Genomic DNA, 57,671 nt, shown 5'->3' on the forward strand with positions numbered 1-57,671 from the left:
CTCCCACGTACGGCACGGGCGCGAAGATGATCTCGATGTCGGGCAGGCCCTTCGGCATGCCGGCGGTGTCGGCGACCGGGGTGCGCACGAAGCCATAGGCCTCGCCGACGTTCGAGGTCAGCATCCCCCGTCGCGAGGTCAGGTACTTCACGAGCTCGGCCGGCTTCTCGGCGTCGTACAGCGTGCCGCCCGTCGCTTCGGGCGCGAGCCCGGCGACCAGGTGGTCCTGCAGGTTGGCTCCGACGTCGGGGCTGTCCACGACGACGTCGATGCCGTGCTCTGCCAGATGCCCGGCCGGGCCGATGCCGCTCAGCATCAGCAGCTGGGGCGTGTTGATCGCCCCGCCCGAGAGGATCACCTCGCGCCGGGCACGCACGTGGCGCGTGATGCCGTCGAGGTCGACATAGACGCCGGTCGCGCGGGGCTCGGCGTCGTCGTTCGCGCCGGCGGCGACCGACCCTGTCGGAGCGTCGAACGTCACGCGCCGCACGTGGGCCCCCGTCAGCACTTTCAGACCCGGGCGGTCCTTGGCCGGGCGGAGGTACGAGTCGGCCGTCGACGCGCGACCGCCGCGGTGCTCGCTCACCATGGTCTGCGAGAAGCCCTGGCCGGTGGGCAGGTTGGCCGCAGTGATGGGGTGCCCGGCCTCCCGCGCCGCCGACAGGAACGTGGCGGTGTGCGGCCGGGGGTCGCGCTGGTGCTCGACCGCCTGCGCGCCGTCGGTGCCCTGTGTCGGATCGGCCGGGTCGGTCGTGTGCTCGACGCGGCGGAAGTAGGGGACCAGGGCGCTCCACGACCAGAGCGGGCCGGCGGCATCCGCCCACTCGTCGTAGTCGGCGGCGAAGCCGCGCACCCACATCATCGCGTTGAGCGACGACGAGCCGCCGAGCGTCCTGCCGCGCGGCCAGTACACCGAGCGTCCCTCCAGCGCGGGCTGCGGGATTGTGTCGTAGTTCCAGTCGTACGCGCCGCGGAAGAGCTTCGAGAACGCCGCGGGGACGTGCAGCTCCATGGCCTTGTCGGGCCCGCCGGCCTCCAGCAGGAGCACCGACACCGTCGGGTCCTCGCTGAGGCGCGCCGCGAGCGCCGCACCCGCGGAGCCCGCGCCGACGACGACGTAGTCGGCCTCGAGCCCGTCGCGTCCGAACAGCGAGGGCCGCCGGCGGCTCATGCCTGCATGGCCTTCGTGAGCGTCGCGACGAGTCCGGGGATCCTGCCGTCGACGAGGTAGCGGGTGAGGCCGGCGCTCACCTCTGCGCCCGTGCGCGAGCTCACGAACCAGGGCGGCGTCGGCAGGATCGTGAACACGCCCTTGCCGACCGACCGCGGGAAGGGCCGGAACGGCCCACGGGCGACCGAGCGCTCCACCCGGTCGAGCAGCAGCGCGTTGTGCACGACCCCGATGCCGCTCGAGACGTCGGCGAGCGTCGCGCCGGGGAACCCGCCCCACGTGAGGCGCGCGGTGAGGAAGTTGAAGGCCGTCCACGTGTTGATCGCGATGTCGCCGTAGTGCAGCTCGGCGATCGCCCGCTCGAAGCCGTCGCCGAGCGCCGCCTCGGTGGCGGGGTCGATGATGACGTTGGCGCCGAGGGTGCCGGTGAGCTTGTCGTTCGCGTGGGCGACGGCCGCGTCGAGGAACTCCTGCCCCGTGCCGCCGACCTCGACGACCCCGAGGATCGGCGCGAAGTACTCGATGGTCTCGACGGGCGCCGGGTCGTCGCCGTCCTTCACCTCGACGATCGCGCGCGTGTGATCGGCGCACCACACGGCGTCGGGATAGCTGGATGCCGCGGCCCCGAGCCGTTCGTCGCTACGGGGGTACCAGACCGGGCGTTCGGGCGCCGCGGCGTAGGCCTGGTGCAGCTGGTGGAGGAACTCCGCGCGCTGCGGCCAGTCCGAGCTCACGATGACGAGCTGGCCGGCGATGCAGTTGTGCCCCGCGTTGACGAGCCGCATCGTGGCGACGTGCTCGGCCTGGTACTTGAGGTCGGCCTCGGACCACTTCCCCGGCACGATGATGATGGGCGATACCCCGCCCAGCTCGGCGGTGATCGGCACCTGGAGCTTCGGGGTCTCGCGGCTCGTCGCACCCGGGCCCCACACGATCGCGTCGAAGGTCGCCGCCGACCCGGTGATGTGCACGTGCACCAGGCGCGGGTGGGCGGTCAGGTACGCACCGGTCGCGGCACCGCCGCGCACGATGCGCACGAACCCGGGCTCGATGAGCGGCGCGAGTGCCCGCTCGAACACCGGCACGAGCGAGTCCTGCGTCGGGTTGACCTTGAGCAGGGCGACCCGGTTGTGGGCGAACAGCTCGTAGAGCACGTCGGCGACGGGGATGGAGGTGACGTTGCCGGCGCCGAGCACGAGGCCCACACCGCCCGGCTCGGTGGGGGTCAGCTGGCCGAGGCCGGCCTCGCGTCGCGCTTGGGCGGCGGTCACGCCGGGCTCGAACCACACCTCGCCCGTGAAGCCCGAGAGCAGGAACTTCTCGGTGCCGTTCAGCGGGAACGTGTGCGCGCGCAGGCGTCCACCCGGCGCGGTGTCCAGGGGCACGCCGTCGAGCGGGCTCTTGCCCTTCGACAGCGCCTCGAGCGACTCGCGCAGCGCGTCCAGCAGCCCGATCACGGCGTACGGGCCGCCCAGCCACTCCTCGCCCGACAGCGCGTGCCCGGGCTCCAGCCCCTTCGACATCGTGGCCGCGTCGGCCCACTCCTGGGCGACCGCGCCGACGGCGTCGCGCACGCGGCCGAGCAGGCGCGCGCGCTGGTCGAGCGTGAGGGCGGCCCACACGCGCGAGCCCTCTTCGAGCCGGTCGATGTCGGCGTCGAGCGCGACGCGATCGTCCTCGGGCAGCGCGGGGGCGGTGCCGGCTGGGGCCTTCTTCGCGCGGGGCTTCGCGGGTGCCTTCGCGGCGGCGGAGGAGGTGGGGGACATGTGCTCTCCTTCGAACTCGTGCCCGGGACCCGGGTCGGGTGAGTCCGTCACCGGGCATCCTACGTCACCCTCCGTCCCGCGCGGCACCCGGTCCCACCCTCCTCGCGACCCGGTCTCACTGCTCACCTGAGGGGACGCAGGCGACACGCCGGGTGGCGGCATCCATTCGTCGGGGTGTCCGAGAGCCTGCTCCGCAGGCGCGGATCCGATGCTGTGCGACAGGTCAGCCGGATGCCGCGACCGGGGCGTCAGGAAGCGTCGATGTCGGCGCGACGCAGCGGGTACCGGGCGAGCGTCACGAGGCTCAGCGCGATCAGGACGGCGGGCACCAGGCTGAAGCTGACGACGATGCCTGCGACGGCGGCATCCGGCTGCTCCACCACCTGACCCGCCGCGCGCGAGACGTATCCCGTCATGGCGAGGATGAGCGACAGCGTGGTCGCGCCGAGCGCGAAGCCGACGGTCTCGCCGGCCGTCCACACCCCGCTGAACGAGCCCGCCTGACCGGGGCCGTTCGTCTGCTCGTCATGCGAGATGACGTCGGGCAGCATCGCCATCGGCAGCGACTGCATGCCGGCGTACGCGATGCCGGCCACGCCGACGGGCACGTAGATCCAGTCGCCGGGCGCCCACAGCACGCCCAGGATCGTCAGTGCCGCGATTGCGAACACGACACTCGCGATCGCGAACGTGCGCTCCTTGCCGATGCGGCGGGCGACCGCGCCCCAGCCCGGTGCGGCCAGCAGCGCGGGCGCGATGAGGGCGACGAACAGCAGTTCGACCGCCGCCTCCGAGTGCAGCACCCACGTCGCGACGTACTGGGCTCCGGCGAGCATGAGCCCGGTCGCGAGCGCCTGCAGCACGAACGTGGACAGCAGCATCCGGAACGGCCTGCTGCGGCGGAGCGCGCGGATGCCGGCGGCGTAGTGCTCGCGGATCCCCGGGTTCTCGGCGGCCGGGGCGACGGCGGGTGCCGGGGCGACGGCGGGTGCGGGGGCGCTGCGCTTCGCGACTGTCGTGGCGACCAGCATCCCGAGTCCGATGACGACGCCGCAAACGATGCCCATCACCAGATACCCGACCACAGGGTCGTCCGAGACCCGGCGCAGCGCCGGGCCGCCGGCGCCGAACAGCAGGATCGCCAGGGTGAGCACCACCACGCGCCAGGTGAGCAGGCGCGTGCGCTCGTCGTAGCGCGGCGTGAGCTCGGCGGGCAGCGCGATGTACGGCACCTGGAACAGGCTGAACGCGGTCGCCGTGAGAGTGAAAGCCAGCAGCACCCAGATGCCCGCGGCGAGGGGCCCGAGCGCGGGCGGCACGGCGAACGTCACCGCGAACAGCAGCGGCAGGGCGCATGCGCCGATCAGCATGAGCCGGCGCCGGCTGCCGTGGCGTGCGAGATCGCGGTCGGTGAGCGCGCCGATCACGGGGTCGATGATGACGTCCCACACCTTCGCGATCGTGATGACCGCCCCGGCCGCGAGGGCGGCCACCCCCAGCGAATCGGTGAGGTAGTAGGTCAGCACGAGTCCGGGCAGCGTGGCGAACCCGCCCGTGCCGAGGGACCCTGTCGCGTAACGTGCGATCGTCCCGGCGCGCAGGCGCGAAGAAGTGGATGCCGCGGCTTCGGGTGCCGACGGAGCCTCATTGCCCATCGCGCCAGTGTAGGTCAGCGCCCGGGGCCCTCCGCGCGCACGGCCTCCTCGATGGCCCGGAGCCCCGCGAGGGTCTCGGCGAACGATGTCGACAGCGGCGACAGGCCGATGCGCAGTCCACCGGGATCGCGGTAGTCGGGGATGACGTCCTGCGTCCACAGCCGCGCGGTCACCGCGCGCATCGCCGGGTGCGACAGCGTCACGTGGCCGCCGCGCGCGCCGGGATCGCGCGGCGACGCGACAGTCACCCCGAGCGGGGCGAGCAGCGCGTCGGACGCGCGCACGGCGAACTCCGTGAGCGCCACGGACTTCTCACGCACGGCGTCGATCCCGACCTCGTCGAGCAGCGCCAGGGTGTCCTGCATCGCGAGCATGCCGACCACCGGCGGCGTGCCCGACAGGAAGCGCCGCATCCCGGCCGCCGGCCGGTACTCCGGCCCCATCGCGAACACGTCGGCTGTGCCCATCCAGCCCTGGATGGGCTGCGCGAGCCTGTCCTGCAGCCGCGCCGCGACGTACGCGAACGCGGGGGAGCCCGGACCCCCGTTCAGGTACTTGTAGGTGCAGCCGACCGCGAGGTCGAACCCCCACGCATCGGCCCGCACCGGCACGGACCCCGCGGAGTGGCAGAGATCCCAGACGATGAGCGCACCGGCATCGTGCGCGATGCGGGTCAGGGCTGCGGCATCCGCGAGGTAGCCGGAGCGGTACGCGACATGCGACAGCAGCACGACGGCGGTCGACGGGCCGACGGCGGCGCGCAGCGCCTCGGGCTCGACGCCCGCATCGAGCGCCACGTCGACCCACCTCACCCGCCCGCCGCGTTCGGCGGCGATGCCCTCCACGAGGTAACGGTCGGTCGGGAAGTTGTCGCGGTCCACGACGATCTCGAGGCGCGCCGGGTCCGCCGCGTGCGCGGCGTCGAACGCGGCCCGCACGAGCTTGTACAGCAGCACGGTGGTCGAGTCGCCGATCACGGTCTGGCCGGCGGCCGCGCCGATGGCGGTGCGGCCCAGCGCGTCGCCGATGTCGAACGGCAGCTGCATCCACGATTCGTCCCACCCGCGGATGAGCCGCCCACCCCACTCGTCGCGGGCGAAGCGCTCCAAGCGGTCGACCGAGGCGCGCAGCGGCCGGCCGAGCGAGTTGCCGTCGAAGTACACGAGCGAGGTCTCGGCGCCGACGAACCGGTCGCGGAAGGCCCGCAGCGGGTCCGTCCGATCGAGAATGGATGCCTCCTCCGCGAGTGTCTCGACGGTCACGGCGTCAGCACTCGTCATGGATGAGCTCCTCGGTGGGCACGACCGTCGCGCCGCCCAGCCACTCGGCGACGTCGTCGAGGCCGGTCGGGGGCTCACCCGCGACGAACGTGGACACGCCGCTCGGCGGTGCCGAGGCGGGCCACGGGTCGGCCATCGCGGCGATCAGTGCCGCGCCGCGCACACCGGCGCGGTCGAGTTCGGCGACCTCTTCGGCGACGATCCCCACGGGCCGGTCGCCGTTGCCGAGATCGGTGCCGTACAGCACGCGGCCGCCCGAGTCGGCGAACGCGGCGAGGTTGATGCGCGCGGACTGCGCCGCCGCGGGGTCGCCGCCGTGGATGGCGAGCGTCGAGATCCAGACCTGCCCGGTGGCGACCGCCCGCACGATCACCGCGCGATCGACCACGCCGCTGAACGGCGTGTGGGCGAACGCATCGATGCCGGCTTCGGCCGCGCGCTGCGGCATCCCTTCGCCTTCGGCGTGCACGACCACCGTCAGCCCGCGCTCGTGCGCCGTGGCGATGACGGCGTCGAGCGTGGCGTCGTCGGGGACGGGCCCCGCCGTGCTGTTCAGCGCGACCTTGATGACCGATGCCCCGAACGAGACCTGCTCGTCGACTGCGGTCGCGGCGCCTCCGGCGACGCCGGGATGGGTCGAGGCGTCGCTGATCTCACGCACCGTCGCCGGTGGCGCCCACGGGCGCCCGGCGGGGTAGCCGCCGGGCGCGGTGAGGAACGCGCCGGCATATGCCACACGGGGAATGCTGTGCGGGTCGCGCTGTGCGAGCGCGACCGGGTCGCCGCCGAGGTCGAGCACCGCGGCGACGCCGCCCGGGGCGAGCGACGCCTCGTCGATGAGGTGCAGGTGCACGTGATGGTCGGTGAACGGCGGCAGCGAGACGCCGTGCTCGCCGGTGATGGCGCGGCGGCAGAACGCGGCGTCGGGTCCGAGCAGCGCGCGCAGGGCGAAGGGGTCGCGGGCCATCACAGCTCCGTCCGCACGGCGTACAGCTCGGGGAAGAAGGTCAGGTCGAGCGCCCGGCGCAGGAACGGGACCCCGCTGGAGCCGCCGGTCCCCACCTTGAGCCCGATGATGCGCTCGACCGTCTTCAGGTGGCGGAACCGCCACAGCTGGAAGTTGTCTTCCAGGTCGACGAGCTCTTCGCACGTCTCGTACGCCGCCCAGTGCGTCTGGGGATCGCGGTACACCTCGGTGAACACCGGCACGAGCTCTGGCGTGTACGTCCACGCCGTCGTGACGTCGCGCTCGAGCACCGACGCCGGGATCGGGTACCCGGTGCGGGCGAGCAGCCGCAGGAACTCGTCGTACAGGCTCGGCGCCTGGAGCGCCTCTGCGACGAGCGCGTGGGCGGCGGCATCCGACGCGAACACCTTGAGCATCGCGGCGTTCTTGTTGCCCAGCGTGAACTCGACCGCGCGGTACTGGGCGGACTGGAAGCCGCTGGCGTTGCCCAGCACGCCGCGGAACTGTGCGTACTCGGCGGGCGTCAGGGTCGCCAGCACGGACCACTGCTCGGTCAGCGTCCGCTGAATGTGCTTGACGCGGGCGATGCACTTGAGCGCCGGCGCGAGCTGGTCCTCGCGCAGCAGCCGGCACGCGGCGGCGAGCTCGTGCAGGATCAGCTTCAGCCACAGCTCCGTGGTCTGATGCTGCACGATGAACAGCAGCTCGTCGTGATGCTCGGGGTCGCTCAGCGGCCGCTGGGCCGACAGCAGCGTGTCGAGATCGAGGTACCCCCCGTAGCTCATCCGGTCCTGGAAGTCGGTGACGACCGTTCCCTCGATGGCGCGGGTGTTCCGTTCGACGCTCACGGCCTCAGCCTAGGTGAGCGGCGCCCCGGAGCGTCAGATCAGCGAGAGCTCGCGCAGCTTCGTCTCGACGTCGGCGTTCGACGGCTCGACGTGGTGCGAGGAATCCGGGTAGACGACGACGGGGATGTTCGTACGGCCCGAGATGTCGCGGGCGACGTCCGCGGCGGCGGGGTCGGCGACGAGGTCGACGTAGGTGTACGAGATGCCGAGCTCGTCGAGCTGCTTCTTGGTGCGGATGCAGTCGCGGCACCAGTCGGCGCCGAACATGGTGATGGTGGAGTCCGAGGGGGAGGTCATGCCACCATTGTCTCCCGCGCCGCCTGGACGGGCGCCGGACGCGGCTTCCTCCCCGGACCTGGTGAAACCCGGTGCGGGCCGCGCGTATCCCCAGGGTTGGCTGAACGCCCCGCCTTCCGTTCAGGTGCGCGTGGAAGGATGTGCGGCGATGCTCCTGTCGATCGTGGTTCCGACGTTCAACGAGGCTCCCAACATCGAGGAGCTCGTTCGTCGCGTCGCGTCCGCCGTCGACGGCGCCGGCATCGAGGCCGAGATCGTCTTCGTCGACGACTCGACCGATGCCACCCCCGACGTCATCCGCGAGGTCGCCGATCGCGTGACCGCCGAACGCGCGCAGGATGCGGCATCCGCTCCTCTTCCGGTGCGGTTGATCCATCGCGACCACCCGACGGGCGGGCTGGGCGGCGCCGTCATGGCGGGGTTCGAGGCCGCGGTCTCCGACGCCTGCCTCGTGATGGACGGCGACCTGCAGCACCCGCCCGAAGAGATCCCCGCGCTGTGGCGGCGCTTCGCGCGCGGCGACGTCGACGTCGTGATCGGGTCGCGGTACGTGGGCGGCGGCACGGCCGAGGGCCTCGCCGACCGCACGCGGGTGATGGTGTCGAAGGGGGCCACCGCGCTGACGCGCGCGATGTTCCCGATCCGCCTCAAGGACGTGTCCGACCCGATGACCGGGTTCTTCCTCGTCGACCGGCGCACGGTCGACGCCGCGCAGCTGAAGCCCCGCGGGTTCAAGATCCTGCTCGAGATCCTCGCGCGGCGCCCGATGCGGGTCGCCGAGGTGCCGTTCGACTTCGCCGACCGCCATGCCGGCGAGTCGAAGGCATCGGTGCGGCAGGGTGTGCACTTCCTGACGCAGCTGACCGCGCTGCGGTTCGGCAAGATGTCGCTGTTCGCGATCATCGGCGGCCTCGGCGCCATCGCGAACATCGCGATCGTCTGGGCTCTGACGCACCTGGACGTGGACTACATCGTCGCGGCCGTCATCGCCGCCGAGGTCACGATCATCGGCAACTTCCTGCTGCAGGAGCGCTTCGTCTTCCAGGACATGCGTGAGAACGCCTCGGGGGTGTGGCAGCGCTTCGCGAAGTCGTTCGCGTTCAACAACGCCGAGGCTGTCATCCGCATCCCGATCGTGGCGGTGATGGTCTCCAGCGGCCACATCTCGGCGGTCGTCGCCACGGCCATCACGCTCGTCATCGCGTTCTTCGTGCGGTTCGTGTTCCACTCGCTGGTGGTCTACGCGCCGCGCAAGGCGGGGGTCGCGGCATCCCCGGCTCGAGTGCTCGTCGACGAGCTCGACGCGCAGGCCTCCGCCCCGGGCGAGCTGTAGGCCTCGTCGGCCGCACGGCGTAGCCGCATCTTCGCGGATCCGTGCGGCGTTTGTGCACCGCCTTCCCGGGTGCGTACCGCCCGATCGTCGGCGTGTTTGGTCGTCCGGGTTCCATTCGGCGTCAGCTTGTGGTTATACTTCGCGCGGGACCCTCCGCGGGCACTGGGGATGTATCGCACGCGGATGTCTTCCCAGCCGGTCACCCGAAGGCCGACGGGAAGGCAGCACCGACGAGGGCGTCGGGAACAGGGAAGCTCATGGGGATCAACCAGCCTCTGGCGTCGGCTCTGCCCGGCGCGCAGTCGTACCGCAGGAAGACCGTCACTTTCGCTGCGCTCGCAGCCCTGGTGGGCGCGATGATCATCGCGATCTCGCCGGGACCGCAGGCCCGCGCGGCGAGCCCGTGCGGCGCGAACATCAACCCGATCGTCTGCGAGAACCAGAGACCCGGCACCGACCCGTCGGTGTGGGACATCGATGGGGCGGGTGACTCGACGATCCAGGGCTTCGCGACCGACATCTCGGTGAACGCGGGACAGCGCATCGACTTCAAGATCGACACCACGGCGCGCTCCTACACGATCGACGTCTACCGCACCGGCTGGTACCAGGGTCTCGGGGCCCGCTTCATCACCGCGGTCCCGGTGAGCGCGACGCTGCCGCAGAGGCAGCCGTCGTGCATCTCGGACGTCACCACCGAGCTCTACGACTGCGGCAACTGGGGGGTGTCGGCGTCGTGGAACGTGCCCGCCGACGCCGTGTCGGGCGTGTACGTCGCCAAGCTGACCCGCACCGACAACGGCGACGCGAGCCACATCACCTTCATCGTCCGCAACGACGGCAACCACTCCGACGTGCTGTTCCAGACGTCCGACCCGACCTGGCAGGCGTACAACACGTACGGCGGCTCGGACTTCTACCAGGGCGCGGCCAACGGGCGCGCCTACAAGATCAGCTACAACCGGCCCTTCGCGACGCGCGGCAACGTGTCGGGGCGCGACTTCTACTTCAGCTCGGAGTACGCGACGGTGCGCTTCATGGAGCGCAACGGCTACGACATCAGCTACCTGGCCGGGGTGGACACCGACCGGCGCGGCGGCGAGCTGCGCAATCACAAGGTCTTCCTGTCGGTCGGCCACGACGAGTACTGGTCCGCCGCGCAGCGGGCGAACGTCGAGGCCGCGCGCGACGCGGGCGTGAACATGCAGTTCCTGGCGGGCAACGAGGGGTACTGGCACACCCGGTACGAGAACTCCGTCGACGGAACCGGCACCGCCTATCGCACCCTCGTGTCGTACAAAGAGACCTGGAGCGACGCCAAGATCGACCCCGATGCCCAGTGGACGGGCACCTGGCGCGACCCGCGCTTCGCGACGCGGGCGCAGGGAGCAGGGCTGCCCGAGAACTCCGTCTCGGGAACCATGTACATGGTCAACGACGTGGACCTCGCCGTGAAGGTGAGCAGCGAAGAGGGCAAGACCAGACTGTGGCGCAACACGTCGCTGGCATCACTGGCGGCCGGGACGACGGCATCCCTCGCCGCCCACACCATCGGCTACGAGGCGAATGAGGACCTCGACAACGGATCCCGTCCGCAGGGCCTGATCAGGCTGTCGACCACGACCGGACCGACCCCGCAGTACCTGACGGACTACGGCAGCACGGTGGTGTCCGGCACGACGACCCATCACGTCACGCTCTACAAGGCGGCCAGCGGAGCGCTGGTGTTCTCGGCCGCGAGCATCCAGTGGGGCTGGGGGCTCGACCAGACGCACGACGGCGACGGGGCCGCCGCCGATGTGCGCATGCAGCAGGCCGAGGTCAATCTGCTGGCCGACATGGGCGCACAGCCCGGGACGCTGATGGCGGGCCTGGTGGCGGCGACCAAGAGCACAGACACGACCGCACCGACGGTCACGATCACCTCGCCGGTCGAGGGCCAGTCGATCGCCAACGGCACCGCCGTCACGGCCACCGGCTCGGCGAGCGATGTCGGAGGCCGGGTGGCAGGAGTCGAGTTCTCCAGCGATGGCGGCGCGACCTGGCACCCGGCCCAGGGCACCACGAGCTGGACGTTCAGCTACGTCCAGACCGGAGCGGGCACGACGCCGCTGATCGTGCGTGCGATCGACGACAGCGCCAACTACTCCACGGCGGGGACGGCCCGGAGCCTCAGCATCACCGGCCCCGCGAGCGTCTTCGGGAACAGCGTTCCCGCCGTGGCCGCGACCAGCGATGCCGGCGCGTACGAGCTCGGGCTGCGCTTCACACCGGCGACGGACGGATTCGTCACGGGCGTCCGCTTCTACAAGGGCACGGGCAACGGCGGTACGCACGTCGGCTCGCTGTGGGACGCGTCGGGCACGAGGCTCGCATCCGTCACCTTCACGAACGAGACGGCGACCGGCTGGCAGACCGCGCAGTTCACGAGCCCCGTGGAGGTCGTCGCGGGGACGCGCTACACCGTCTCGTACACCGCCCCGCAGGGCCGGTACGCGTCGACGGAGCTGTACTGGCCGTACAAGTCGGTCACCTCGCCGCCGCTGAGCGTCGACAACGTCGCGGGCACCGACGCACCGGGTGTCTATGCGGGTGCCGGCAGCTTCCCGACCTCCACGTACAAGGAGGGCAACTACTACGTCGACGTGCTGTTCGCGAAGTCGGACTCGTCGCCGCTGCGCATCAGCGCCCGCACACCGCTGGCGGGGGCATCCAGCGTCCCGCTCGCGACGGCGATCACCGCGACGTTCACACGTCCGGCGGACCCCGCGACGGTCGGGATGTCGGTGAAGGATGCCGGCGGCACCGCCGTCGCGGGCACCGTCTCGTACGACGCCGCGACGAAGACCGCACGCTTCGCCCCGGTGACCGCACTCGCCGCCTCGACCACGTACACGGTGACGCCGGCGGCCAAGGACCTCAACGGCATCGCACTGGATGCGGCATCCCCGTGGAGCTTCACGACGCAGGGCGTCGACCTGCCCGAGGGGCAGTGCCCGTGCTCGCTGTTCCCCGAGAGCTCGACACCGACGGTGGGGTCTGACGCCGACCGGGACTCGGTCACCCTGGGCGTGAAGTTCAGCGTCCAGGTGGCGGGCAAGATCACGGCGATCAAGTTCTACAAGGGGACCGCCAACACCGGCACGCACGTCGGCTCGCTGTGGGCCGCGAACGGCAGCCAGCTCTCGACGGCGACCTTCCAGAACGAATCGACGACCGGGTGGCAGACGGTCACCCTGCCGAGCCCGATCAGCGTCGCCCCGGGGCAGACGTACACCGCCGCGTACCTGGCTCCTGCCGGCGGCTACGCGGTGACCGCGGGCCAGTTCAGCACCGGGTACACGCGCGGGCCGCTGACGGTCGGCGCCGACGGTGGGGCGTTCACCTACAGCGGCGGGTTCCCGTCGCAGACCTCGACGGCCGGCTACGGCGTGGACGTCATCTTCATCCCCGCCGCGGTCGCTCCGGCGCTCGTGTCGGTGTCGCCGCAGCACGCGTCGCTGGACGCCGCCCCGACCACGACGATCTCCGCCGTCTTCGACGGCGCGGTGGCCACCGGATACCAGGGTGCGGTGAAGGCCGACGGCGTCGCCGTCGCCGGCGCGTGGGCGCTGTCGTCGGACGCGAAGACGATCGTCTTCACGCCGTCGGCCGCCCTCGCCCGCGGCGCCTCGGTCTCGGTCGCGATCACGGGACTGGTCGGCGCGAACGGCGCCGCGGGCTCGGACGTCGCCTGGTCGTTCGTCGTCGCCCCGTCCGCCGGGCAGGCGATCTCCACGTTCTTCGCCGCCACGACGCCGGCCGTGCCGGCCGAGACGGGCGACACGGCATCGGTCGAGCTCGGCCTCGCGTTCACGACGTCGGTCGTGGGCGAGATCCGCGCCATCCGGTACTACAAGGGCGCGGCCACCTCCGGGGTGCACGTCGGGTCGCTCTGGGCGCAGGACGGGACCCGGCTGGCGCAGGTCACCTTCACCAACGAGACGGCCTCCGGCTGGCAGCGGGCGGTGCTCTCCAGCCCCGTCGTGATCGGGCCGGGACAGACCTACACGGTGTCGTACCTCGCTCCCGCAGGGCGGTACGCGTATACCGCAGCGGCCCTGTCGGCGGCGGTCTCGAGCGGACCGCTCACGACGATCGCCGGCGAGAACGGCCGCTACCGCTACGGCACCGGGGGGACGGTGCCGACCGACACGTACAACTCGACGAACTACTTCGTCGACGTCGAGTTCGTCGTGCAGTCGGCGCTCGCCGTCTCCAGCACCGTTCCCGCCCGCGGGGCGGACGGCGTCGCCGTCGATGCCGTGGTCTCGGCGACCGTCAGCGGGGTGAGCGCCTCGCAGACCCCGTCCCTCACGGTGACGGGTCCCGCCGGCCCCGTCGCAGGGACCTCTTCGTTCACTCGCACGACGGGGGTGGTGCGGTTCGTGCCCGCCGCTGCGCTGCTGAACTCGGGCAACTACACGGCCGCCGTCGTCCTGGACGGCGCGACCCTCGACTCCTGGGTCTTCCGCGTCGCCGAAGCCCCCGCCGGCACGATGCAGACGCTGTTCGGCGCCGACACGCCGCAGGTGGCGGCTGTCGCCGAGACCGAGCCGGTCGAGGTCGGCACGGCGTTCACGGTCGGCAAGGTCGGGAAGGTCACCGCGATCCGGTTCTACAAGGGCGAGGGGAACACCGGCGTCCATCGCGGCACCCTGTGGGACAGCAACGGCGTGGCGCTCTCGCAGGTGACCTTCCTGGCCGAGTCCGCCTCGGGATGGCAGAGCGCGGCCATCGCGACGCCGATCTCGGTCTCGCCCGGTCAGACCTACGTCGTGTCGTACCTGGCGCCCAACGGCGGCTACTCGTACACGGGGGGCTACTTCACGAGCCCCAAGGTGTCGGGCGACATCACGGCACCGGCCACGACCAACGGCCGCTTCCGCTACGGCTCCAGCGGCGGCTTCCCGGACCAGTCGTCCGGCGCGTCCGCCTACTTCGTGGAGCCCGTGATCGACTTCCGGCCGACGCTCGTGTCCGTGGCGCCCGCCGCGGGAGCGACCAACGTCGCCCTCACCGCCGTGGTGACGGCGACCCTCGGGAATGCGACCTCCGCGTCCCTCGCCGTCACCCTGGGCGGGGCGGCCGTCGCCGGCAGCTCCGCGTTCGACGCGGCGACCGGCGTCGTGACCTTCACGCCGAGCGCGCCGCTGCAGCGCGGCAAGACGTACTCCGCCACCGTCACGGCCAACTCCGCCCCGATCGCGGGCGGAACGTGGACGTTCACGACGGTCCCGGAGGCGGCGATCACCTCGACGACGCCGGCGGCGAACGCCACGAACGTCATGCCGTCCGGCCTGTCGATCACGGCGACCCTGACCAACGCGGACTCCGCATCGCTGGCGGTCACCTCGGCCGGAGCAGCCGTGGCGGGCACGTCGACCTTCAACGCCGCGACGGGCGTCGTGACCTTCACCCCGAGCGCGGCCCTCGCCTACGCGAAGACCTACACGGTCGCCGCCACGGCGAACGGCGCCGCCATGGCCGGCGGGACCTGGTCGTTCACGACGATCGCCCCCGCGACGCTGTCTGCGACGTCGCCCGCCGCGTCCGCTGCGAACGTCGATCCCGCGACAGTCAAGATCACTGCGACGCTGACCGGCGCCGGGTCGGCGACGCTGACGCTCAAGGCCGGCGCGACGAACGTCGCAGGCACCTCCGCCTTCAACGCCGCGACCGGTGTGGTGACCTTCACGCCTTCCGCCGCACTCGGGTGGACGACGGCGTACACCGCGACGGTCACGGCGAACGGCACCGCGGTGGCGAACGGCACGTGGTCGTTCACGACGATGGCCAAGCCGGACCAGGTGAGCCTGTTCCCGACTGGCACGCCGAGCAACGCCAACAGCAGCACGGTGCTCAACATCAACGCGGGCACGCGGTTCCGCACGAGCGCGCCGGGCGTCGTCACGGCGATCAAGTTCTACAAGGGGACGGCGAACACCGGCACGCACACCGGCTCGCTCTGGAACGCGAACGGTCAGCGCCTGGCCACCGTCACGTTCACCGGCGAGACCGCGTCCGGCTGGCAGACCGCCCAGTTGTCGACACCCGTCCGCCTCACCGTCGGCGCGCAGTACCGGGTGAGCATGTACAGCACGTCCCGCGTCTACGCGACCACCAACGGAGGCTTGAGCAGCGTCGTGACCAACGGGCCGATCTCGACCTATTCGACCGGCGGCGCCTACGTCTACGGAACGGGGTACCCGAGCTTGACCACCAACACCAAACTCTGGGTCGACATCATCTTCGACCCAGACAACTGAACACCGATAGCCGGATGTAACGATCACTCCGCCATGGGGGCCGGAGCGAAGAGATTGGGGGTGTATTCGGCGTGCCTTCTCACCTGAACGTGGCCGTCGTGGGTGCGGGCTACTGGGGGCCGAATCTGGCTCGCAACTTCCGCGCATCGCCCGACTGGAACCTCGCAGCGATCTGCGATCTCGACCTCGTGCGCGCGACCCGCATCGCCGACGGCGTGGGCGGCGCCCCGGTGACCGCCCGCCTGGAGGACGTGCTCGACGACCCCGGCATCGACGCCGTGGCCGTCGCCACGCCGGCGCGCACGCACCACGCGATCGTGCTGGCGGCGCTCGAAGCCGGCAAGCACGTGATCGTCGAGAAGCCGCTCGCCGACGGCTGGGACCGCGGCACCGAGATGGTCGCCCGTGCCCGCGCGAACGGGCTGGTGCTCATGGCCGACCACACCTACTGCTACACGCCGGCCGTGCTCAAGATCCGCGAGCTCATCGCGGAGGGCGCCCTCGGCGACATCCTGTTCGTCGACAGCGTGCGGATCAACCTGGGCCTCATCCAACCGGACGTCGACGTCTTCTGGGACCTCGCGCCCCACGATCTCTCGATCGTGGACTTCGTCCTCCCGGGCGGCCTCGACGTCACGTCGGTCTCGGCGCACGGCGCCGATCCGCTGCACACCGGCAAGTCGTGCATCGGCTACCTGGCGATGCCCCTCGCGATCGGCGGCATCGCCCACGTGCACGTCAACTGGCTGAGCCCGACCAAGATCCGGCAGATGGTGATCGGAGGGACCCGGCGCACGCTCGTGTGGGACGATCTCAATCCGCAGCAGCGGCTGAGCGTGTACGACCGCGGCGTCGACCTGGCGCTGCACTCGAAAGAGACCGCCGACGAGCGCGCGGCGCAGATCTCGTACCGGCTCGGCGACACCTGGGCGCCGGCACTGCCCGAGCACGAAGCGCTGGCGGGCGTGGCGAGCGAGTTCGCGAGCGCGATCCGCGAACGCCGGGCCCCGCGCACCAGCGGCGATTCCGGCTTGCGCGTGCTGTCCGTCCTGGAGGCGGCATCCCGCAGTCTTCGTGCCCATGGCGCCCCCGAGCCGGTGGAGTCCCTCGAGCGAGAGGCGCAGCGCGCATGACCGGACTGCAGGGGTCCCGCGTCCTGGTCACCGGCGGGGCCGGGACGATCGGCTCCACACTCGTCGACGAACTGCTGGCCGCCGGCGTCGCCCACGTCGATGTGCTGGACAACCTGGTGCGCGGCCGTCGCGCCAACCTCGACGACGCCCTGGCGAGCGGGCGGGTCGACCTGATCGAGGGCGACATCCGCGACGCCGCCCTGGTCGACGACCTCACCGCCGGCACGGACGTGGTCTTCCATCAGGCGGCCATCCGCATCACGCAGTGCGCTGAGGAGCCGCGCCTGGCCCTCGAGGTGCTCGTCGACGGCACGTTCAACGTCGTCGAGTCCGCCGCGAGGCACCGTGTGCGCAAGCTCGTCGCCGCCTCGAGCGCGTCGGTCTACGGCATGGCCGAGGAGTTCCCGACGACCGAGCGGCACCACCACGAGAACAACGACACCCTCTACGGCGCCGCGAAGACGTTCGACGAGGGCCTCATCCGCAGCTTCCGTGCCATGGAAGGCCTCGACTATGTCGTGCTGCGCTACTTCAACGTGTACGGCCCGCGCATGGACGTGCACGGCCTGTACACCGAGGTGCTCGTGCGCTGGATGGAGCGCATCGCCGATGGGCGATCGCCGCTCATCTTCGGCGACGGGCAGCAGACGATGGACTTCGTCTGCGTCCCCGACATCGCGCGGGCGAACGTGCTCGCCGCGCAGAGCGACGTCGTCGCCGGCACGTACAACATCGCCAGCGGCACCGAGACGAGCCTTCTCGCCCTGGCGGAGTCGCTGCTGCGCGCGATGGGCTCCGACGTCGGCGTCCAGCACGGGCCGGAGCGCGCGGTCAACGGCGTCGTGCGCCGCCTCGCGGACACGTCGGCGGCCCGCCGCGACCTCGGGTTCGAGGCGACGATCGGGCTCGAGGAGGGCCTGCGGCTGCTCGTCGACTGGTGGAGGCCCCTCCGGGAGGAGATCTCTGCGGGACGGGCGGTGAGCGTCCCGTGACCGGCCGCATCAACGTGATGGTCCCGTGGATGGGACAGGAGGAGACGGATGCCGTCGCCGAGGCGATCGCGAGCGGCTGGGTCGCGCAGGGGCCGCGGGTGGCGCGGTTCGAGCAGGCGTTCGCCGAGGCGATGCAGGCGCGCCACGCGGTCGCCACCAGCAGCTGCACCACTGCGCTGCACCTGTCGCTGATCGTGGCGGGCATCGGCCCGGGCGACGACGTCGTCGTGCCGTCGTTCTCGTTCATCGCCACGACGAACGCCGTCCGCTACGTCGGCGCGACCCCGGTGTTCGCCGACGTCGATCCGGTCACCGGCAACGTCACCGGTCACACCGTGGCCGACGCGCTGACGCCGCAGACCCGGGCGGTGATCGCGGTGGATCAGGGCGGCGTCCCCGTCGACATCGACGACATCCGCTCGTTCACCGATCAGCTCAACATCGTCGTCGTGGAGGATGCCGCGTGCGGGGCCGGGTCCGTCTACAAGGGGCGTCCGGTGGGCGCAGGCGCCGAGATCGCGACCTGGTCCTTCCACCCGCGCAAGCTCCTCACCACCGGCGAGGGGGGCATGCTCACGACCGCCAACCCGGACTGGGCCGACCGTGCCCGCCACCTGCGCGAGCACGCGATGAGCGTCTCGGCGGCCGACCGACACGCGTCAGTGCTGCCGCCGCCCGAGGAGTACACCGAGGTCGGCTTCAACTTCCGGATGACCGACCTGCAGGCCGCCGTCGGACTCGTGCAGCTCGGGCGCCTTCCCGAGATCGTGGCGCGACGGCGTGAGATCGCCGCACGGTACCAGGACGCCGTCGAGGGGATCGACGGGCTCCGCGCGGTCGCCGATCCGGAATACGGCACCGGCAACTACCAGTCGTTCTGGGTCGAGGTCGGCGCGGGGTACCCGACGGACCGCGACGGGCTGATGGAGGCGCTGGCGCGCGCCGATGTCTCGGCGCGCCGCGGCATCATGGCGGCCCACCGCCAGCCGCCCTACCGTGAGCTGACCCCCGAGTCAGGCCTCCCCGTCACCGAGCGCCTGACCGACGCCACGCTCATCCTGCCCGTCTTCCACCAGTTGACGGACGAGGACCAGGAGCGTGTGATCGCCGTCCTGCGCACACCGGACGGAGTGGCATCGTGAACGAGGGGATCCTGCTGGTGGGGGCGAGCGGACTGGCCCGCGAGGTGATCGCGGCCGGGATCACGGGCGTCGTCGGCATGGTGGACGACGACGCGGACCTGCAGGGAACCACTGTCGGCGGCATCCCGGTCGTCGGAACCGTCGGCGACGTCGCTGCGCGCCCCGAGGCGCTGCTGGTGTGCGTCGGGCGCAGTCAGGGCCGCCGCGCCGTGGTCCGCCGCCTCCGCGAGTCAGGCGTCGGCGCGGACCGGTACGCCACCTACGTCGCACGATCGGCCCGCATCGGAAGGTCGAGCCGCATCGGCCCCGGCAGCATCGTCCTGGACAACGTCGTCGTGACCGCGGATGCCGCACTCGGGCACCACGTCGTCGTCATGCCGAACTGCACGATCACCCACGACGACGTCCTCGAGGACTTCGTGACGCTCGCCGCCGGAGTGGCGCTGGGCGGGACGGTGCGCATCGGCCCGGCCGCCTACCTCGGCATGAACGCGTCGGTGCGGCAGGGGCTCACCATCGGCGAGGCGGCGACCGTCGGCATGGGCGCCGTCGTGCTGGATCACGTGCCCGCCGGCGCGACGTGGGCGGGCGTGCCGGCGCGAGAGATCCGGAGGCCGGCATGAACGCGCGGGTGCCCTTCCTCGACCTGGCCGCGCAGCAGGCCGAGATCGCCGACGAGGTGATCCCGGTCTGGCGCGACCAGCTCGCCGCCGCCGCGTTCATCGGCGGCGCCGCGGTCGAGGCGTTCGAGCGCGAGTACGCCGAGTACATCGGGGTCGAGCACGTCGTGGGCGTCTCCAACGGCACCGACGCCCTCGAACTGGCCTACCGGGCCGTCGGGGTCGGGCCGGGCGACGAGATCATCATGCCCGCCAACACCTTCATCGCGACCGCCGAGGCCGCCTCTCGCGTCGGCGCGGTGCCCGTCTTCGTCGACGTCGACGACGAACACCTGCTCATCGACCCTGAGGCCGCCGAGGCCGCCATCACCAGCCGCACGAAGGCCATCGTGCCCGTCCACCTCTTCGGCCAGACCGCCCCGATGGAGCTCATCGGCCCGATCGCCGCGCGGCACGGACTGGAGATCGTCGAGGATGCCGCACAGTCGCAGGGTGCGCGAGGGCCGGCCGGCCGCGCCGGCGCCGTCGCCAGGATCGCGGCGACGAGCTTCTACCCCGGCAAGAACCTCGGGGCGGCGGGCGACGCCGGAGCGGTCATGACGAACGACGCCGCGCTGGCCGACCGCGTGAGGAACCTCGCGGCGCACGGCAGCTCGGCCAAGTACGTGCACGACCGCGTCGGCATCAACGCGCGGCTGGACGCCGTGCAGGCGACAGTCCTGCGCGCCAAGCTGCGCCGGCTCGACGGCTGGAACGCCGCCCGGGCGGCAGCGGCCGCACGCTATGACGAGCTGCTCGCCGGCATCGGCGACGTGCGGACGCCGGCCGTCCGCCCCGGCAACGCGGACGTCTGGCACCTCTACGTGATCCGGGTCGCCGATCGCGACGGCGTGGCGGATGCGCTGGCGGCAGCCGGCGTCGGGTGCGGCATCCACTATCCGACTCCGGTGCACCTCACCGAGGCGTACGCGGCCCTCGGCGGCCGGCGCGGTCAGTGCCCCACGGCGGAGGCCGCCGCGGACCGGATCCTCTCGCTGCCGATGTTCCCGCACCTCACCCCCGCGCAGCAGGACGCCGTGGCCGATGCCCTCGCCTGCGCGGTCGGAGCATGACATGCGGCTGCACGGACCGACGGCAGACACCGCACGCGGCTCGCGTCCGCCCACCGCGCGCCGCGCACTGGGATGGAGCTTCGCCAACACCGTGATCGGCAAGCTCAGCGGCCTCGCGATCGGCATCGTCATCGCACGCCTGCTCGGACCCGAGGAGTTCGGCACCTTCGCCGTCGCGATGGTCGCACTGATGGCCGTGCTGAGCTTCAACGAGCTCGGAGTGAGCCTCGCCATCGTGCGATGGGACGGCGATCCTCGTCGCATCGCACCGACCGTGACGACGATCTCGGTCGTGGCGAGCACGCTGATCTTCGCCGTCGGACTCGCCGTCGCGCCCGTGTTCGCCGCGGCGATGGGCGACCCGGGCGCGACCGCCGTCGTCCAGCTCATGCTCGTGTGCGTGCCGCTGAACGGGCTGGTGGCCACGCCTGCCGCCCTGCTGCAGCGGGGGTTCCAGCAGGGTCGGCGCACCATCGCGGACCAGGTCAACGTCTGGCTCGGCGCCGGCATCTCGATCGTCCTGGCCGTCGTGGGCGTCGGGGCGATGAGTCTCGCGATCGGCCGCGTCGTCGCCACCGTCGTCTTCTCCGCGATGATCATCGCGTTCTCTCCCGAACGGCTGCGCTTCGGCTGGGATCGGACGCTCGTGCGGCCGCTGCTGGGCTTCGGCCTGCCGCTCGCCGGGGCGAGCATCGTGGTCTTCGCCGTCGCGTACGCCGATCAGCTCATCGTCGGCGCGCTGCTCGGCTCGCAGGCGCTCGGCTTCTACGTGCTGGCCTTCAACCTCGCCAGCTGGCCCGTGAACATGCTGTCGCAGCCGATCCGGGCGGTTGCGCCCGCCGCGTTCGCGCGGATCCAGAGCGATGCGAGACGGATGGATGCCGGCTTCCGGGCGGCGTTCCGGGTCGTGCTGGCCGTCGCGCTGCCGGCGTGCGCGTTCCTCTCGGGGGCCGCGCTGCCGGTCGTCACCTTCGTCTACGGTGCGGTCTGGGCGCCGGCCGCGCTGGCGCTGCAGTGGCTCGCGCTGCAGGCGGCGATCCGCATCGTCTTCGAGCTGTCGTACGACTTCCTGGCCGTGAAGCGGCGGTCCACGGCGCTGCTGGTCATCCAGCTCGCGTGGCTCGCGGTCCTCGTCCCGGCGCTGCTGGTCGGCGCCGATCGCGGAGGCATCGCCGGTGTCGCCGCCGCGCAGTTCCTCGTGGCGGCGGCCGTCATGATCGGCGGCTACGGCTGGGCTCTCGGGCGTGCCGGCGTGCACCTGCTCGCGCTGGCCCGCGCCACCCTCGTCCCGCTGCTCGGCGGCGCTGTCGCGCTGGGCGCCAGCATCCTGTGCGCGCAGCTGATCGCGTCGGCCTTCTTCGCCGCCGCGCTCGCCGGCGTCCTTTCGGTCGCGGTGAGCGCGGGGCTGCTCCTGCTGTCCAGACGCAGCCTGGGCATCCTGCGGACGGCCCGTGCCGAGTCGGCGGAGGGGGCGACGCCGTGAGGATCCTCGTCTGCCCGCACGACCTCGACCTCGGAGGCAGCCAGCTCAACGCCATCGAGCTGGCGGCAGCGGTGGCCGCGATCGGGCACGAGTGCATCGTGTTCGGGCCGCGCGGCACGCTGTGCGCGCGCATCGACGAGCTCGGCCTCGAGTTCGTCGAGTCGCCCGAGCCCGGGCGGCGGCCGTCGCCGAACGTGGCGCGGGCCATCCGGGAGCTCGTGGCCGATCGCGGCATCGACATCGTGCACGGCTACGAATGGCCGCCCGCGCTGGAGGCCGCGCTCGCGACGGAGTCCTTCCCGGATGCTGCGGCCGTCTGCACCGTGATGTCCATGGCGGTGGCGCCGTTCGTCCCCCGGTGGATGCCGCTCGTGGTCGGCACCCAGCAGATCTCGGCGGTCGAGCAGGCGCGCGGGCGCCTGGCGGTCACGCTGATCGAGCCGCCGGTGGACCTCGCCCACAACGTGCCGCCCGCTGACGCCGAGATCGCGGCGTTCCGGGCCGACTGGGGGCTCGACGGGCGCCCCGTCGTCGCGTGCGTGAGCCGTCTCGTCCCCGACCTGAAGGCGGAGGGCATCCTCACCGCGATCGAGGTCGCGGGCGAGCTCGCGGACGAGCTCCCGTTCCAGCTGCTGATCGTGGGCGACGGCAGTTCGCGCCCCGACATGATGAAGGCCGCCGACCGCGCCGACGCGGGGCGCGCGCGCCGGAGCGTCGTGTTCACCGGGGAGCTCGCCGACCCGAGGGTCGCGTACGCCGCCGCGGACGTCGTGCTCGGGATGGGCGGATCGGCGCTGCGCTCGCTCGCGTTCGGCAAGCCGCTGATCGTGCAGGGCGAGCATGGGTTCTTCCAGACGCTGTCGCCGCAGACCGCCGACGTCTTCCGCTGGCAGGGCTGGTACGGCGTCGGTCCCGGGCGCGACCAGGGGCGCCGTCGGCTGCGGGCAGAGCTCGCCCCGCTGCTCGCGGACGAGGAGCACCGCCGCGCGCTCGGCGCGTTCAGCCGCGAGCTCGTGGCGGACTTCGCGCTCACGAAGGCCGCGCATCGGCAGGTCGCCGTGTACCGGGACGCGTGGGCGGCGCGGGCGGTTCAGAAGCGCCGGGTCCTCGCGGCCGCGGCATCCGCCGGCGCGCTGGGCGGGTACTACCTCCGGCGCGGGGTGGCCCGCCGCCTCGGCGGTGCGCCGACGGACGACTTCAACGCGGTCCCGGTCGCCGGTGAGCGCGGGCGTCGGATGCCCGCACCCGGCAGCGCGGGACCCGCTCGCGACCCGATCCTGTACTTCCCTGGCGTCGCATGGGACGACGTCGCGGGGACGGACCGGCAGCTGGTGACCGAGATCTCGCGGCACCGCCCGGTGATCTGGGTCGACCCCACGCAGAGCCCGCTGCATCGCCGGGTGCCCGCGGTGCCGGCGGTGACCCGCCCCGGGCCGGACATCGTCCGTCTGCGCGGCGCCACGGTGCCCGCCAATCAGCGCCCCGTCTTCCGGTGGATCGCCGATGTGTGGTGCGGTGTCATCGCCCAGACGTATCTCCGCCGGCACGGGCTGACCCCCTCCGCGGTGATCTGCGCATCGTCGTCGCCGATGCTCGCCCGCACCCGGCGGCTGCCCGGTCGCAAGGTCTACTACGCCACCGACGACTTCGTCGAGGCCGGCGCGCTGTGGGGCGTCGACCGGCGCTACCTCGGGTCCGCGCGGGAGGCGAACCTGCGCGAGGCGGACCTGGTGCTCGCCGTCACCCCCGAGCTCGGCCGCCACCTGCAGCGCACCAGCCGCGCGTCGCGCTGGCTGCCCAACGGCGCGGACCTCGACGTGCTGGCGGGGCCGGACGTCGCTCGCGCGCAGGACGTGCGGCTCCCGTCGCCGATCGCCGGCGTCGTCGGTCAGTTCAACTCCCGCGTCGACCTGTCCGTCCTGCAGGCGGTGCAGCGCACCGGGATCGGCCTGCTGCTCGTGGGGCCGCAGCGGTTCCACTCGTCCGACACCGCGGAGCGGTTCGCGGCGCTGACCCGTCTTCCCGGCGTGCAGTGGGTGACCGCCGTGCCGCGCGACGACCTGCCCGCGTACCTCGCGTGCATGGACGTCGGGCTCACGCCCTATGCCGACACGATGTTCAACCGGCGCAGCTACCCGCTGAAGACCATCGAGTATCTGGCCGCCGGCCGACCCGTGGTGGCGACCGACGTGGCGACGACCGAGGGCCTCGATGACCGGTTCGTGAGCACCGCGGACTCGGCCGAGGCGTTCGCGTCACTCGTGCACGAGAGCGTCTGCACGCGGACCGACCACCGTGAGATCCGGCGCTCGGTGGCGGGTGCCGGCTGGTCGTCGCGCGCGCGGCAGCTGCTGGCCTGGCTCGACGAGGAGACGGCGCCATGACCCCGACGCGCGTCCACGTGCACGACCTGCTCGCCCAGGCGGCAGCGGCGACCCCCGACGCCACCGCACTCGTCTCCCGCGACGACACCGTGACCTACGCCCAGACCTGGGCGATCGCCCGTGCCGCCGCGGCACAACTGCAGCAGCTCGGGCTCGAGCGGGGCGACCGTGTGGCGATCTACCTCGACAAGAGGATCGAGACCGTCGCGGCGATGTTCGCGACCTCGCTCGCGGGCGGCATCTTCGTGCCGATCAACCACGTGCTCAAGCCGGCGCAGGTGGCGCACATCCTCGGTGACAGCGGTGCGCGCGTGCTGATCACGTCGGCCGATCGGCTCGGGCAGCTGGCGCAGGACCTCCCCGGCGCCACGCTCGTCGCCGACGTCATCGTCGTGGGCAAGAGTCCCGACGGCTCTCCTGCCGCGCCGCGGATCCACCTCTGGGACGATGGGCAGGATGCCGCGGCCGAGCCTCGTTCCTGCGACACGATCGACGTCGATCCGGTCGCCATCCTGTACACGTCGGGCAGCACGGGGCGCCCGAAGGGCGTCGTCCTCAGCCACCGCAACCTCATCGCCGGCGCCGAGAGCGTCAGCACCTACCTGCAGAACACTGCTGACGACGTCATCCTCAGCGCACTGCCGCTCAGCTTCGACGCGGGGCTGAGCCAGATCACGACGGCCTTCTCGGTGGGAGCCGCAGTGATCCTCATGAACTATCTCCTGCCTCACGACGTGCCCAAGCTGTGCGAGCGCCACGGCGTGACGGGACTCACCGGCGTGCCGCCCCTGTGGCTGCAGGTCGCCCAGGTGCCCTGGCCGGAGGCGGCGGCGTCACGGCTGCGCTACTTCGCGAACACCGGAGGGCGGCTTCCGCGGTCCGCACTCGACCGGCTGCGCGAGCTCTTCCCCGCGGCGAAGCCGTACCTCATGTACGGACTCACCGAGGCGTTCCGCTCCACCTACCTCGACCCCGCCGAGGTCGACCGCCGGCCCGGGTCGATCGGGAGGGCCGTCCCCAACGCCGAGATCCTCGTGCTCCGCCCCGACGGCACACGATGCGCACCGGGTGAGGAGGGCGAGCTCGTCCATCGGGGCGCCCTCGTCGCACTCGGCTACTGGAACGACCCGGAGCGCACCGCCGAGCGCTACCGGCTCCTGCCGCATCCCGGCCAGCCGTGGCGGGCGCCGGAGCGGGCGGTCTGGTCCGGCGACACCGTCGTCGCGGACGAAGAGGGGTTCCTCTCCTTCGTCGGGCGGCGCGACGAGATGATCAAGACCTCGGGCTATCGCGTGAGCCCGACCGAGATCGAAGAGGCCGCCTACAGCACCGGGCTGGTGCGCGACGCCGTCGCCTTCGGCGTCGACGACCCGGAGCTCGGTCAGCGCATCGTCCTCGTCGTCGCGCCTGCGGCGCCGCACCTCGACCCGGCGGGGCTGCATGCCCGGCTGCGGCGGCTGCTGCCGCTGTTCATGCTCCCGTCCACGATCGAGACGCGGCCGGAGCTGCCGCGCTCGCCCAACGGCAAGTTCGATCGCCGCGCGATCGCCGCGGGGGTGACGGCATGACACCGCAGGAGCACCTGGAGGTCTTCGGCACCGTCGACGGCGAACTGAAGATCGGCGGCATGCCTGTCGGCCGGCTTGCCGCCCGAGTCGGCTCGACGCCCTTCTTCGCCTATGACCGAGGTCTGCTCGACGACCGAGTCCACCGGCTGCGCGGTGCGCTGCCGACGCGGGTGGAGCTGAGCTACGCCATGAAGGCCAACCCGATGCCGGCGGTCGTGCAGCATCTCGCCCGGCGCGTCGACCGCATCGACGTCGCCTCCGGGCTGGAGCTGCGGACGGCGCTCGACACCCCGATCCGGCCCGAGAGGGTGAGCTTCGCCGGGCCGGGCAAGACGCCCGCCGAGATCCGGCAGGCCGTCGCCGCCGGAGTGATCGTCGAGGTCGAGTCCCCGACCGAGCTCGGGCGCGTCCTCCGTGCCGGAGACGAGCTCGGCGAGGTGCCGCACGTCGCCGTGCGGGTGAATCCCGACTTCGCCGTGAAGGGCTCAGGCATGCGCATGGGCGGCGGACCGCAGCAGTTCGGGATGGATGCCGAGATCATCCCGGACGTGCTCCGGGAATATGCCGATTCCGGAATAGACCTGCTGGGGTTCCATGTGTTCGCCGGTTCGCAGAACCTCGACGCCGAGACGATCGCCGTTGCGCAGCGCCGCACCGTCGATCTCGTGAGCCGCCTCGCGGAGCACATCGGCTCCCCGGTGCGCTACGTCAACCTGGGCGGCGGGTTCGGCATCCCGTACACGGCGAAGGACCGCCCCCTCGAGCTGGACGTCGTGGCGCAGTCGCTCCACGAGCTCGTGGACGGCCCCATGGCCGAGCGGCTGCCCGATGCCGTCCCGGTGATCGAACTGGGCCGCTACCTCGTCGGCGAATGCGGGATCTACGTCACACGGGTGCTCGACCGCAAGGTCTCGCGCGGCACGACGTACCTCGTCGTCGACGGCGGCATGCATCACCAGCTCGCGGCCTCGGGCAACTTCGGGCAGGCCATCCGACGCAACTACCCGCTCGTCGTCGGCACCCGTGCCGACGACGAGCCTGCCGAGACGGTCGACGTCGTGGGATGCCTGTGCACGCCGCTCGACCTGCTCGGCGACGATGTCGACCTGCCACCGGCGCAGCTCGACGATCTGATCGTGGTCTTCCAGCAGGGCGCGTACGGCCTGACGGCCAGCCCGACAGCGTTCCTCGGCCACCCGGCCCCGGCGGAAGTCCTCGTCTGAGGGGGAGAAATGGAAGCTGAACTCGACGGTGCGGGGGAGTCGCTGACCGGACGCCGCATCGCCATCCTGGTCCAGAACCTGCCCGTGCCGTTCGACCGGCGCGTCTGGCAGGAGGCGACGTCCCTCGCCGCCGCGGGCGCGGACGTGACAGTGGTCTGCCCGAGCGATGAGCACCATCCCGTGGGCGACTTCGTGATCGACGGCATCGGCGTGCACCGCTACGAGGCGCCGCGCGAGGCGAAGGGCATCTTCGGCTACGTGAACGAGTACGTCGTCTCGCTCAGCCGGATGGCGCGGACGTTCGAGGTGGCGCGCGGCGTCGCGCCCTTCGACATCGTCCACTTCTGCAACCCGCCCGATCTGCTCTACCTCGTGGCCTCACGGGCCAAGCGCAAGGACGGCAGCGTGCTCGTCTTCGATCAGCACGACATCGGCCCCGAACTCGTGCAGGCGAAGCGGATGCCGCTCTCGTGGTTCTTCGTCGGCGTCGCGCGCCTGTGCGAGCAGCGCAGCTACGCGTGGGCCGACCACGTCATCTCCACCAACGAGAGCTACCGCGACATCGCCATGAGGCGGGGCCGCGTGCCCGGGGCGGAGGTGACGGTGGTGCGCTCGGGACCGTCGCGCTCGTGGGCGTCTTACCGGTCGACCGGCGAGGACTGGCATCGCGGGCATCAGCACCTGCTGGGCTACGTCGGGGTGATGGGGCGTCAGGAGGGCATCGAGTATCTGATCGATGCTGTGAAGGTGCTGGTCGCAGAGCGGCATCTCGACGTGCACCTCGCGCTGATCGGATCGGGCCCCGACCGGGGGCGACTGGAGGCCCTGGCGCGCACTCGCGGGATCGCCGATCGGGTCGAGTTCCACGGGCGCGTGCCGGACGACCGGATGAAGAGCATCCTCGCGGACGCCGACGTCTGCGTGAACCCCGACGAGGTCAACCCCATGAACGATCTGTCGACGATGAACAAGATCATCGAGTACATGGCACTGGGGCGGCCGATCGTGCAGTTCGACGTGCGCGAGGGGCGCTATTCGGCGAAGGATGCCTCGCTGTACGCGGACCGCGACAACGACGCCCGGAGCTTCGCCCACTCGGTGGAGCGGGTCCTGGTCGATCCGGCTCTGGCGCGGCGGATGGGAGAGGCCGGGCGCGAGCGCTTCGAGGATCAGCTGTGCTGGGAGATCCAGGCCGAGCGGCTCACATCGACGTACGGGCGGCTCGCTGCCGAGCGGTCGATCGCGACGGCAGCCGCCGCCGTCGGAGAGGCGGTCCCGCAGCACTGGATGGATCTGGAGTCATCCGACATGAAGAGGAGGGCGGAAGCATGAGAGTGGTCGTGTTCGGGCTGGGGTACGTGGGCAGTGTCACGGCCGCCTGCCTCGCCGACGAGGGGCATCACGTCGTAGGGGTCGACCTCGCCCGTCAGAAGGTGCTCGCGGTCAGACGCGGGCTCGCGCCGCTCGCCGAACCGGGGCTGGCGGCCCTCATCTCGCAGGTGGTGGATGCCGGGCGTCTGACGGCCACCACGGACGCCGCCCGGGCGCTGAACGACGCCGATGTCGCCGTCGTGTGCGTGGGGACGCCGTCGGCGCCGAACGGCGCTCTGTTCACCGGCTACGTCGAGGACGTGCTGGGGCAGATCGGCGGGTTCCTCGAGGAGCATCCCGAGGGGCGGCACCTGACCGTCGTGATCCGCAGCACCCTCCTGCCGGGCACCACCGAGCGCCTCGTCGCGGCACGCATGCCCGATCCGGCCGGTGGACGCTACAGCGTCGCCTACTGCCCCGAGTTCCTTCGCGAGTCGTCGGCCATCGTCGACTTCGGCCATCCGCCGTTCACGATCATCGGCACGGACGACGACGTCGCGCTGGCCGCGGTGACCCATCTCTTCGACCAGGTGACCGCTCCGGTGCGCCAGGTGTCGATCGCGACGGCGGAGTCCGTCAAGTACGCCAGCAACGCGTTCCACGCGGTGAAGATCGCGTTCGCGAACGAGATGGCGCGATTCGCGGACGCGTACGATGTCGACGCCGATGCGCTCATGGCCGTGTTCGTCGAGGACAAGGTGCTGAACGTCTCGGCGCGGTATCTCCGGCCCGGCGCCTCGTTCGGGGGATCCTGCCTTCCGAAGGACGTGCGGGCGCTGATCCATGCCGTCCGCCACGCCGATGTGGCAGCGCCGCTTCTGGAGAGCCTGCTGCCCAGCAACGCCTCGCACACGCGCCGTCTGGTGGACCACGTGCTGTCGCTGGGGTGGCGGCGCGTCGCCCTGCTCGGGCTGGCCTTCAAAGCCGGCACCGACGACCTCCGCGAGAGCCCGTACGTCGACATCGCCGAGACGCTGACCGGCAAGGGCGTGCAGGTGCGCATCTTCGACGAGGTCGTGAATCCGGCGGAACTGGTCGGCAGCAACGAGTCGTACATCCGGCTGCGGCTGCCGCATCTCGAGAGGCTCCTGGTCGACTCCCGGGCCGCCGCGATCGCCGGGGCCGACGGCATCATCCTGGGGTCCGACCGTGCCCCGCAGGAAGTCCTCCTCGATGCGGGCGTGCCCGTACTGGACGCGAACACGCCGGCGCGGCACTGGCCGCAGCTCGCACTCAGCAGGATCTGACGGATACAAGGAAGGACAGACGATGACCACTTCCCTGGAGGCGGTGCGCGAGGCGCTGATCTACGCGCTCGAGCTGCAGCAGACCCCCGACGAACTGACGGAGGAGACGGTGCTGCTGGGCGAGCTCCCCGAGCTCGACTCGTTCGGCGTCGTGCAGCTCGTGGCCACGATCGAGGAACGATTCGACATCACGATCGACGACGACGAGTTCGGCGCCGAGATCTTCGAGACCGTCGGTGCGCTCACCGCGTTCGTGGATGCGAAACTCGCGGCCGCAGCGGCCTGATCGCCGCACGGCCGCAGAGCCCGCCCCCGGTGCGGTGGGGGTGGGCTCTGCGGGACGTGCCGGATGGCCGGCGTCAGTCGTTCTCAGAGATCGGGGCGAGCGTGTCGTCCCAGTAGTTGCCGGTCCAGGAACCGCCCTCGACGTAGCCGATGCCGTAGCTCGACCGATGCGTGAAGCGGTTGTCCTTCACGACGATGCCCTTGATCGGCGTCGAGTTCAGCATCCATCCGCCGCCGTCGATGAGGTTGTTCTGGATCGTGACGCCCGAGCCGACACGGCCCTGGATGCCCATCTGGAACACCGCGTTCATGTTCTGCTGGCCGCCCAGCTTGAACGTGGTGTGGCGCACGACGATGTTGCCGCTCGCCGTGGACTGCAGCCCGTCGTTGTGCGAGCCGTCCCCGGCGCCGGGCCGCGACTCCGGGACGTACGTCAGAGCGGTGACGTAGCTGTCCTCGATGAGGACGTTCGAGTCCGCCTTGAAGCCGTCCATGCAGCCGTGCACGTACACGCGGCGTGCCGTGTAGCCGTTGAACGCCATCGCCGCCTGGCAGTTCGCGGTCCCCTTGATCTCGACGTTCTCGGCGGTCAGGCCGAGGCAGCTGTCGGCGTCACGGGTCGCCCCCGAGTACACGCAGTTGATGGGGTAGTAGTCGGTCGACGCGACCGAGACGTTGCGCAGCGTCACGCCGCTGTGCTTGACGATGATCGAGCCGTTCGCGATCTTGAGGCCCTGGATCGTCACGCCGGTGCCGGTGGTCTCGACGGCGCGGATGTCGGAGCGCCACGACCAGCCCGGGCCGCTGGTGGCGTCCTCAGGCACGCGGGTGAGAGTGACGCCGGGCTTCACGCCGGTGTTCGTCTCATCGGGGTACCCGCAGGCGCTGGGAGTGGTGATGCAGTTCTTCTGACCGCTGCCGCCGGGAGCGGGGGTGGGGCTGGTCGTGGGCTTCGGGGTGGCCGTCGGAGTGGGGGAGCTCGTCGGAGTCGTGGTCGGTGCCGGGGTCGGAGCCTTGGTGGGTGTGACGCTCGGGCTCGGCTTCGCGGTGGAGGTGGGCGTGACGACGGGCGTGGCGCCGGTGCCGGGCGTGCCGGCGACGAAGCGCACGTCGACGTAGTAGTTCGACGCCTTGTACACCTTGGTCGGGAATCCGCCCGTGCCGTAGGCGAAGACGCCCGCGTTCTTGGGGAACGTCACGCCGCCCGCCGTGCGGGCTTTGGTGAAGAAGTTCTCGGTGACCGCGTACCCGCCCTTCGGCGCGAGGTACGAAGCCACGTACGTCTTGCCGGGCTGCACCGTCACCGGGGTCGCGAACGAGACGCTGACCCAGCCGCTCTTCGTCGAGGCGGGGAACGTGGCCTTCGCGATGCGCTTGCCGTCCGGGCCCCACAGCGAACCCACGTGGGTGCCGCCGTTGGCGGGAGTGGAGTAGTACTCGACGCCCGTGACGACACCGGCGGCGGCGACGGTGAACTTCACGCCGAGCTCGACCGACACGGTGTCCGGATCGGCGAGCGTCCGCGGCTTCTCAGAGGTTGCGAACACCCCGGTCGGCGTCGCGGCGGACGCACCCATGGTCGACAGGAGCGACACGGTCACAGCCGCAGCGACAGCGATCGCGAAGGCCGTTGCCAGGCGCGCCCACACGCTGAGGCGAGGTCGGATGGCGGCGTCGCGGCGGCTGCGGCGACTCTGCAGCGAGAGGTCAGATTGCACGCTCGGAGTTCCTTCGTCATCTGTGGACCGCGATGTCACCGATCCGGCAGGCGTCGATCGCCAGCGCGTTCCACCCTCGCACGGGCGTTCACACGCGACGACGGAGTGAGAGCTTTCTCACTCCGAGGGAATGCTCGCGGTGTCGTGCGCCGCAACGATGTCGGGCGGCGCGGAAAATCACGGAAGGCGGCGTACTCGGCCGCGGCAGAACCCCAGTGGATCCGATGGTACTCCCGTGGCCGCGGTGAGAGGTTTCTCATTCTGAACGGCGCCGCGAACCCGCGGGTCCGGGGCGACCGCGGGCGGCCCGCGCGTGCCGGGTGGAGGACTCGTGTACTCAGCCCGCACCGAGATTCCGCGGTTAGCCTGCTCGCAGCACGGCGCGGCCGATGGGGGGCCGCGTCCATCGGCAGAGGAGCCGGATCGTGACGGTGCGTCAGATTCTGGGAGTCGTCGCACGGAGGTGGTACACCACCGTGCTCGCGCTCGCGCTCGCCGCGATCCTGACCACCCTGTTCCTGCAGGACGGCGGCACCTACTCGACGCGCGCCGTCGTCGAGTTCCGCTGGCCTGGCGCCGCGCGCACCGAGCTCGACAACGGCTTCACCAACGACAGCGTCATCTCGTTCGCAGACATGGTGGCGCTGCGGGTCAACCAGGGCCGCGAGCCCGAGCGCTACTCGCAGGACGAGGCTCCGCTGTACGGCGCGGGCGTCCGCAGCGCAGAGGTGGTCGGCATGTCGTTCTCGGGAAACCAATGGGTGACGGACCACCCGATAGCCGCGGTCACTGTACAGGTGATCGGCCGCTCGCAGCGGCAGGTCGTGGCCAGACAGTCCGAGCTGATCGACGAGGTGCTGCGCACGGCGGACGAGCTGCAGCAGGAGGCGGGCGCCCCGGTGACCGACTACGTGCGCCCCTCGACAGATCCGCTGTCGACGACGATCCAGTACGTCGCGCCCACACGTACCAGCGTGCTCGCCGCGTTCGCGGGCATGGCGGTCGCCGGCCTCATCGCCGGTGTCGGCGCGGCGCTGGTCTGGGACAGGGCGGCACGTCGCCGGCCGGGGGCTCGGCGACCGGTGAAGGTGGGGAGGACGACATGAAGCTTGCGGACGCCTGGAGGATGCTGCTGCGGCGCTGGTACATCGTGGTGCCGGGACTCCTGCTCGCCGCCGCCTGCGGCGTGGCCGCGTGGATGGCGGTCGAGCCCGAGTACGAGCGCCAGGGCGTGCAGATCGTGCTGCCGGGAATGGGCTCGCTCCCCGAGGACGCGACCAATCCCTACCTGTACCTGAGCGGGCTCGCGCTCCCGGCAGACATCGTGGTGCAGGCCGTGATGGGCGAGAACGTGCTGAACGAGGTGCTGGAGGACTTCCCCGGTGCGCAGGTCGACGTCACCCGCTCGGGCACGTCCGCCCCGATCATCACGATCACTGTCACGGCCGAGTCCGACGCCGACGCCGAGAAGCTGCTCGCGATCATGATGGATCGCACCACTTCGACGCTCGAGTCGATGCAGCAGGAGGAGTCGATCGCCGACAGTTCCCGGATGTCGATCTCGACGCTCGCGGTCGACACGCAGAGCCGGCAGATCCAGCGGACCCGGCTGCTCATCGCCGGGGGCGCGGCGCTCCTGGTCGCCGCGATCACGCTGTTCGTGACGGCGCTGGTCGACGGGCTGGCCAAGCGTCGGCGACGCAGCGCCTCGGCGCCTGCGGCGGCGCTCGAGCCTGCTCCGCCCGACGATCCCGACCGCGACGATCCCGATCTCGAAGGTCCCGACGCCGAGCTCGCTGCACTCGGCGCGCTCGACGAGCATCCTGCCCGGCCGGACCTCGGCTCGCGGTCCGCCCGCGAGTCGCGGTCGGGCGTCTCCGGGGGATGACCGTGACGACGTTCGGCCGCCAGATCCCGCGGCCCGCGACCGGGCACACGGCGCTGGCGAGAGCCAACCGGGTGGGCGACGCGACGAGCCTGGTCACCGTCTATCTCGTGCTGCTTCTCGCGATCCCGTCCAACGTGACGATCACGGGTCTCGGCTCCCTGGGACGCCCCGCGCTGCTGTGGGGGCTGGCGCTCTTCGTGTTCTGGGCGGTGTCCCGTCTGCAGTGGCGCACCGTCGACGTGGAACGCGTCTCGCAGCCGGTGCGGTTCGCCTTCGTCGTCTACTTCGTCATCGTGCTGGTCAGCTTCGCCGCCGCCATGCTCCGCGGCCAGCCCGCCGACCAGATCAGCCCGGCGATCACATGGGTCGTCGGCCTCGTCTCGTCGGCCGGTGTGCTGCTGGTCATCCTCGACGGCGTGCAGACGATGCGCGACGTCTCGCGTCTGGTCCGCCGCGTCGGCATCGGGGTCGCGCTGCTCGCGGCGCTCGCGCTCGTCCAGGTCGTGACGCAGCAGTACCTGCTCGACTTCTGGGGCTCCGTCCCCGGATTCACGCTCGGCTTCGGCGGTGTCGCGGAGCGCAACGGGTCGATCCGCGCCTCGGCCACCGCGACGCATCCCCTCGAGCTGGTGACGACTCTCAACGCGGGGCTGTCGATCTGCATCGCGGCTGCCCTGACGCGCGGGTTCCGCCCGGGGGCGTCGAAGTCCGCGTCGCTGTGGTGGTGGGCGGCGACGGCGCTGATCGCCGTCGTCGCGCTGACCGGTCTCTCGCGTTCGGCGATGATCGGCTTCGCGGTCGCGGTCCTCGCCATGATCCCCGCGATCCCCGCACGGTATCGGGTGCAGGTCGTCGCGGGCGGCGTCGTCCTGGTCGGCGTGCTCATCGCGGCGATCCCCGGCCTCGCGGGGGCCACGGCGAGGCTGTTCACGGGAGCCGCGGAGGACGGCAGCACGCTCTCGCGCACGGATGCGCTGGCGAGACTGACCGAGTTCATGTCGCCGTCGCCGCTCATCGGGATCGGCTCCGGAACGTTCCTGCCCCGGTACTACATCTTCGACAACCAGTGGGCGATCACCGCGATCGAGGTGGGCGTGATCGGGGTCGTCGCGTTCGGCGCGATCCTGGTCACGGCGATGTGGAGCGCCTGGGACGCGCGCCGGCGGAGCACCTGGCCGGATGCACGGCTGGTCGGTCATGCCCTCGCTGCGTCGGTGCTGAATGTCGGACTGCTGTTCGCCTTCTTCGACGGGCTGGCTTTTCCCATCACGGCCGGTCTGCTCTTCGTCCTGGTCGGACTGTGCGGCGCCATCCGGACTGTCGCCGCGGCGAACGGGACGGTGCCGGTGTGGGGGCCGCGGTCGTCCGCGCTGACGGCGAGGGACGAGGTGAGGGTCTATGAGCCGATCGCGGCCGAGCCGGCCGGGACGTCACGGCGGCGCCGCTCCCAGAGCTCAGCGGACTGATGGTTCGGGGTCCGCCTGTTCGTCAGCGTCGAGGCGGCGTACCAGTCGTGCGGGGTTGCCCAGGACGACGGTGTCGGGAGCGACGTCCTTCATGACGACGGATCCGGCGCCCACGATCGCCCCGTGGCCGATCGTCACCCCGGGGAGGATGACGGCCGCGGCCCCGATCCACGCACCGTCCTCGATCCTGACGGGCCCCGCCGTGAAGGCGCCGTCCGCCCGATTGACGGCGCTCCCGGGCTGGTGCGTGCCGGTGATCACGAGGACGTTCATGCCGAGCGAGACGTTGCGTCCGAGGACGACGGGGGCCGAGCCGTCCAGGAACACGCCGTGGTTGATCGAGCACCCGCGGCCGATGACGATCCGGGTGCTGCCGATGTACCCGCCGGAATCGATCAGCGAGCGCTCCACCCGCATGCCGGACGCGCGCAGGAAGAGCCAGCGCCCGTGCTCGGGCAGGAGCTCCGACGCCACGAATCCGTTGAGCCAGATGTTGAACAGCCGGCGCCGGACGAGCGCGAGGAGTAAGCGTAGAGTCTTGCGAAGGTTCCTCACCGGAGTGATCATCATCCGCTTCACGACGGTGCGCAAGAGCCGACGGCGCGGCACACACCCCGCGGGGACGGGGAGCAGGCGCCCGGCGGGAACGCGAGGGGGAGGCGATGATGCCTGACGATGAGCGGGGCGATACCGCGCGCGCCGGCGAAGGCCGGAGCGAAGGCCGCTTCGTCGGTCCGGGCGACCACGCCGATGTCGCCGTCGTCGTCGTCACCTATCGCTCCGCCGCCGATCTCGGCGCGCTCATCGACTCGCTGCGCCGGGAGGCGGTGGCGCACCGGCTGCGGGTGGTCGTCGCAGACAACGACTCGCCCGACGACACCCTCGAGGTCGCCCGCGCGCACAGCGACGTCGTCGCGCTGCCGACAGGGGGGAACCTCGGCTACGCCGGGGGGATCAACGCCGCCATGGGCGTCGTCGGCGACGCCGACGCGATCCTGATCCTCAATCCCGATCTCGTCGTGCACGCCGGTGCGATCGCCGCGCTCCGCGAGCGCGCCGGGCGGCCCGGCGTCGGGCTCGCCGCGCCGGTCATCGTCGATGGCACGGGCGATCGCACCCCGTCGCTGCGCCGTGAGCCGTCGGTGCTCCGGAGCCTGTGCGATGCGCTCGTCGGTGATCGGCTGCGGCGGCGTCCTGCCTCGCTCACCGAGATGGTGCTCCAGCCCGCCGAGTACGCCGTGGCTCATCCGGTGGATTGGGCGACCGGTGCCGCGCTGCTCGTCTCGCGGGAGGCCGCAACGGCGATCGGGGAGTGGGACGAGAGGTTCTTCCTCTATTCGGAGGAGACCGACTACTGTCGCCGTGCTCGGGATGCCGGAATCCAGGTGTGGTTCGAGCCCACCGCCGTCGTCCGTCATTCGGAGGGCGGGTCTGGCGCGTCGGTCGCCCTCGCCGCATTGCTGGCCGTCAATCGCATCCGCTACTACGCGAAGTACCACGGGCCGGCGGCGACCCTGCTGTTCCATGCCACCGCCGTGCTCAATGAGCTCACGCGCGCCGCGGATCCCGCGCACCGGGCGATCCTGCGCACCGTCCTCTCGCCGGGGTCGTGGTCGTCGCTGCCGCACGCGACGAGCCGGGCAGCGGCCGCGCCGGGCGCGGCCGCGCGAGCGGAACGGGCCTCGAACCCATGAGCATCTCGGTGGTCACCGCCAGCTACGCGCCCGACTTCGCCGGCTTCGCGAGGATGCACGAATCGCTGGTCCGCCACAGCGACGACGACGTGCGCCACATCGTCGTGGTGCCCGATGCGCACGCAGAGCTCTTCGGCACGATCCCCTCCGCGCGCCTCGAGATCCGCCGCTACAGCGCGGTGCTGCCCCGGAGGTTCGTGCAGACCTCATGGATCGCCACTGTGCCGGGGATGCCGCGAGGGTTCCGCCTGGCGGCCGTGAATGCCGCGCGCCCGTGGCCGCCGGTGCGCGGCTGGATCATGCAGCAGCTCGTGAAGCTCGCCGTCGTCTCGGAGCTCACGACCGATGTGGCGGTGATGATCGACTCCGATGTCGTGGTCGTGCGGCCGCTGCGGGAGGCGGCCTTCCGGACGGCGGACGGCATCGTCCGCCTCTACCGCCGCCCGTTCGGGATCACCGAGCAGATGACACGCCATCTCGCCCAGCGGAGCAAGGCGCTCGCACTGCTCGGGCTGAAGGTGGCCGAGCCGGACTCGCCGGACTACATCTCCGCGTTCGTGAGCTGGGATCCGGCGCTCGTGCGCGAGTGCCTTCACCGCATCGAGGAGAGCACGGGCCGGGACTGGCGCACCGCTGTCGCGGCGAGCATCGATTTCTCGGAGTACCTCACTTATGGCACCTTCGTGATGTCATTGGCCGAGCCGGGCCACCGCGCGAACGTGGGGGAGCGCAGCCTCTGCCACAGCCACTGGGGGACGACGCCCCTCACGATGGGCACGGCGCGCGAGTTCGTCGAGGCGATGGCGCCCGACGACATCGCCGTGCATGTGCAGTCGAACTCCGCAACGGCGGACGACGTCCTCGCTTTCATCGTGCGCGCGACGAGCAGCAGCTGAGTCTCAGCCCTCCGCGAGAGCAGCCGGGTCGGGGGCGGCGACGCCACCCGGCGCCGAGGGTGCGGCGGCGTCCCGCGTGCTCCGATCCTGGCCCCATGCCGGCTCGGCGCCGGCGGAGCGTCTCGCGCGCAGCGACGCGGTCAGGGTGATCGCGGCGTACGGCACGGCGGCGGGGATCAGGCGCGGGTCGCGGGCGACGACGTCGCGCAGCCATGCCCAGCGGTCCGACCGCCGCACCGCCCCGGTGACCTCCTGATCCGCCGCTGCGGCGCGCATCTGCGCGTTGCCGCGGCGGACGCGCACGAGGCGGTCCACGAGGCTGCGGGTCGTGCGCGGCGCCTCGACCATGATCACGACGTCCCCCGCTTCGGCCTTCTCGTCGTCGGTGAACTGCGCGTCGACGAAGAGGTCGTCGGAGATGACCTCGGGAAAGGCGCCGAAGCGGGCGCGTCCGGCCTCCGAGAGCGCGATGAGTCCCCGCCCGAACAAGCCTGTGCGGAACGCCGGCAGACGCTCGTTGATCGAGAAGTAGGCCCGCACCGGCCAGGGCCTGCCCGTCGTCTCGATCCGCCGTCGCGGCACCACCGCGAGCGCCGCCGGCTCGGCGTCGAAGCGCGCGAGGATCGCCGCCAGTGCGCCCGCGGGCACGGTGATGTCGGCATCCAGGTAGAGGCGGGGGAATCCCGTCGCGACCTCGTCGGCGGCATTGAGCGCACCGGGCTTGCCCGCCTGCCGGCGGTCGATCACCCGCACGCCCCGGGCGGCCGCCGTCTCGGCCGTGCGGTCGACGCAGCCGTTCGCGCAGACGATGATGCGGTCGGCCGCGCTCTCGGGCTGCGCGAGCAGGGCATCCAGGCACGCCCCGATCACGCTCTCCTCGTTGTGCGCGGCGATGACGATGGTCAGCATCCGCTTCTCCTCCCCCTGATGGGACTCCCCACCGCCGGCCCGGCAGAGGACGCTGGGAACCAGGCGCCCGGTCGTGCCAGAGTGGCGGGATGGGGAGCCAAGCACGCCGCCCCCGGTGGGCGGTGGTCGGTCTCGTGGCGTACGTGACCGCCGTCGCCGTGGTGGTCTTCGCGCCCGTCTCGTACGGCGATCTCATCGCGGCGTTCACGCGATGGCTCCACGACGGCGTCGGCCTGGCGTCGTTCGGTGCCGGGTGGGTCGAGTTCGTCGCGAACGTCCTGCTGTTCATCCCGCTGGGTCTTCTGCTGACCGTGCTGATGCGCCATCACGTGTGGGGTGCCGCGCTCGCGCTCGCCCTGTCTATCGCGGTCGAACTGGTGCAGGTGCTGATCCCTGAGCGCAGCCCGAGCCTGCGCGACGTGCTCGCCAACGGCCTGGGCGCCGCCGCCGGCGCGGCCATCGCGTGGCTGTTCGTGCTGCGGCGGGGCGGCCGCGATCGCCCCCACGACGGCCGCTAGCAGGCTCGCCGGCGAGGCGGCGCGGTGGCTCTCGTGCGGCATGGCGGCGCTACCCTCGCACCACGGACGGGGACCACGCGTGCGCGATGAACAGGTCGGGCGGGCCCGAGCCGTCGGCGGCGAGCGACCAGACGTCGGTGTCGCCGGCAACTGCGTCGCGGGGGAGCCCGTACAGGATCGTGTCGTCGTCCAGCCAGGCGATCTGGTCGTCGACGTTCCGGGTCTCGGCGTCCAGGATCCGCACGGATCCGTCGGCGAGATCCAGGATCGCGGGCGTCCAGTGCACGGTGGGTCCCGATCCGGAGGTGACGCGCTTGAACGCGACGCGCGAACCGTCCGGCGAGAGCGACGGGCACTCGACGTCCTCGGCGATCGCGGTGAGCGTCCGCGCCTTCAGATCGCCGCGCACCAGATAGGTCGTGCCCGTCGTCGTGAGCCCCGCCGTGGCGTAGAACGTGGTGTCGTCGACGAAGGTCACGCCCCAGTAGTTGCGATCGACGGGAGCGACGACCTCGCCGTCGACGATGAGCGTGTAGTCCTCGAGGTTGCCGAAGTCGCGGCCGTCGGTCGTGTGCACGATGGTCTCGGTCGAGAAGCCCGCTGTCGCGTACGAATGGCCCGTCACGAAGGCGGTCGTCGCGATGAGCGTGCCGTCCGGAGAGATCCGGGCTCGGCTCGGGATGCCGGCGAGCGGCCACGACTCCACCTCATGACCGTCGTCGTCGAGGAGCGTCGCGGTGTACCGCGGGACGATGCCCCGCTCCGACCGCAGGCAGACGAACCGCCCGTCGGCCGCGGCCACGCGATCGCAGGCCTGGGCGATGACGGCCCGCGGCCCTCCCGGGTCGTCGAGCGGGACGCTCGCCACCTGCCCGTAGCCCTCGCCCATCGCCGTGTTGCGGAACACGACGCGGTCGCCCGTCGCCCAGTCCTCGGGCGGAGCCGTCTCGATCGCGCTGGAGGCCGAGCCCCTGGCCTGGTACTGGTACCAGCCGGCCACGCCGACACCGGCGGCGACGCCCAGCAGGACCACCGACGCGAGGGCGACCACGAACCACTTGGCGCGGTCGCTCATGGTCGCCCCCGAGCCGGAAGAAGCGGCCGCAGCAGCACCGCGGCGACCGGGATGGCGACCGCCAGGACCGCTGCCACGATGAGCATCGAGGTCTCGCGGCCGACCGCGAACCACAGGAACCCGAACCCGACCGCCGCGACGAAGCGCGCCAGCGCCACGACGGTCTGCGCCGCGGCGATGCCGGTTCCGTGCGTCTGCGGTGTCGTCAGCTGGGCGGCGAGCGCCGCGAGCACTCCGTCGGTCGCCGCGTAGAACGCGCCGAGGAAGAGGAGGCACAGCACCGTCGCTGCGATGTCGGCGATCGGGATCGCCGCGATGACGTAGGTGGCAAGCAGTGCCAGGTGCCCCCACACGAACACACGGGCGCGGCCGATGCGGTCCGCGAGCGCGCCGAGCGGGATCGCGAGTGCGAGGAAGGCGACGTTCGTGCCGACGTAGAAGAGCGGGAACCATTGGGCCGCGAAGCCGCCGCGCGACTGCAGCACCAGGTAGACGAAGCCGTCGCCGATCGTGAGCAGGCCCAGCATGCCGGCGGCTGCCAGCAGTCGTCGCATGGGTCCGGACGTGACGGCGCCCCAGTCGAACCGGCGCCGGGGAGCGGCATCCGATCGCTCAGAACCGGCGGGAGCCGCCTTCCGCGCGCGCGAGCGGACGTTCGGGACGACGACACCGAGGATCAGGACGCCGATCGCCGCGAACGCGAACGAGGTCGCGAAGATCGTGTCGTAGCCGTCGGGGATCACGAGCAGGATGACGAAGGCCAGCAGGGGACCGACGGCGGCGCCGATGTTGTCGAGGGTGCGGTGCACCCCGAACGAGGTGCCCAGGTTGTCGGGCCTGGAGGTGGCGGTGATGAGGGAGTCCCGCGGCGCGGTGCGGATGCCCTTGCCCACCCGGTCGGCGGTGATCACAGCGGTCAGCGAGGCGAAACCGGACCCGAAGAGCAGGCCCAGCCGCGCGACGGCGGCGAGGGCGTAGCCGACGAACGCCACCCATTTCGGCTGATCCACCCGGTCGGAGACGTAGCCGCCGGCGATGCGGACCAGGGCGCTCACCCCCTGGTAGAGGCCGTCGAGGAACCCGAAGGCGATGGTCGAGAGCCCGAGGACGCCCGTGATGTACAGGGGCAGGATCGCCGACACCGACTCCGACGAGATGTCCGTCAGCATCGACACGATGCCGAGCGTGACGACCGTGGACGACACCGTGCGCACGCCGCGCGGGCCGCGCGGCGCAACGCCAGGCGGCGCCCCTTCCTGCTCGTCGGGCCCGGGCTTGTTCGAGAGCGAGATGTACATGCCGCGTCAGTTCGTCCGGAAGACCCCGTGCACCATGTACACCGTGCCCGTCGCCGTGTCGGGCGTGAACGCGAGCGTCAGCGAGTCCACCGCGCTCGTGTACGAGACCGAGCCGTCGGCGCTGTCGGGCGCGGCCCCGAGCCCCTTCGACGCCCACAGCCGGGCGTAGTGGTCGATGACCTCCTGCCTGGAGGCCTGCGTGCGCGCCACGAGCGACACCTGCACGACCTCGTCCGCGGTCGCGATCGCGTTCTGCACGACGGTGGCACCCGGGGCCGGCCCCATCACGTCGGACGGGAACCCGGCGACGAGCTGATCGGCGCCGGACGCGGACGCCGGCGGCGGACTGGTCAGCAGCGACGCGGTCGCGGCCGGGAGGGGGAGCCCGGTGCCCGCGTCGTCCGCCGCGGGCGGGAGCACCTCGCTGCCCGTCGTCGGGGTCGCCTCGGGGAGTGGACCCTGCGTGGCGGCGGGCGACGGAAGCCCGGTCGTCGCCGCCTCGCCCGGTCCGCCGACGGGAGCGGCGAAGAGCCACACCGCGACCCCGCCGAGGACGAGCACGACGACGCCCACGGCGATGAGCGCACCCCACATCGGTCGAGTCAGCCCGCTCCGATGCGTCGGCCTCGATTCCTGCTGGACTTCCATGCGCGGCCCCCAAACCCGTCTTCGCGCCCTACACCCGGCCCGGGCTCATCCCCTGCCGCGGTCGCGCCCGATGGCGCGTAGGTCCAGGGATCCGCGGCCGCGCCCGCTTGGGGGACTGGGCGATGGCCGCTCGCGCGATCGCCGTTGTGCACCCGGCGGTCCGTGTCGGCAGGTGACCGCGGATCCGGCTCCCATCGGCCGGCGACGCCGTTGTCGCCGGCCGAAGACGATGAAGGCTCATCAGTACGCCCCTCTCGGCGCGACCATGACCTTGGCGGTGCGCCACATGATCATGAGGTCGGTGGCGATCGACCAGTTCTCGACGTAGCGCAGGTCGAGTCGCACGCTGTCCTCCCACGACAGATCGCTGCGCCCGCTGATCTGCCAGAGGCCGGTGATGCCGGGCTTGAGGTAGAGCCGGCGGTAGACCGTGCCGTCGTAGGCCGTGACTTCGGCGGGCAGCGGGGGCCGGGGACCCACGATGCTCATGTCGCCTCGCAGCACGTTGGCGAACTGCGGCAGCTCGTCGATCGAGAACTTGCGCAGGACCGCCCCCACGCGGGTCACCCGCGGGTCCCGCTTGAGCTTGAACAGCGGGCCGGCGCCCTCGTTCTGGGCATGCAGGCTGTCGCGGCTGGACTCGGCGTCGGCGACCATGGTCCGGAACTTGATCATCCAGAACTGCCGGCCGTCGCGGCCCACCCGCAGCTGATGGAACAGCACCGGTCCGGGCGAGTCGAGCTTGATCGCAAGGGCGATGACCGGCGTCAGGAGGAGGATCGGCACGAGCGCGAGCAGCGACAGGACGACGTCCATCCCGCGCTTGATGGCGTGGATGCCGCCCTCGAACTCGGGGATCTTCACCTGCACGAGAGGCAGCCCGTCGAGGGGACGCAGCGACAGCCGCGGCCCCGCCACATCGGTGAGGCGGTTGCAGAGCACCAGCTCTGCCGCCGTCCCCTCCAACTCCCACCCGAGCCGCCGCACGAAGTCGCGGTCGTCGTCGGGCGTGCTGGCCACGACGATCGCATCGGCGCCCGTGGCGCGGCCGTAGGCCGCCGTGGAGCGGATCGATCCGATCACGGGGTACCCGCGATCGCCGACGCGGATCGGATCGATCAGTCCGTCCGTCGTCGTGGCGCCGATCACGTGGTAGGCGTGGTGGGGGTCGCCGACGAGCTTCTCGATGACGTACTCGACGTCGTCCCGCGCCCCGGCGACGATGACGCGCGAGACGCACTCGCCGCGCTCACGCTCGTGGATCAGCCACTTGCGCCACAGCCACCGGCTGAACACGAGGGTCACCAGACCGAACGGCATCGCCACGAGCAGTTGCGCGCGCAGCCCGGGCAGCTGGGCGAGGATGAAGATGGTGGACAGGATGCCGAACGCGAGGCCGGTGGCATGTCCGATGCGCTTGTACTCGGCCGCGCCGGCCCCGAGCACGGCCGGCTCGCGGGTGCGGGCGAGCCACAGCAGCGTCAGCCACGCGCCGACCACGAACATCCCGATGCGTGCCGGCCCGGCGAGGTCGGCGAACGTGTCGATCGGTCCGGTCTCGACGATCGCGGCGGCCGCCGCGGCGAGGGTGATGCTGACCGCGTCGGTGACGTCCAGCCGCCGCCGGAATCGCCGCTCCCAGAGCCTGCGGCGTTCCAGCGACGGCTGGATGCGAGGGGCCACGGCAGCGGGAAGGGTCTCGAACAGCGGGCGCGCCGGGGTCGAGCGTCGGCGGAGCGTTCGGGTCACTCCGCCGGCGCTCGCGGGCGCCGCGTCGAACGCGGTCTGACTCAGACCGCGGTCCACCGCGCGCACGATGACGCGTCCTCAGTAGACATCAACTTCTCACTGGTCGGCTCGACGTCGTAGTCGGGTTCCGGTGACGAACTGACCAACCCCAGTGCGCGGCCCGGCCGTGTGTCGGGCCCAACGGGATCCCCAGATCCCCTGCGCGATGTCACTGTACGCCTGCCCGCCCAGGAACAGAAGACCTTTGCTCCGAAACCTTGACAGGCCTTAAGGAAAACCGGTATGCGAACGTAAGGCAATGCGCGGACTTCAGCCGATCAGGCCGATCAGCGCGTCGACTCCCATGCCGTAGTTGATGCGCACCGTCGGCAGCGCCAGCTTGTCGGTGCCGATCGTGACGTACCCGGGCTCGATCGTCCGCGCCATCTCCCACCCGGCCTGCCGCAGGCCCTGCTTGGCGGTGTCGTTGTAGTGCCCGTAGGGGTAGGCCATGATCTCCTTCACGCCGAGGACGGCGGCGGAAGCCTCCATGTCGGCCGCGATCTGATCGGCGCTCCAGTTGACCATGCGCCCCTTGCCGTTGTCGCCGGCCTGGTGCATGTCATGGGTGTGCGAGCGGCGCAGCACGTAGGGGTTCGGCGCCGGGTCCTGCCGGTACGCCGTGATCATGAACGACGTCGTGAGCACCCGGTAGGTGGAGACCACGGGCGCCGCGAGGTCGAACCAGCTCTGGTCGGCGTCGTCGTCCGTGACGATCACCGAGTGGTTCGGCAGGAACAGGCGACCATCGATGAACGCCGACAGCTCGTCCCACGTCGGCAGGTAGAAGCCGCCGCTCGCGATGTGCGCCAGGTGCGCGTCGAAGTCGCCGATGTACGTGTAGTTGCCGCGCAGCCAGCCGCTCTCGCCCTCGGGCTTCGCCGTGAACTGGTGGTACATCAGGATCGGGATGCGGGCGGCCTCAGCCGCGTTCTGCTCGGGGCTGACCCACGCGGCGTGCAGCGTCACGTGCCGGTCGACGCAGGCGACGGGCTCGGAGCCGTTGACGCGCCCCGGGATCGCGAGGGCGGCGGCATCCGCCGGCGTCGCGTACCACCCGGCGAACACCTGCCCCTCGCGCGAAGGGATCGGCAGCCCGGCGTACAGCGTGCCCTGCGTCTGCAGCACCGGGGCGTCGGTGATCCCATCGCCCGCGAAGCTCACGGCACATGCGGCCGGGTCGGTCGTCGTCGCCAGCAGCTGCTCCTCGGGGGTGCGGGGAGTCGGTGTGGGCGTGGGTGTCGCGTGCGGGCTGGCCGCGGGCGTCGCGGCGGCAGCGGGCGCGGCATCCGTCCCGGCGCCGGCCATGCCGATCGCCGTGACCGTGCCGACGACCGCCGCGAGCAGCACGACGCCGATCGCGATGCCGGCGAACAGGCGTCCCCGCCGACGCCGAGGCGCGCGCGGGGGCGCAGGCTCGGGCGTGCCGAACGTGGCCATGAGAATCCCCAGATCCAGACCGCGATTCCCCACGCGGCCATCACCTGGAGAATACCCGGTCTGCGCGCCTTCCCCGGCCCCCGTATGCCCGAACTGTGCAGACTCGTCCGCCGCTGCGTTCGCCGCCCCGTTCGCTCCGCAGTCGCCATCGACAGGGGGATACGCTCGACGGATGGTGCCCGCGGACTGGATCGAACATCGGCGCCCCGACGGCGAAGTGCTCGGCTGGATGTGCCCCGACGGCGAGGGGTTCCGGGTGTTCGATCTGCTCGGCCGCGAACGCACCCCGGGCGGGGCCGCCGGAGAACCGCTGGAGTGGCTCGACGCCGAGGAGCTGCTCGAACAGCTCGGCATCGGGTACCTCGCCGATCGCTGGACGCTGCGGCAGCCCGACGGCGCCGAGCGCCCGGTGCGCATCAGCGAGGCGAGCCCGCGCGGCGTCGTCGTCGTCGCCGACGAGTACGGGGCCGCCTCTGCCGTGGGGGCGGATCCGGAGCGCTTCGCGCTGCCCTTCCCGGTGGGTGACGCGCTCGCCCCGCGCTGACCGCGTGGGTACAGTGAGCGCATGACGACGCTCGTGCTCACCGTGGTCGGCGACGACCGGTCCGGACTCGTCGCGGCGGTCGCCGATGTCGTCGGCGCGCACGGCGGCAACTGGGAGAACAGCCAGCTCGCCGAGCTCGCCGGCGCGTTCGCCGGCATCATCGAGGTGTCGGTCGACCGCGAGCGCGCCGACGATCTGCGCGCCGCACTGTCCTCGCTCGAGGGCCTGTTGAAGGTCACGGTGCACGCGGGGACGGACGCGGCTCAGGATGCCGCCGCCTCCCGTCCGCTCACCCTCGAGGTCGTCGGCAACGACCGCGCCGGCATCGTGCGCGACATCACGTCGGTGCTGGGCGCCCACGGGGTGACGATCGACCGCATGGCGACGCGCACCACGGATGCCGCCATGTACGGCGGCCGGCTCTTCGAGGCGACGGTCACCGCCCGGGTGCCGGCATCCGTCGATCTGGACGCCCTCACCGCCGAGCTGGAGCGGCTCGCGACCGAGATCCAGGTCGACGTGACCCTCGGCGCCTGATCCGCCTCACGCCAGGTCGCGCAGCCGCGCCGTCAGGCCGCTGCCGCCGTCCGCGCGCCGCTCGTACGCCACCGCGATGATCAGCAGCACGGCCCCGACCACCGACAGCGTGATCCACCACGGCATCGCCTCGATGCCCCGCCCGATCTGCACGACGAACGCCAGCACGTTCTCGACCGGGAGCACGACGATCCCGATGAGGAACGGCGCCGCGAGGCGCAGGGTCGCACCGACGAGGATCGCCACCAGCGCGATCGCCATGACGAGGATCGCGCGCCAGGTGCGCGGGTCGGTGTAGGTCGCGGCGACCGACGCGCTGAGCAGCACGATCAGACCCGGACCGAGGAGGGCCCACGACCCGCGCCATCCTGTCGGCCACGCCGCGACCGAGGGCGCGGGCTGCGGTGAGGCCGTCGTCCCGCGCAGCGCGAGCGCACCCGCAGCCAGCAGGAACAGCCCGAGCGGCAACGAGAACCATTCGACCCGGAGGTCGCGCGGACTCCATGCCACCACGGCGGTGACGAACGCCACGGCGAACACGAACCACACCGGCGGCAGCCCGGTCGACCCGCGCAGGCCCCGCGCCGCGGCGAGGACCATGAGTGCGAGGAAGGCGAGCGAGAGTCCCCACATCGTCCAGATCGCCACCCAGTCCCGCTCGATCCCCGGCCATGCCGCGACCGCGACGATGAGCACCGCCGGAGCGCCGAGCCAGCGGGTGCGGGCGAGCGGCGACGCGGGGGCGGCCTGGGCCCGCAGCGTCCGGGCGGCGACCGCCGCGGCGCCGGCGCCGACGATCCCGAACGCGAGCGCCGCGAGCAGCGCCGGGTCGGCCGGCGCGGCATCGGCGCCGGCGCCCCACCGCACGCCCTGCACTGCCGCCGCGCAGGAGGCCACGATCGCGACGGCGAGGGTGGGCGCCCGCAGCGTCCGCAGCCGCCGCAGACGGGGCGCGTCCGCCCGGGAGACGAGGAGGGATGCCGCCACCAGCAGCCACGCCGACGCCACGAGCGCGAGGGCCCGGGGCGATACGACCTGGCTCACCGGAAGCGACGGGGCGGCGGCATCCATCGACCCCATGGCCGAGGCGATCAGCACCGGGATCACCGCGGCCGCGAGCGCCGCGGCGTAGAGTGCGGCCGCGCGCCGGCCGCGCGCCGTGAGCACGGCGGCGACGGCGGCGGCGCCGAGCGCGGGCGGCAGCAGGTAGGGCTCCAGGCCTGTCACGCCGGCGATGCCCCACGCGCTCCACAGCGCGCCCGTGGACGCCGCGCCGGCCAGCGGCCACGCGTACCGGCGCGGCGAGAGCACCGCCATCGCCGCGAACCCGACTCCGAGGATCGCGAGCACGACCAGGGTCGTCGGCAGCCCCGCCGCCGTGCGGACGAGTGCGAGTCCGACGGCGATCGCGCCGGTGAGCAGCGCGGACGCCTCGATCGCGATCCGGACGGTGCGCGCTGTCGAGTCCGCCAGACGGCCGGCGAGCGCCGTGCCGATCAGGTCGCTCGCCGCGAGGGTGCCGGCGACGATCGCGGCGATCACGGGCAGCACGACGGGCGAGCCGCTCATCGGCAGCAGCTGCGCCCCCAGGCACACCGCGACCACCGCCACCGCGGGCACGAGCGTGACGGCCGCGAACGTGCGCACCGCCAGCCCCAGCCCGGGACGCGTCGTGATCACCAGCGTGAGCGCGAGGCAGAAGATCACGGCGGTCGACAGGGCCGTCCAGCCGCTGCGCTCGAACAGCACCTGCAGAACCCCGATCGCGAACGGCACCGCGGTCACCGTGAGCACGGCGTACCACTCGCGCACCGGCACGCGTCGCGCGAACGTCACGGCGATCGCCGCCGCGCCGGCCGCGCACGTCGTGAGGCACACCACGACGATCGCGTCCGCGCCGCCGCGGGCGAGCGCGGTGGCCAGCACCACGAGCGCGTAGGCGAACCCGACTCCGACGTGCACGAAGCGCGCGGAGCGCGGCACCGTCAGCGTCAGCACGCCGATGGTCGCGACCACGGCGGCCCCGGCCCAGACCGTGAGGTCGTCGTCCGCCCACGAGAGCAGCGCGGCACACACGACGGCGGCGTGCGCACCGGCCACGAGCGGCATCCGCACCGTGGCGGAGGCATCCCGCGCCACGGTCGCCGCGACGGCGCTCGCCCCGATCGCAGCGCCCAGCCCGAGCGCGATCCGCAGCCAGACGTCCAGGCCGGGGAGCGTCAGCACCGTGAGGGATGCCAGCACCGCGTACCACGCGCCGAGCGGGCCCAGCCAGCGCGTGCCGAGCGGCCGCGGCGCCGCAGCTGCCGCATCGCCGGGCGCCACCCGGTCGTCATCGCCGGTCCGGGTGAGGGCGGCGAACGAAGCCAGCGTCAGCGCGAGCGCGGCCAGACCCGCCGGCAGACCCCACTCGCTGCCCGCGGGCAGGACGGAGCTCGTCTCGCCCGGTCGCGACAGCGCGGAGGTCAGCGTGACGAGCGCCATGAGTGTCGGCGCGGCCGCGACGAACCCGCCGACCACCAGTGCACCGATGAACAGCGCGCTGCGCGACACGAGGCGCTGCAGGGGAGTGAGCGCCCCGACGAGCACGAGCCCCGTGCCGGCGGCCGTCGGGAGCAGCGCGATCCACACCCCGACCGTCCCGGTCGACAGGGTGTCGATCGTCAACGCCGTCACCGCCCCGACGACCGACGCACCGGCGAGGCCGCTCCACAGCTCGCGGGTGGGCCGGTAGGTCGCGGTCACCGAGACCGCGGCGATCGCGAGCAGGGTGCCGCTGGTGACCCACACCGCAGACAGCCCGCTCTCGACGACGGCGCCCGGGATCGTCGCGACTGCGGCGACGACGAACGACAGCTGCGCGACGGTGAGCGCGATGCGCTCCGCGGTCCGGTCGCCCCGTCGCCCGGCGAGCGCGATCAGGGCGCTCGCTGCGGCAGCCGCAGCGAGCAGGCCCGCCGTCGCCGCGAGCATCGATCCCGCGCCCAGCGACAGCAGCAGCGGCGCGGACGACAGGACGAGCAGGCCGCACCACGACCACGCGCGGATCCCCGCCCGCGGACCCAGCAGCGCGAGCGCGCCGCCCGCGACGAGGGCCGCGAGTCCGCTCGAGACCCACGCGTTCGCCGCGAACGGCAGCGCCGCGGTCACTGTGAGCGCGAGGAACACGACGCCCAGCGCGCCGATCGCCTCGGCCGAGAGCCGCAGCCGGCGCCGTGCCAGGAGCGGCGCCCCACCCAGGAACGCCCCCGCGATCACGCCCATGATCGCCGTCCGCACGGCCGGGTCGTCGAGGTCCGGGTTGAAGAAGGTGAACACGAGTGCGGCCACCGCCACGAGCCCCGCGCCCGCCACCGCCAGCACGGACTGCACCGACGCCGATGATCCCGGAGGCGGTGCGGAGGCGGCATCCCTCACCGCGGCCGGCGGCGCGGGAACCTGCGGCACGCCTGATCCGCCCACGACGGGAGGAGTGGATGCCGCAGCCCCGGGCGCCCCGTCGCCCGCTGCTGCGGCACCCGGCACCGGCGCCGCCGGCACGCGGTCGAGCACCGCCTGCCGCGCGCGGAGCGCGTCGACGGCACGCTGCGAGGCGAGCCACAGGTCGCGGCCGACCGCGCCGGCGAAGTCGGCGCCGCAGGTCGGGCAGCGCCGTTCCGACACGATGCCCGCGGCGCAGACCGGGCACCGCACGACGTCGAGCAGCTCGGCGATCGCCGTGTCGTTCCAGGCGGGCGAGCGTCGCTCGCGCATCGCGGCCGGGGTCATGACCCGGCCTCGGCGTCGGCGGCGACCGCCGCCGGGTGGTCGTCGGGCACCCACTCCAGGATGTCGCCGGGCTGGCACTCCAGCACACGGCAGATGGCGTCGAGCGTCGTGAAGCGCACCGCCTTCGCCCGGCCGTTCTTGAGCACCGACACGTTGGCCGGCGTGATGTCGATGGCGGCGGCGAAGTCGGTGACCGACATCTTCTTCTTCGCCAGCTGCACGTCGAGGTTGATGATGATCGGCATCACACCACCTCCGACAGGTCGGCTTCGAGCTGCGACGCCTTTCGCAGCAGGCCCCGCAGCACGACGATCAGCAGCGACAGGCCGGCGCCGACGACCACGCCGAGCAGCAGCAGGAGGGTGATCGAAGGCGTCATGAAGCCGGTGAGGCTGAGGGCGACCAGCGCCACGAGCACGAGGACCGTGGCGAAGGCGACAGCCGCGAGGCTGACGTCGACGTCGGGGAAGGCGGTGTCGCTGAAGATGCAGTCCTCGCGCACGAGCGACAGCAGGCGCCACACGCACACGAGCACGACCTGCACGCACAGCAGGAACAGGATGCCGACGATCGTGCCGGGGATCTGGAAGTACGAGATCTCGGAGTAGCGCACCGCCGACTGGGCGGCGACCGCCGGCACGACGAAGATCTGGCAGAACAGCAGCAGCGCGAGCAGTGCCGCGATCAGGACCTTGAGGGCGAGGATCGTCGTCCGTTGCATGGTGTTCAGCCTATCGATAAACGGCATGTATCTATCGAGAAACAATAGCGCCGGCATCCCTGTGCCGCGCAAGGGGGCGCGCGGCATGGCAGCCCGGAGTAGCGTGCCGGGCGTGGGCTCGCTCGTCTACTTCAATTCCGCGTCGCTGGACGGCTACATCGCCGGGCCGGACGGCCGCTGGGGCTGGGCGACCCCCGACGCCGAGGTCCACTCGTTCGTCAACGACCTGCTCGCGCCCGCGCGCACGCACCTGTACGGCCGCAAGGTCTACGAGGTGATGAAGGTGTGGGACGATCTGCCGCTGGACGACCTGCCTCCGGCCGAGCGCGAGTTCGCGCTGCAGTGGCGCGACATCGACAAGATCGTGTACTCGTCGACGCTCACGGCCGTCCCGACCCGGCGCACCGAGCTTCGGCCCGCCTTCGATCCGGCGGCGGTGCGAGAGATGGTGGATGCCGCGCCCGGCCCCGTCGCGATCGGCGGCGGCCGGCTCGCCTCGGCCGCGGCGCGCGCGGGCGTGCTCGACGAGGTGCACATCGTCATCGCTCCGGCGATCGTCGGAGGCGGCACCCGCTACCTCGACGAGGGTCTGCGCCTCGACCTGGAGCTTTCGGCCGAGCGCCGCTTCGCGAACGGCTTCGTGTACTGCGGCTACCGCGTGCGCTGACGCGCGCCGCTGCGGCGTGACCGCCCTCCCGTGATCGCGGCCGCTGTGCCGCGCTCGCCGCCGTGGTCGGCGGCAGTTGCCCCGCCCCGGCATTCCATGTCACCCTGGTGATCTTGTAAACCGGTTTCAAAGGTGCGGTCGTGAAAGTGCATGCCCTGGTCCTTCCCGGCGGAAGCTACCTCCGCCACGCCGCGCATGAGGCGCAGCCCGTCGTCGACTGGCTGCAGGCCCTCGGGATCCCCGCGAGCGTGTTCCGCTACCCCGTGGGGCTGGCGCATCCTGCCGCCCACGAAGCGATCGGCGACCGCATCGCGCAGCTGCGCGCAGGCGGTGTGGCGCGCGTGCTGCTGGTCGGATTCTCTGCCGGCGGACACGCCGCGGGTCTGGCTGCACTGGCCCCGACACGCCTGGAGGCGCGGGCGGACGCCGTCATCCTCGGATATCCGGTCGTGTCGCTGAAAAAGCACTCTCATCAGGGATCTAGCAGTGTTCTTCTGCGCGACGGCGACACCGTGGAGCGGCGGTCTGCGCTCTCGCTCGAGATGCTCGTCCACGACGGTGCGCCGCCGTTCTTCGTCTTCCATTCGCTGGACGACGAGAAGGTGCCGGTCGATCACTCGCTGCTGCTGTCGGAGTCGCTGCGCTCGCACGGCGTTCCGCACGAGCTGCACCTGTATCCGGTGGGCGGCCACGGCTGCGGCCTGGGCGCCGCCGGGGTCGACTGGACCCCCGCCTGCGCGTCGTGGCTGGCCGCGGGCGACTGGATCGAGAAAACGATTCCTGTTGACAGCGACGGCATGGTGCGACAGAGTATTGAAACCGGTTGTTAGAGGATCGAAGACGAGCGGCACCGATCTACGAAGGAGTAGGGACAAATGACACAGCATCGTTGGATTCGCAGTGCGGGTCTGATCTCGGGCATCGCGGTCGCGGGCATCGTGATGAGCGCGTGCGCGGGGACGTCGGATCCGGCGGCGTCGTCATCGGCGGAGGCCGCGACGTGCGACCCCGACGCCGACGTCACGATCACGCTGGGCGAGCGGCCGACCTCGGACCAGACCGCGAATCTCGAAGCCTGGGAGAACGCGATCGCAGCGTTCGAGAAGGAGCATCCGAACATCACGATCGACGACGAAGAGACCAAGTACGACGTCACGACGTTTCCGGCTCTCCTCGTCGGCGGAACCCTTCCGACGACGCTGCAGGTCCCCTTCACCGACATCCAGTCCCTCATCGAGCGCAAGCAGGCGGCCGACATCACGTCGTACGTCGAGGATGACGAGGTGCTCAGCCAGCTCAACCCGCAGCTGGCCGCCGTCACGCAGGACGCGGACGGCCGCACGTACGGGGTGGTGCGCGCCGCCTACACGATGGGCCTCATCTACAACCGGGCGCTCTTCGAAGAAGCCGGGCTCAACCCCGACGACCCGCCGACGACGTGGGATGCGGTGCTGGATGCCGCGGCCACCATCACCGAGAAGACCGGCCAGACCGGGTTCATCATCCCGACCACCGCCAACGTCGGCGGCTGGCTGCTGACCTCCATGTCGTACTCGAACGGCGACCTGGTGGAAGAGACCGACGGAGACGACACCACTGTCACGCTCGACACACCGGGCATGGAGGCGAGCCTGCAGTTCCTCCACGACGTGCGCTGGGAGCAGGACGCGGCCGGCGCGAACTACCTCTACGACAACAACGCCATCCGCGATGACATCGCGGCGGGCTCCATCGGGCAGAGCCTCAACGGCGCCAACCTGTACAACAGCCTGGTCATCGGCCGCGGGATGGCGAAAGAGGACTTCGGCCTCTCGCCCTTCCCCGCGAGCGACGACGCGATCGGCGTCCTCGGCGGCGGCAACATCCAGTGGTACAACCCCAAGGCGACGCCCGACCAGCTGTGCGCGGCGCTGGAGTGGACCAAGTACTACTACCTCAACCGCTACGTCGACGAAGAGGCGGCCACCACCTGGGCCGAAGCCCAGGTGGCCGACGACCTCCCCGTGGGACTGCCCGAGGTGCCGGTGGTGTCGGACGAGCAGTACCAGACCTACCTCGGCTGGATCGAGCCGTACATCAACGTGCCGCGCGAGAACTACACCGCGTACCTCGACAGCCTCTCGTCGGCCGTCATCGTGCCCGAGCCGGCGAAGAAGGCGCAGGAGCTGTACGCAGCGCTCGACCCGGTGGCTCAGGCGGTCCTCACGCGTGAGGACGCCGACTTCTCGGAGCTGCTCACCGCGGCGCAGGCCCAGGTGCAGGACCTGATCGACGCCGAATGACGCACACCCGGCGGTCGCGCGCGCCACTGCCGCGCGGCCGCCGGGAACGCCCCCGTCCCGTCATCACCCGGAGAACGATCGTGACCGCCACCGCCCCGCCTCTCGTCGACGAACGCGCCGTCGATGATTCCGACACCGCAGCGTCGAGACCGGCCCCGCCGCGCCGACGCCGACGCTCGCCGCTCGCGGCGGCCGTGGCGTGGCTGCGCAACGGCGGCGTCCCCACGCTCCTCATGTTCGTGCCGCTGCTGGTCACTTTCGGGTACTTCGCGTGGTGGCCGATCCTCAAGAGCCTGATCCTCGCGTTCCAGCGCACCGACCTCATGACCGAGCCCAGCTGGGTCGGACTGCGCAACTTCGAACGTGTGCTGGCCGACCCGCTGCTGTGGACGGCCGCGGGCAACACCGTCTGGTTCGCCGCGCTGGCCCTCGTGATCGGGTTCCCGCTGCCGATCCTCATGGCGATGGTGATGGCCGAGCTGCGGCGCAGCCGGCAGATCTCCAGCGTGCTCGTCTACCTGCCCGTGATCATCCCGCCGGTGGTGAGCGTCCTGCTGTGGAAGCAGTTCTACGATCCGTCGGGGTCGGGGCTGTTCAACACGGTGCTCGGCTGGTTCGGACTGGGGCCGGTGGGCTGGCTGCAGGACCCGATCCTGGCGATGCCCAGCATCGTGATCCAGGCGACCTGGGCGACAGCGGGCACGGCGACGATCATCTACCTCGCGGCGCTCATGTCGATCCAGGCCGAGCTGTACGACGCGGCCGAGGTGGACGGCGCATCCGTCATCCAGCGCACCTGGCATGTCACCCTGCCGCAGCTGCGCAGCGTGATCCTGCTCATGCTGCTGCTGCAGATCATCGGAACGATGCAGGTCTTCACCGATCCGTTCGTCATGACCGGCGGCGGGCCCGAGAACCGCACGGTCACGCTCCTGATGCTCATCTACAACTACGCGTTCCTGTCGGGCGACTTCGGCAAGGCGACGGCGCTCAGCCTGCTGCTGGCCGTCGTGCTCAGCGTCGTCTCGGCGGTCTACCTCCGCCTCACCCGGAAATGGAGCGAATCGTGACCTCTGTGACGACGACGCTGCGCGCCATCGTCAAGCGCCCGGCGGGCCCCGAGGAGTCGGAGGACCGCACCAACGTCTCGGAACTCGACCGCACGCGACGCACGGTGCGCATCGTCATGCGGATCCTCGCTGCGGTGGTGATCCTCGGTCTGCTCGTGGTGTCGTTCGGGCCGCTGCTGTGGCTCTTCAAGGCCGCGCTGTCGACCAGCCAGGACATCCTGAAGTACCCCTTCGAATGGTGGCCGAGCGGGATCCAGTGGCAGAACCTGCCTGACGCCTGGTCCCAGATCCGGATCGGGCAGTATCTGCTCAACACCGTCTGGATGGCGGCGGGATGCTGGTTCTTCGGCCTCCTCGTGGCCCTCACCGGCGGCTACGGCATCGCGATCCTGCGGCCGCGGTACGCGAAGGCTGTCAACGTCGCGGTACTCGCGACGCTGTTCATTCCCGGCGTGGTCTCGCTGATCTCGCTCTATGTCACAGTGCTGGACGTCCCGCTGATCGGCGTGAACCTCGTCAACACCTTCTGGGCGGTGTGGCTGCCGACCGCTGCGAACGCGTTCAACGTCCTGCTGGTGGCCCGCTTCTTCGATCGGCTCCCGCGCGATGTGTTCGAGGCCGCCAAGATCGACGGCGCCGGCGTGTTCCGGGTGTTCTGGTCGATCGTGCTGCCGATGTCGCGTCCCGTCATCGGTGTCGTGTCGCTGCTGACGATCGTCGGGTCGTGGAAGGAGTTCCTCTGGCCGCTGCTCGTGCTGCCGTCCCCCGACCTCCAGCCGCTGTCGGTGGGCCTCTACCGGATCAGCGACACGGCGCCGACGAGTCTGCTCATGGCCGGCATGTTCATCTCGGTGATCATCCCCATCGGCCTGTTCCTGCTGTTCCAGCGGCAGTTCCTCCGCAGCGCCGGCCAGGCCGGCGCCATCAAGGGCTGACCGACGACGGTCACCCGGATCGGAAAGCCATGACGACTGCACGCCCGCGCACGCTCGTGCGATCCCTCGCGACCGTGGCCGCCCTGGCGGTGACCGCGGCCCTGCTCCTCGCGATGGCGCAGCCGGCGACGGCGAGCATCGCCGAATCCGACTCGTTCGACGGCTGGACCACCACCGTGTCGGGAGCCCCCGACTTCACGGTCCGCGCCGACACGACGGCATCCCATGACGGCACCGCCTCGGCCCGCGTCGAGTTCGCCTCGCCCTACTCGAACTCGTACGTGGATCTGCGTCAGAGCATCCGCGCCAGCGGTGGCACGACCTACGCCATGAGCGCCTGGGTGCGCACCGACGGCCTGTCGTCGTCAGGAGCCGCGTACTTCGTGCTGAGCGGCGACCACTCCCAGCGGGTCGAACTGCCGGCCGGCACCAGCGAGTGGACCAGGCTGCAGTGGAACTTCACGCAGCCGGCGGGCAGCATGACCTTCGTCATGCGATTCCTCGTCCGCGGATCCGGGACCGTGTGGGTGGACGACGTGCGCATGACCGCGCCGGGGAGTGACACGAATCTCGTCGTCAACCCGTCGTTCGAGTCGCACGATCCGCCGCCCGGCACCCTGGCGTTCACCGACACCGCGCTCGTCTACGACGTCGGGGCGGCGACCGTCGGCGTCACGACGATCGGCGACACCGTCAGCTGGGACGTGCGGGCGGCATCAGGGCAGCGCATCGACTCGGGGACCGAGGTCGCGGTCGACGGAGCCGCGTCGATCGATCTGTCCGGCCTGCCCGCGGGGTACTACACGGTCACGATGGCGGTGGACGCTCCGGTCGCGGCGACCCGGACCGGTTCGCTCGCCATCGTCGAGCCTGCTGACGCCGACGGTTCCGAGGCGCACCCGATCGGTGTCGCGGCGCACGTGAACCGCTACTCCGTCGACCAGGTGGACACGCTGATGGATCCGCTGGATGCGGGCACCCTGCGCGAGGGCCCGTCATGGGACACGATCGAGACCTCGCCCGGTGTCTATGAGTTCCCGGCGCTGTTCGACGCACAGCTTGCGGCTGCGAAGGCGCGCGGCGAGCGGCCGCTCGTGATCCTCGCGTACTTCAGCCGCTGGTACGACGGCGGCAAGACCCCCAGTTCGCCCCAGGGCATCGCGGCGTTCGCGAACTACGCCGCGGCCGCTGCCGCGCACTACGGCGCGGATGTGGACTACGAGATCTACAACGAGTTCAACCACACCTTCAACACGGGGGCGTGCGGCATGACGGCGGCCTGCTACTACGACCTGCTGGTCCCCGCCGCCGAGGCGATCCACGCCGCGGCCCCCGGCGCGCGGGTCGTCGGTCCCGTCAGCGCCGGCGCGAAGTGGGACTTCATGGAAGACCTCTTCGCACTCGGTGCGCTCGACCACCTCGACGTGGTCAGCTACCACACGTACGACTTCCCGGTGGCGCCAGAGGGCCGCACCGAGGCGGGCGTCGCCACGCTGCAAGGCCTGATCGACGAGTACGCCCCGGGCTCCGGCATCCCGATCTGGCTCAGCGAGCACGGCTGGACCACGACGACCGGCGGCACCACCGAGCAGCAGCAGGCCGCGTACCTCGTGCGGTCGGCGGC

46 protein-coding genes (2 of these 46 running past the window's edge) are annotated in these 57,671 nt (G+C 71.6%); 28 read left to right on the forward strand and 18 right to left on the reverse strand.

Annotation, left to right across the window (positions count from 1 at the left end; genetic code table 11):
* The 7 genes from ABEA46_RS10955 to ABEA46_RS10985 form a co-directional block, all read right to left on the reverse strand.
* Nucleotides 1–1,171, reverse strand: partial view of a GMC family oxidoreductase gene (locus ABEA46_RS10955; RefSeq protein WP_345544581.1) — the 5' portion only. 509 nt of this gene lie to the left of the window's left edge; the window shows 1,171 of its 1,680 coding nt (coding positions 1–1,171); it begins with the start codon at nucleotides 1,169–1,171; its stop codon lies off the left edge, out of view.
* Nucleotides 1,168–2,937: an aldehyde dehydrogenase family protein gene (locus ABEA46_RS10960; protein WP_345544582.1), complete on the reverse strand. Its 1,770-nt coding sequence runs from the start codon at nucleotides 2,935–2,937 to the stop codon at nucleotides 1,168–1,170. Before ABEA46_RS10960 ends, ABEA46_RS10955 begins: the two co-directional genes overlap by 4 nt.
* A 248-nt stretch (nucleotides 2,938–3,185) precedes the next feature.
* Nucleotides 3,186–4,592 (reverse strand): MFS transporter, encoded by a 1,407-nt coding sequence (locus tag ABEA46_RS10965; RefSeq protein WP_345544583.1) that lies wholly within the window; start codon nucleotides 4,590–4,592, stop codon nucleotides 3,186–3,188.
* Between the two features lie 14 nt (nucleotides 4,593–4,606).
* Complete coding sequence (locus tag ABEA46_RS10970) at nucleotides 4,607–5,872, reverse strand: kynureninase (protein ID WP_345544584.1); 1,266 nt, start codon at nucleotides 5,870–5,872, stop codon at nucleotides 4,607–4,609.
* Nucleotides 5,859–6,839, reverse strand: coding sequence for a hypothetical protein (locus ABEA46_RS10975; protein WP_345544585.1), 981 nt, complete (start codon nucleotides 6,837–6,839; stop codon nucleotides 5,859–5,861). The genes ABEA46_RS10970 and ABEA46_RS10975 overlap by 14 nt, the downstream gene beginning before the upstream one ends.
* Nucleotides 6,839–7,687 (reverse strand): tryptophan 2,3-dioxygenase, encoded by an 849-nt coding sequence (gene kynA / locus ABEA46_RS10980; RefSeq protein ID WP_345544586.1) that lies wholly within the window; start codon nucleotides 7,685–7,687, stop codon nucleotides 6,839–6,841. Before kynA ends, ABEA46_RS10975 begins: the two co-directional genes overlap by 1 nt.
* 33 nt (nucleotides 7,688–7,720) lie before the next feature.
* Nucleotides 7,721–7,984 carry a glutaredoxin domain-containing protein gene (locus tag ABEA46_RS10985; protein ID WP_345544587.1) on the reverse strand — a complete coding sequence of 88 codons (264 nt, stop codon included), beginning with the start codon at nucleotides 7,982–7,984 and terminating at the stop codon, nucleotides 7,721–7,723.
* Nucleotides 7,985–8,132: 148 nt separating this feature from the next.
* On the opposite strand from ABEA46_RS10985, the gene ABEA46_RS10990 reads away from it, so the two are divergent.
* The 14 genes from ABEA46_RS10990 (at nucleotide 8,133) to ABEA46_RS11055 (ending at nucleotide 30,186) form a co-directional block, all read left to right on the forward strand.
* The gene (locus ABEA46_RS10990; protein WP_345544588.1) at nucleotides 8,133–9,317 is read left to right on the forward strand and encodes a glycosyltransferase; all 1,185 of its coding nucleotides are present in this window, start codon (nucleotides 8,133–8,135) and stop codon (nucleotides 9,315–9,317) included.
* A gap of 257 nt (nucleotides 9,318–9,574) precedes the next feature.
* Nucleotides 9,575–15,625 (forward strand): DUF4082 domain-containing protein, encoded by a 6,051-nt coding sequence (locus ABEA46_RS10995; protein WP_345544589.1) that lies wholly within the window; start codon nucleotides 9,575–9,577, stop codon nucleotides 15,623–15,625.
* Between the two features lie 71 nt (nucleotides 15,626–15,696).
* Nucleotides 15,697–16,758 (forward strand): Gfo/Idh/MocA family protein, encoded by a 1,062-nt coding sequence (locus ABEA46_RS11000; RefSeq protein ID WP_345544590.1) that lies wholly within the window; start codon nucleotides 15,697–15,699, stop codon nucleotides 16,756–16,758.
* Entirely contained in the window at nucleotides 16,755–17,750 is a 996-nt protein-coding gene (locus ABEA46_RS11005) for an NAD-dependent epimerase/dehydratase family protein (RefSeq protein ID WP_345544591.1), read from the forward strand. The genes ABEA46_RS11000 and ABEA46_RS11005 overlap by 4 nt, the downstream gene beginning before the upstream one ends.
* Before the next feature lie 17 nt (nucleotides 17,751–17,767).
* Complete coding sequence (locus ABEA46_RS11010; RefSeq protein WP_345544830.1) at nucleotides 17,768–18,892, forward strand: DegT/DnrJ/EryC1/StrS family aminotransferase; 1,125 nt, start codon at nucleotides 17,768–17,770, stop codon at nucleotides 18,890–18,892.
* The gene (locus tag ABEA46_RS11015) at nucleotides 18,889–19,515 is read left to right on the forward strand and encodes a NeuD/PglB/VioB family sugar acetyltransferase (protein WP_345544592.1); all 627 of its coding nucleotides are present in this window, start codon (nucleotides 18,889–18,891) and stop codon (nucleotides 19,513–19,515) included. The genes ABEA46_RS11010 and ABEA46_RS11015 overlap by 4 nt, the downstream gene beginning before the upstream one ends.
* Nucleotides 19,512–20,624, forward strand: a complete 1,113-nt coding sequence (locus ABEA46_RS11020; RefSeq protein ID WP_345544593.1) for a DegT/DnrJ/EryC1/StrS family aminotransferase — start codon at nucleotides 19,512–19,514, stop codon at nucleotides 20,622–20,624. Before ABEA46_RS11015 ends, ABEA46_RS11020 begins: the two co-directional genes overlap by 4 nt.
* A gap of 1 nt (nucleotide 20,625) precedes the next feature.
* Nucleotides 20,626–22,107: an oligosaccharide flippase family protein gene (locus ABEA46_RS11025; protein ID WP_345544594.1), complete on the forward strand. Its 1,482-nt coding sequence runs from the start codon at nucleotides 20,626–20,628 to the stop codon at nucleotides 22,105–22,107.
* Nucleotides 22,104–24,491, forward strand: coding sequence for a glycosyltransferase (locus ABEA46_RS11030; RefSeq protein ID WP_345544595.1), 2,388 nt, complete (start codon nucleotides 22,104–22,106; stop codon nucleotides 24,489–24,491). The genes ABEA46_RS11025 and ABEA46_RS11030 overlap by 4 nt, the downstream gene beginning before the upstream one ends.
* Complete coding sequence (locus ABEA46_RS11035) at nucleotides 24,488–26,059, forward strand: acyl-CoA ligase (AMP-forming), exosortase A system-associated (RefSeq protein WP_345544596.1); 1,572 nt, start codon at nucleotides 24,488–24,490, stop codon at nucleotides 26,057–26,059. The genes ABEA46_RS11030 and ABEA46_RS11035 overlap by 4 nt, the downstream gene beginning before the upstream one ends.
* Nucleotides 26,056–27,282, forward strand: coding sequence for a pyridoxal-dependent decarboxylase, exosortase A system-associated (locus ABEA46_RS11040; RefSeq protein ID WP_345544597.1), 1,227 nt, complete (start codon nucleotides 26,056–26,058; stop codon nucleotides 27,280–27,282). Before ABEA46_RS11035 ends, ABEA46_RS11040 begins: the two co-directional genes overlap by 4 nt.
* 9 nt (nucleotides 27,283–27,291) lie before the next feature.
* Nucleotides 27,292–28,614, forward strand: a complete 1,323-nt coding sequence (locus ABEA46_RS11045) for a glycosyltransferase family 4 protein (RefSeq protein ID WP_345544598.1) — start codon at nucleotides 27,292–27,294, stop codon at nucleotides 28,612–28,614.
* Nucleotides 28,611–29,900 (forward strand): nucleotide sugar dehydrogenase, encoded by a 1,290-nt coding sequence (locus ABEA46_RS11050; protein WP_345544599.1) that lies wholly within the window; start codon nucleotides 28,611–28,613, stop codon nucleotides 29,898–29,900. Before ABEA46_RS11045 ends, ABEA46_RS11050 begins: the two co-directional genes overlap by 4 nt.
* Nucleotides 29,901–29,922: 22 nt before the next feature.
* A complete protein-coding gene (locus ABEA46_RS11055) occupies nucleotides 29,923–30,186 on the forward strand; it encodes an acyl carrier protein (RefSeq protein WP_345544600.1) in 264 nt (87 codons plus the stop codon).
* Between the two features lie 73 nt (nucleotides 30,187–30,259).
* Here ABEA46_RS11055 and ABEA46_RS11060 read toward each other — a convergent pair whose 3' ends face one another.
* A complete protein-coding gene (locus ABEA46_RS11060) occupies nucleotides 30,260–31,903 on the reverse strand; it encodes a DUF4082 domain-containing protein (RefSeq protein WP_345544601.1) in 1,644 nt (547 codons plus the stop codon).
* Between the two features lie 425 nt (nucleotides 31,904–32,328).
* Here ABEA46_RS11060 and ABEA46_RS11065 point away from each other — a divergent pair, with 425 nt between their 5' ends.
* The 3 genes from ABEA46_RS11065 to ABEA46_RS11075 are packed head-to-tail and all read left to right on the forward strand — an operon-like array spanning nucleotide 32,329 to nucleotide 35,257.
* A complete protein-coding gene (locus ABEA46_RS11065; protein ID WP_345544602.1) occupies nucleotides 32,329–33,009 on the forward strand; it encodes a hypothetical protein in 681 nt (226 codons plus the stop codon).
* Entirely contained in the window at nucleotides 33,006–33,791 is a 786-nt protein-coding gene (locus ABEA46_RS11070; protein ID WP_345544603.1) for a YveK family protein, read from the forward strand. Before ABEA46_RS11065 ends, ABEA46_RS11070 begins: the two co-directional genes overlap by 4 nt.
* The gene (locus tag ABEA46_RS11075) at nucleotides 33,788–35,257 is read left to right on the forward strand and encodes an O-antigen ligase family protein (protein ID WP_345544604.1); all 1,470 of its coding nucleotides are present in this window, start codon (nucleotides 33,788–33,790) and stop codon (nucleotides 35,255–35,257) included. Before ABEA46_RS11070 ends, ABEA46_RS11075 begins: the two co-directional genes overlap by 4 nt.
* Here ABEA46_RS11075 and ABEA46_RS11080 read toward each other — a convergent pair.
* Nucleotides 35,246–35,812 carry an acyltransferase gene (locus tag ABEA46_RS11080; protein ID WP_345544605.1) on the reverse strand — a complete coding sequence of 189 codons (567 nt, stop codon included), beginning with the start codon at nucleotides 35,810–35,812 and terminating at the stop codon, nucleotides 35,246–35,248. The genes ABEA46_RS11075 and ABEA46_RS11080 overlap by 12 nt on opposite strands.
* Nucleotides 35,813–35,919: 107 nt before the next feature.
* Here ABEA46_RS11080 and ABEA46_RS11085 point away from each other — a divergent pair, with 107 nt between their 5' ends.
* Complete coding sequence (locus ABEA46_RS11085; RefSeq protein WP_345544606.1) at nucleotides 35,920–36,951, forward strand: glycosyltransferase family 2 protein; 1,032 nt, start codon at nucleotides 35,920–35,922, stop codon at nucleotides 36,949–36,951.
* On the forward strand, nucleotides 36,948–37,847 hold the full coding sequence (locus tag ABEA46_RS11090) for a DUF6492 family protein (RefSeq protein WP_345544607.1): 900 nt from the start codon (nucleotides 36,948–36,950) through the stop codon (nucleotides 37,845–37,847). The genes ABEA46_RS11085 and ABEA46_RS11090 overlap by 4 nt, the downstream gene beginning before the upstream one ends.
* Nucleotides 37,848–37,850: 3 nt before the next feature.
* Here ABEA46_RS11090 and ABEA46_RS11095 read toward each other — a convergent pair whose 3' ends face one another.
* Entirely contained in the window at nucleotides 37,851–38,756 is a 906-nt protein-coding gene (locus ABEA46_RS11095; RefSeq protein ID WP_345544608.1) for a glycosyltransferase, read from the reverse strand.
* Nucleotides 38,757–38,845: 89 nt separating this feature from the next.
* Between ABEA46_RS11095 and ABEA46_RS11100 the strand changes: the two genes are divergently transcribed.
* On the forward strand, nucleotides 38,846–39,274 hold the full coding sequence (locus ABEA46_RS11100) for a VanZ family protein (protein ID WP_345544609.1): 429 nt from the start codon (nucleotides 38,846–38,848) through the stop codon (nucleotides 39,272–39,274).
* 49 nt (nucleotides 39,275–39,323) lie between these two features.
* On the opposite strand, the gene ABEA46_RS11105 is transcribed toward ABEA46_RS11100, so the two are convergent.
* From ABEA46_RS11105 to ABEA46_RS11125, 5 genes are all read right to left on the reverse strand, one after another.
* Entirely contained in the window at nucleotides 39,324–40,349 is a 1,026-nt protein-coding gene (locus ABEA46_RS11105; protein ID WP_345544610.1) for a TolB-like translocation protein, read from the reverse strand.
* Nucleotides 40,346–41,647, reverse strand: coding sequence for an MFS transporter (locus ABEA46_RS11110; RefSeq protein WP_345544611.1), 1,302 nt, complete (start codon nucleotides 41,645–41,647; stop codon nucleotides 40,346–40,348). The genes ABEA46_RS11105 and ABEA46_RS11110 overlap by 4 nt, the downstream gene beginning before the upstream one ends.
* 6 nt (nucleotides 41,648–41,653) lie before the next feature.
* The gene (locus tag ABEA46_RS11115) at nucleotides 41,654–42,241 is read right to left on the reverse strand and encodes a hypothetical protein (protein ID WP_345544612.1); all 588 of its coding nucleotides are present in this window, start codon (nucleotides 42,239–42,241) and stop codon (nucleotides 41,654–41,656) included.
* A gap of 294 nt (nucleotides 42,242–42,535) precedes the next feature.
* Nucleotides 42,536–44,101: a sugar transferase gene (locus ABEA46_RS11120; protein ID WP_345544613.1), complete on the reverse strand. Its 1,566-nt coding sequence runs from the start codon at nucleotides 44,099–44,101 to the stop codon at nucleotides 42,536–42,538.
* 252 nt (nucleotides 44,102–44,353) lie between these two features.
* On the reverse strand, nucleotides 44,354–45,523 hold the full coding sequence (locus tag ABEA46_RS11125) for a polysaccharide deacetylase family protein (RefSeq protein WP_345544614.1): 1,170 nt from the start codon (nucleotides 45,521–45,523) through the stop codon (nucleotides 44,354–44,356).
* 172 nt (nucleotides 45,524–45,695) lie between these two features.
* On the opposite strand from ABEA46_RS11125, the gene ABEA46_RS11130 reads away from it, so the two are divergent.
* Both ABEA46_RS11130 and ABEA46_RS11135 read left to right on the forward strand, forming a co-directional pair.
* The gene (locus ABEA46_RS11130; protein ID WP_345544615.1) at nucleotides 45,696–46,067 is read left to right on the forward strand and encodes a hypothetical protein; all 372 of its coding nucleotides are present in this window, start codon (nucleotides 45,696–45,698) and stop codon (nucleotides 46,065–46,067) included.
* Nucleotides 46,068–46,088: 21 nt separating this feature from the next.
* On the forward strand, nucleotides 46,089–46,604 hold the full coding sequence (locus ABEA46_RS11135; protein WP_345544616.1) for a glycine cleavage system transcriptional repressor: 516 nt from the start codon (nucleotides 46,089–46,091) through the stop codon (nucleotides 46,602–46,604).
* A 6-nt stretch (nucleotides 46,605–46,610) separates the two neighbouring features.
* On the opposite strand, the gene ABEA46_RS11140 is transcribed toward ABEA46_RS11135, so the two are convergent.
* The 3 genes from ABEA46_RS11140 to ABEA46_RS11150 are packed head-to-tail and all read right to left on the reverse strand — an operon-like array spanning nucleotide 46,611 to nucleotide 51,093.
* Nucleotides 46,611–50,372 carry an SCO7613 C-terminal domain-containing membrane protein gene (locus ABEA46_RS11140; protein WP_345544617.1) on the reverse strand — a complete coding sequence of 1,254 codons (3,762 nt, stop codon included), beginning with the start codon at nucleotides 50,370–50,372 and terminating at the stop codon, nucleotides 46,611–46,613.
* Nucleotides 50,369–50,617 carry a helix-turn-helix domain-containing protein gene (locus tag ABEA46_RS11145; RefSeq protein ID WP_345544618.1) on the reverse strand — a complete coding sequence of 83 codons (249 nt, stop codon included), beginning with the start codon at nucleotides 50,615–50,617 and terminating at the stop codon, nucleotides 50,369–50,371. The genes ABEA46_RS11140 and ABEA46_RS11145 overlap by 4 nt, the downstream gene beginning before the upstream one ends.
* Complete coding sequence (locus tag ABEA46_RS11150; RefSeq protein WP_345544619.1) at nucleotides 50,617–51,093, reverse strand: DUF2975 domain-containing protein; 477 nt, start codon at nucleotides 51,091–51,093, stop codon at nucleotides 50,617–50,619. The genes ABEA46_RS11145 and ABEA46_RS11150 overlap by 1 nt, the downstream gene beginning before the upstream one ends.
* 85 nt (nucleotides 51,094–51,178) lie before the next feature.
* On the opposite strand from ABEA46_RS11150, the gene ABEA46_RS11155 reads away from it, so the two are divergent.
* From ABEA46_RS11155 to ABEA46_RS11180, 6 genes are all read left to right on the forward strand, one after another.
* Nucleotides 51,179–51,760, forward strand: a complete 582-nt coding sequence (locus ABEA46_RS11155; protein ID WP_345544620.1) for a dihydrofolate reductase family protein — start codon at nucleotides 51,179–51,181, stop codon at nucleotides 51,758–51,760.
* Nucleotides 51,761–52,008: 248 nt separating this feature from the next.
* Nucleotides 52,009–52,590 carry an alpha/beta hydrolase family protein gene (locus ABEA46_RS11160; RefSeq protein WP_345544621.1) on the forward strand — a complete coding sequence of 194 codons (582 nt, stop codon included), beginning with the start codon at nucleotides 52,009–52,011 and terminating at the stop codon, nucleotides 52,588–52,590.
* Between the two features lie 45 nt (nucleotides 52,591–52,635).
* Nucleotides 52,636–54,042, forward strand: coding sequence for an ABC transporter substrate-binding protein (locus tag ABEA46_RS11165; protein ID WP_345544622.1), 1,407 nt, complete (start codon nucleotides 52,636–52,638; stop codon nucleotides 54,040–54,042).
* 80 nt (nucleotides 54,043–54,122) lie between these two features.
* On the forward strand, nucleotides 54,123–55,112 hold the full coding sequence (locus tag ABEA46_RS11170) for a carbohydrate ABC transporter permease (RefSeq protein WP_425563183.1): 990 nt from the start codon (nucleotides 54,123–54,125) through the stop codon (nucleotides 55,110–55,112).
* Nucleotides 55,109–56,047, forward strand: a complete 939-nt coding sequence (locus ABEA46_RS11175) for a carbohydrate ABC transporter permease (protein ID WP_345544623.1) — start codon at nucleotides 55,109–55,111, stop codon at nucleotides 56,045–56,047. The genes ABEA46_RS11170 and ABEA46_RS11175 overlap by 4 nt, the downstream gene beginning before the upstream one ends.
* Before the next feature lie 29 nt (nucleotides 56,048–56,076).
* On the forward strand, nucleotides 56,077–57,671 hold the beginning of the coding sequence (locus ABEA46_RS11180) for a hypothetical protein (RefSeq protein ID WP_345544624.1). The gene runs 1,870 nt beyond the window's last position; 1,595 of the gene's 3,465 nt are visible here — the first part of the coding sequence; it begins with the start codon at nucleotides 56,077–56,079; its stop codon lies beyond the right edge, outside the window.

It is taken from the genome of Microbacterium jejuense, assembly GCF_039544225.1.
Classification (GTDB): Bacteria; Actinomycetota; Actinomycetes; order Actinomycetales; family Microbacteriaceae; genus Microbacterium; species Microbacterium jejuense.

Excerpts from the sequence above, each read along its gene's own strand:
- ABEA46_RS10960 (WP_345544582.1), bottom strand. The coding sequence starts at position 2,937 with ATGTCCCCCACCTCCTCCGCCGCCGCGAAGGCACCCGCGAAGCCCCGC.
- ABEA46_RS10965 (WP_345544583.1), bottom strand. The coding sequence starts at position 4,592 with ATGGGCAATGAGGCTCCGTCGGCACCCGAAGCCGCGGCATCCACTTCT.
- ABEA46_RS10970 (WP_345544584.1), bottom strand. The coding sequence starts at position 5,872 with ATGACGAGTGCTGACGCCGTGACCGTCGAGACACTCGCGGAGGAGGCA.
- ABEA46_RS10975 (WP_345544585.1), bottom strand. The coding sequence starts at position 6,839 with ATGGCCCGCGACCCCTTCGCCCTGCGCGCGCTGCTCGGACCCGACGCC.
- ABEA46_RS10985 (WP_345544587.1), bottom strand. The coding sequence starts at position 7,984 with ATGACCTCCCCCTCGGACTCCACCATCACCATGTTCGGCGCCGACTGG.
- ABEA46_RS10990 (WP_345544588.1), top strand. The coding sequence starts at position 8,133 with ATGCTCCTGTCGATCGTGGTTCCGACGTTCAACGAGGCTCCCAACATC.
- ABEA46_RS10995 (WP_345544589.1), top strand. The coding sequence starts at position 9,575 with ATGGGGATCAACCAGCCTCTGGCGTCGGCTCTGCCCGGCGCGCAGTCG.
- ABEA46_RS11005 (WP_345544591.1), top strand. The coding sequence starts at position 16,755 with ATGACCGGACTGCAGGGGTCCCGCGTCCTGGTCACCGGCGGGGCCGGG.
- ABEA46_RS11010 (WP_345544830.1), top strand. The coding sequence starts at position 17,768 with ATGGTCCCGTGGATGGGACAGGAGGAGACGGATGCCGTCGCCGAGGCG.
- ABEA46_RS11020 (WP_345544593.1), top strand. The coding sequence starts at position 19,512 with ATGAACGCGCGGGTGCCCTTCCTCGACCTGGCCGCGCAGCAGGCCGAG.
- ABEA46_RS11025 (WP_345544594.1), top strand. The coding sequence starts at position 20,626 with ATGCGGCTGCACGGACCGACGGCAGACACCGCACGCGGCTCGCGTCCG.
- ABEA46_RS11035 (WP_345544596.1), top strand. The coding sequence starts at position 24,488 with ATGACCCCGACGCGCGTCCACGTGCACGACCTGCTCGCCCAGGCGGCA.
- ABEA46_RS11040 (WP_345544597.1), top strand. The coding sequence starts at position 26,056 with ATGACACCGCAGGAGCACCTGGAGGTCTTCGGCACCGTCGACGGCGAA.
- ABEA46_RS11045 (WP_345544598.1), top strand. The coding sequence starts at position 27,292 with ATGGAAGCTGAACTCGACGGTGCGGGGGAGTCGCTGACCGGACGCCGC.
- ABEA46_RS11050 (WP_345544599.1), top strand. The coding sequence starts at position 28,611 with ATGAGAGTGGTCGTGTTCGGGCTGGGGTACGTGGGCAGTGTCACGGCC.
- ABEA46_RS11055 (WP_345544600.1), top strand. The coding sequence starts at position 29,923 with ATGACCACTTCCCTGGAGGCGGTGCGCGAGGCGCTGATCTACGCGCTC.
- ABEA46_RS11070 (WP_345544603.1), top strand. The coding sequence starts at position 33,006 with ATGAAGCTTGCGGACGCCTGGAGGATGCTGCTGCGGCGCTGGTACATC.
- ABEA46_RS11075 (WP_345544604.1), top strand. The coding sequence starts at position 33,788 with ATGACCGTGACGACGTTCGGCCGCCAGATCCCGCGGCCCGCGACCGGG.
- ABEA46_RS11085 (WP_345544606.1), top strand. The coding sequence starts at position 35,920 with ATGATGCCTGACGATGAGCGGGGCGATACCGCGCGCGCCGGCGAAGGC.
- ABEA46_RS11090 (WP_345544607.1), top strand. The coding sequence starts at position 36,948 with ATGAGCATCTCGGTGGTCACCGCCAGCTACGCGCCCGACTTCGCCGGC.
- ABEA46_RS11095 (WP_345544608.1), bottom strand. The coding sequence starts at position 38,756 with ATGCTGACCATCGTCATCGCCGCGCACAACGAGGAGAGCGTGATCGGG.
- ABEA46_RS11100 (WP_345544609.1), top strand. The coding sequence starts at position 38,846 with ATGGGGAGCCAAGCACGCCGCCCCCGGTGGGCGGTGGTCGGTCTCGTG.
- ABEA46_RS11105 (WP_345544610.1), bottom strand. The coding sequence starts at position 40,349 with ATGAGCGACCGCGCCAAGTGGTTCGTGGTCGCCCTCGCGTCGGTGGTC.
- ABEA46_RS11110 (WP_345544611.1), bottom strand. The coding sequence starts at position 41,647 with ATGTACATCTCGCTCTCGAACAAGCCCGGGCCCGACGAGCAGGAAGGG.
- ABEA46_RS11115 (WP_345544612.1), bottom strand. The coding sequence starts at position 42,241 with ATGTGGGGTGCGCTCATCGCCGTGGGCGTCGTCGTGCTCGTCCTCGGC.
- ABEA46_RS11125 (WP_345544614.1), bottom strand. The coding sequence starts at position 45,523 with ATGGCCACGTTCGGCACGCCCGAGCCTGCGCCCCCGCGCGCGCCTCGG.
- ABEA46_RS11130 (WP_345544615.1), top strand. The coding sequence starts at position 45,696 with ATGGTGCCCGCGGACTGGATCGAACATCGGCGCCCCGACGGCGAAGTG.
- ABEA46_RS11135 (WP_345544616.1), top strand. The coding sequence starts at position 46,089 with ATGACGACGCTCGTGCTCACCGTGGTCGGCGACGACCGGTCCGGACTC.
- ABEA46_RS11140 (WP_345544617.1), bottom strand. The coding sequence starts at position 50,372 with ATGACCCCGGCCGCGATGCGCGAGCGACGCTCGCCCGCCTGGAACGAC.
- ABEA46_RS11145 (WP_345544618.1), bottom strand. The coding sequence starts at position 50,617 with ATGCCGATCATCATCAACCTCGACGTGCAGCTGGCGAAGAAGAAGATG.
- ABEA46_RS11150 (WP_345544619.1), bottom strand. The coding sequence starts at position 51,093 with ATGCAACGGACGACGATCCTCGCCCTCAAGGTCCTGATCGCGGCACTG.
- ABEA46_RS11155 (WP_345544620.1), top strand. The coding sequence starts at position 51,179 with ATGGCAGCCCGGAGTAGCGTGCCGGGCGTGGGCTCGCTCGTCTACTTC.
- ABEA46_RS11165 (WP_345544622.1), top strand. The coding sequence starts at position 52,636 with ATGACACAGCATCGTTGGATTCGCAGTGCGGGTCTGATCTCGGGCATC.